General features: G+C 68.7%; 57 protein-coding genes and 2 pseudogenes (2 of these 59 only partly in view). 25 read left to right on the forward strand and 34 right to left on the reverse strand.

The window, feature by feature from the left end; translation table 11 throughout:
- Nucleotides 1-586, forward strand: partial view of a DUF805 domain-containing protein gene (locus SH203_RS08295; protein WP_087120405.1) — the 3' portion only. The gene continues 128 nt to the left of window position 1, outside the view; the window shows 586 of its 714 coding nt (coding positions 129-714); the start codon falls outside the window, past its left edge; its stop codon occupies nt 584-586.
- A 95-nt stretch (nt 587-681) separates the two neighbouring features.
- On the opposite strand, the gene SH203_RS08300 is transcribed toward SH203_RS08295, so the two are convergent.
- The 8 genes from SH203_RS08300 to SH203_RS08335 form a co-directional block, all read right to left on the reverse strand.
- Entirely contained in the window at nt 682-1,206 is a 525-nt protein-coding gene (locus tag SH203_RS08300) for a phage tail tape measure protein (protein WP_087120406.1), read from the reverse strand.
- Nucleotides 1,196-1,372 carry a phage tail assembly chaperone gene (locus SH203_RS08305; protein WP_087120407.1) on the reverse strand — a complete coding sequence of 59 codons (177 nt, stop codon included), beginning with the start codon at nt 1,370-1,372 and terminating at the stop codon, nt 1,196-1,198. The genes SH203_RS08300 and SH203_RS08305 overlap by 11 nt, the downstream gene beginning before the upstream one ends.
- Complete coding sequence (locus SH203_RS08310; protein ID WP_087120408.1) at nt 1,369-1,647, reverse strand: GTA-gp10 family protein; 279 nt, start codon at nt 1,645-1,647, stop codon at nt 1,369-1,371. Before SH203_RS08310 ends, SH203_RS08305 begins: the two co-directional genes overlap by 4 nt.
- A gap of 91 nt (nt 1,648-1,738) precedes the next feature.
- Nucleotides 1,739-2,149: a phage major tail protein, TP901-1 family gene (locus SH203_RS08315; protein ID WP_087120409.1), complete on the reverse strand. Its 411-nt coding sequence runs from the start codon at nt 2,147-2,149 to the stop codon at nt 1,739-1,741.
- A 74-nt stretch (nt 2,150-2,223) separates the two neighbouring features.
- Entirely contained in the window at nt 2,224-2,637 is a 414-nt protein-coding gene (locus SH203_RS08320; RefSeq protein ID WP_087120410.1) for a DUF3168 domain-containing protein, read from the reverse strand.
- The gene (locus tag SH203_RS08325) at nt 2,634-2,942 is read right to left on the reverse strand and encodes a phage head-tail adapter protein (RefSeq protein WP_234989433.1); all 309 of its coding nucleotides are present in this window, start codon (nt 2,940-2,942) and stop codon (nt 2,634-2,636) included. Before SH203_RS08325 ends, SH203_RS08320 begins: the two co-directional genes overlap by 4 nt.
- A 26-nt stretch (nt 2,943-2,968) precedes the next feature.
- Entirely contained in the window at nt 2,969-3,235 is a 267-nt protein-coding gene (locus tag SH203_RS08330; RefSeq protein WP_087120411.1) for a head-tail connector protein, read from the reverse strand.
- A 144-nt stretch (nt 3,236-3,379) separates the two neighbouring features.
- Nucleotides 3,380-4,606, reverse strand: coding sequence for a phage major capsid protein (locus SH203_RS08335; RefSeq protein ID WP_087120412.1), 1,227 nt, complete (start codon nt 4,604-4,606; stop codon nt 3,380-3,382).
- Between the two features lie 87 nt (nt 4,607-4,693).
- On the opposite strand from SH203_RS08335, the gene SH203_RS08340 reads away from it, so the two are divergent.
- Nucleotides 4,694-5,422: a hypothetical protein gene (locus SH203_RS08340; protein ID WP_087120413.1), complete on the forward strand. Its 729-nt coding sequence runs from the start codon at nt 4,694-4,696 to the stop codon at nt 5,420-5,422.
- Between the two features lie 274 nt (nt 5,423-5,696).
- Nucleotides 5,697-6,509, forward strand: a complete 813-nt coding sequence (locus SH203_RS08345) for a hypothetical protein (protein ID WP_087120414.1) — start codon at nt 5,697-5,699, stop codon at nt 6,507-6,509.
- Here the strand turns inward: SH203_RS08345 and SH203_RS08350 are convergent.
- The 9 genes from SH203_RS08350 to SH203_RS08390 form a co-directional block, all read right to left on the reverse strand.
- Entirely contained in the window at nt 6,496-6,915 is a 420-nt protein-coding gene (locus SH203_RS08350; protein WP_087120669.1) for an HK97 family phage prohead protease, read from the reverse strand. The genes SH203_RS08345 and SH203_RS08350 overlap by 14 nt on opposite strands.
- Before the next feature lie 41 nt (nt 6,916-6,956).
- A complete protein-coding gene (locus SH203_RS08355) occupies nt 6,957-7,190 on the reverse strand; it encodes a hypothetical protein (protein ID WP_087120415.1) in 234 nt (77 codons plus the stop codon).
- Between the two features lie 80 nt (nt 7,191-7,270).
- On the reverse strand, nt 7,271-8,443 hold the full coding sequence (locus SH203_RS08360; RefSeq protein WP_087120416.1) for a phage portal protein: 1,173 nt from the start codon (nt 8,441-8,443) through the stop codon (nt 7,271-7,273).
- A 105-nt stretch (nt 8,444-8,548) separates the two neighbouring features.
- Nucleotides 8,549-9,619: an acyltransferase gene (locus SH203_RS08365; protein WP_087120417.1), complete on the reverse strand. Its 1,071-nt coding sequence runs from the start codon at nt 9,617-9,619 to the stop codon at nt 8,549-8,551.
- A gap of 38 nt (nt 9,620-9,657) precedes the next feature.
- Nucleotides 9,658-10,785 carry an SGNH/GDSL hydrolase family protein gene (locus SH203_RS08370; protein WP_087120418.1) on the reverse strand — a complete coding sequence of 376 codons (1,128 nt, stop codon included), beginning with the start codon at nt 10,783-10,785 and terminating at the stop codon, nt 9,658-9,660.
- On the reverse strand, nt 10,785-11,072 hold the full coding sequence (locus tag SH203_RS08375; RefSeq protein ID WP_087120419.1) for a hypothetical protein: 288 nt from the start codon (nt 11,070-11,072) through the stop codon (nt 10,785-10,787). Before SH203_RS08375 ends, SH203_RS08370 begins: the two co-directional genes overlap by 1 nt.
- Nucleotides 11,073-11,235: 163 nt before the next feature.
- Entirely contained in the window at nt 11,236-12,462 is a 1,227-nt protein-coding gene (locus SH203_RS08380; RefSeq protein WP_087120420.1) for a DNA-packaging protein, read from the reverse strand.
- Nucleotides 12,380-12,913, reverse strand: coding sequence for a hypothetical protein (locus SH203_RS08385; RefSeq protein ID WP_087120421.1), 534 nt, complete (start codon nt 12,911-12,913; stop codon nt 12,380-12,382). The genes SH203_RS08380 and SH203_RS08385 overlap by 83 nt, the downstream gene beginning before the upstream one ends.
- Before the next feature lie 23 nt (nt 12,914-12,936).
- A complete protein-coding gene (locus SH203_RS08390) occupies nt 12,937-13,398 on the reverse strand; it encodes a YcgN family cysteine cluster protein (protein ID WP_087120422.1) in 462 nt (153 codons plus the stop codon).
- Nucleotides 13,399-13,566: 168 nt separating this feature from the next.
- Here SH203_RS08390 and SH203_RS15960 point away from each other — a divergent pair.
- Nucleotides 13,567-13,683 (forward strand): annotated as a pseudogene (locus SH203_RS15960) (DUF559 domain-containing protein); the annotation flags it as partial.
- Between the two features lie 182 nt (nt 13,684-13,865).
- Here SH203_RS15960 and SH203_RS08400 read toward each other — a convergent pair.
- Entirely contained in the window at nt 13,866-14,204 is a 339-nt protein-coding gene (locus SH203_RS08400) for a multidrug efflux SMR transporter (RefSeq protein ID WP_087120423.1), read from the reverse strand.
- Between the two features lie 10 nt (nt 14,205-14,214).
- On the reverse strand, nt 14,215-14,808 hold the full coding sequence (locus SH203_RS08405) for a hypothetical protein (protein ID WP_087120424.1): 594 nt from the start codon (nt 14,806-14,808) through the stop codon (nt 14,215-14,217).
- Nucleotides 14,809-14,904: 96 nt separating this feature from the next.
- Here SH203_RS08405 and SH203_RS08410 point away from each other — a divergent pair.
- Nucleotides 14,905-16,830, forward strand: a pseudogene (locus SH203_RS08410) (ABC-F family ATP-binding cassette domain-containing protein); the annotation flags it as partial.
- Between the two features lie 33 nt (nt 16,831-16,863).
- Here the strand turns inward: SH203_RS08410 and SH203_RS08415 are convergent.
- Nucleotides 16,864-17,043, reverse strand: coding sequence for a hypothetical protein (locus SH203_RS08415; RefSeq protein ID WP_087120426.1), 180 nt, complete (start codon nt 17,041-17,043; stop codon nt 16,864-16,866).
- Between the two features lie 85 nt (nt 17,044-17,128).
- On the opposite strand from SH203_RS08415, the gene SH203_RS08420 reads away from it, so the two are divergent.
- The gene (locus SH203_RS08420; protein ID WP_087120427.1) at nt 17,129-18,097 is read left to right on the forward strand and encodes an alpha/beta hydrolase; all 969 of its coding nucleotides are present in this window, start codon (nt 17,129-17,131) and stop codon (nt 18,095-18,097) included.
- 172 nt (nt 18,098-18,269) lie between these two features.
- Here SH203_RS08420 and SH203_RS08425 read toward each other — a convergent pair whose 3' ends face one another.
- Nucleotides 18,270-21,161 (reverse strand): PAS domain S-box protein, encoded by a 2,892-nt coding sequence (locus tag SH203_RS08425; RefSeq protein WP_200808864.1) that lies wholly within the window; start codon nt 21,159-21,161, stop codon nt 18,270-18,272.
- Nucleotides 21,162-21,873: 712 nt separating this feature from the next.
- On the opposite strand from SH203_RS08425, the gene SH203_RS08430 reads away from it, so the two are divergent.
- The 4 genes from SH203_RS08430 to SH203_RS08445 all read left to right on the forward strand — a co-directional run bounded on the left by SH203_RS08430 (nt 21,874) and on the right by SH203_RS08445 (nt 26,318).
- A complete protein-coding gene (locus SH203_RS08430; RefSeq protein WP_143275701.1) occupies nt 21,874-23,067 on the forward strand; it encodes a TonB family protein in 1,194 nt (397 codons plus the stop codon).
- Nucleotides 23,068-23,111: 44 nt separating this feature from the next.
- A complete protein-coding gene (locus tag SH203_RS08435) occupies nt 23,112-24,152 on the forward strand; it encodes an ABC transporter substrate-binding protein (protein WP_087120429.1) in 1,041 nt (346 codons plus the stop codon).
- A 73-nt stretch (nt 24,153-24,225) separates the two neighbouring features.
- Nucleotides 24,226-25,206 carry a hypothetical protein gene (locus SH203_RS08440; protein WP_087120430.1) on the forward strand — a complete coding sequence of 327 codons (981 nt, stop codon included), beginning with the start codon at nt 24,226-24,228 and terminating at the stop codon, nt 25,204-25,206.
- On the forward strand, nt 25,203-26,318 hold the full coding sequence (locus tag SH203_RS08445; RefSeq protein WP_087120431.1) for a DUF2336 domain-containing protein: 1,116 nt from the start codon (nt 25,203-25,205) through the stop codon (nt 26,316-26,318). Before SH203_RS08440 ends, SH203_RS08445 begins: the two co-directional genes overlap by 4 nt.
- A gap of 247 nt (nt 26,319-26,565) precedes the next feature.
- Here SH203_RS08445 and SH203_RS08450 read toward each other — a convergent pair whose 3' ends face one another.
- The 7 genes from SH203_RS08450 to SH203_RS08480 form a co-directional block, all read right to left on the reverse strand.
- The gene (locus SH203_RS08450) at nt 26,566-26,994 is read right to left on the reverse strand and encodes a MucR family transcriptional regulator (RefSeq protein WP_087120432.1); all 429 of its coding nucleotides are present in this window, start codon (nt 26,992-26,994) and stop codon (nt 26,566-26,568) included.
- 151 nt (nt 26,995-27,145) lie between these two features.
- A complete protein-coding gene (locus tag SH203_RS08455; protein ID WP_234989435.1) occupies nt 27,146-28,348 on the reverse strand; it encodes a DUF2336 domain-containing protein in 1,203 nt (400 codons plus the stop codon).
- Between the two features lie 61 nt (nt 28,349-28,409).
- On the reverse strand, nt 28,410-28,667 hold the full coding sequence (locus SH203_RS08460; RefSeq protein WP_087120434.1) for a zinc-ribbon domain-containing protein: 258 nt from the start codon (nt 28,665-28,667) through the stop codon (nt 28,410-28,412).
- Between the two features lie 2 nt (nt 28,668-28,669).
- On the reverse strand, nt 28,670-29,314 hold the full coding sequence (locus tag SH203_RS08465) for an OmpA family protein (protein WP_087120435.1): 645 nt from the start codon (nt 29,312-29,314) through the stop codon (nt 28,670-28,672).
- A complete protein-coding gene (locus tag SH203_RS08470; RefSeq protein WP_087120436.1) occupies nt 29,311-29,871 on the reverse strand; it encodes a hypothetical protein in 561 nt (186 codons plus the stop codon). Before SH203_RS08470 ends, SH203_RS08465 begins: the two co-directional genes overlap by 4 nt.
- Before the next feature lie 170 nt (nt 29,872-30,041).
- Nucleotides 30,042-31,022: a cysteine synthase A gene (gene cysK, locus SH203_RS08475; RefSeq protein WP_087120437.1), complete on the reverse strand. Its 981-nt coding sequence runs from the start codon at nt 31,020-31,022 to the stop codon at nt 30,042-30,044.
- A gap of 78 nt (nt 31,023-31,100) precedes the next feature.
- The gene (locus SH203_RS08480; RefSeq protein WP_087120438.1) at nt 31,101-31,892 is read right to left on the reverse strand and encodes a LytTR family DNA-binding domain-containing protein; all 792 of its coding nucleotides are present in this window, start codon (nt 31,890-31,892) and stop codon (nt 31,101-31,103) included.
- A gap of 137 nt (nt 31,893-32,029) precedes the next feature.
- Here SH203_RS08480 and SH203_RS08485 point away from each other — a divergent pair, with 137 nt between their 5' ends.
- Nucleotides 32,030-33,112 (forward strand): dienelactone hydrolase, encoded by a 1,083-nt coding sequence (locus SH203_RS08485; protein WP_143275702.1) that lies wholly within the window; start codon nt 32,030-32,032, stop codon nt 33,110-33,112.
- Here the strand turns inward: SH203_RS08485 and SH203_RS08490 are convergent.
- Nucleotides 33,060-33,542, reverse strand: coding sequence for an Lrp/AsnC family transcriptional regulator (locus tag SH203_RS08490; RefSeq protein ID WP_087120440.1), 483 nt, complete (start codon nt 33,540-33,542; stop codon nt 33,060-33,062). The two genes, SH203_RS08485 and SH203_RS08490, sit on opposite strands and share 53 nt — an antisense overlap.
- Nucleotides 33,543-33,626: 84 nt before the next feature.
- Here SH203_RS08490 and SH203_RS08495 point away from each other — a divergent pair, with 84 nt between their 5' ends.
- From SH203_RS08495 to SH203_RS08515, 5 genes are all read left to right on the forward strand, one after another.
- Nucleotides 33,627-34,529, forward strand: a complete 903-nt coding sequence (locus tag SH203_RS08495; RefSeq protein ID WP_087120441.1) for a DMT family transporter — start codon at nt 33,627-33,629, stop codon at nt 34,527-34,529.
- Nucleotides 34,530-34,633: 104 nt separating this feature from the next.
- Entirely contained in the window at nt 34,634-35,977 is a 1,344-nt protein-coding gene (fliI, locus tag SH203_RS08500; protein WP_087120442.1) for a flagellar protein export ATPase FliI, read from the forward strand.
- 64 nt (nt 35,978-36,041) lie between these two features.
- Nucleotides 36,042-36,380: a four helix bundle protein gene (locus SH203_RS08505; RefSeq protein ID WP_255376563.1), complete on the forward strand. Its 339-nt coding sequence runs from the start codon at nt 36,042-36,044 to the stop codon at nt 36,378-36,380.
- A gap of 44 nt (nt 36,381-36,424) precedes the next feature.
- On the forward strand, nt 36,425-36,835 hold the full coding sequence (locus SH203_RS08510) for a flagellar export protein FliJ (protein ID WP_087120444.1): 411 nt from the start codon (nt 36,425-36,427) through the stop codon (nt 36,833-36,835).
- Nucleotides 36,836-37,009: 174 nt separating this feature from the next.
- Entirely contained in the window at nt 37,010-38,074 is a 1,065-nt protein-coding gene (locus SH203_RS08515; protein ID WP_087120445.1) for an endo-1,4-beta-xylanase, read from the forward strand.
- A gap of 53 nt (nt 38,075-38,127) precedes the next feature.
- Here SH203_RS08515 and ctrA read toward each other — a convergent pair whose 3' ends face one another.
- Entirely contained in the window at nt 38,128-38,829 is a 702-nt protein-coding gene (gene ctrA / locus SH203_RS08520) for a response regulator transcription factor CtrA (RefSeq protein ID WP_087120446.1), read from the reverse strand.
- Nucleotides 38,830-39,202: 373 nt separating this feature from the next.
- Here ctrA and SH203_RS08525 point away from each other — a divergent pair, with 373 nt between their 5' ends.
- Entirely contained in the window at nt 39,203-39,556 is a 354-nt protein-coding gene (locus SH203_RS08525) for a chromosomal replication initiator DnaA (protein WP_087120447.1), read from the forward strand.
- Nucleotides 39,553-40,278: a DUF6456 domain-containing protein gene (locus SH203_RS08530; protein ID WP_087120448.1), complete on the forward strand. Its 726-nt coding sequence runs from the start codon at nt 39,553-39,555 to the stop codon at nt 40,276-40,278. Before SH203_RS08525 ends, SH203_RS08530 begins: the two co-directional genes overlap by 4 nt.
- A gap of 102 nt (nt 40,279-40,380) precedes the next feature.
- Here SH203_RS08530 and SH203_RS08535 read toward each other — a convergent pair whose 3' ends face one another.
- On the reverse strand, nt 40,381-40,824 hold the full coding sequence (locus SH203_RS08535) for a SufE family protein (RefSeq protein WP_087120449.1): 444 nt from the start codon (nt 40,822-40,824) through the stop codon (nt 40,381-40,383).
- Between the two features lie 240 nt (nt 40,825-41,064).
- On the opposite strand from SH203_RS08535, the gene SH203_RS08540 reads away from it, so the two are divergent.
- Nucleotides 41,065-42,705, forward strand: coding sequence for a HAMP domain-containing sensor histidine kinase (locus tag SH203_RS08540; protein ID WP_087120450.1), 1,641 nt, complete (start codon nt 41,065-41,067; stop codon nt 42,703-42,705).
- Here SH203_RS08540 and SH203_RS08545 read toward each other — a convergent pair.
- Nucleotides 42,702-43,523 carry a hypothetical protein gene (locus tag SH203_RS08545; RefSeq protein ID WP_234989436.1) on the reverse strand — a complete coding sequence of 274 codons (822 nt, stop codon included), beginning with the start codon at nt 43,521-43,523 and terminating at the stop codon, nt 42,702-42,704. The two genes, SH203_RS08540 and SH203_RS08545, sit on opposite strands and share 4 nt — an antisense overlap.
- A 94-nt stretch (nt 43,524-43,617) precedes the next feature.
- On the opposite strand from SH203_RS08545, the gene SH203_RS08550 reads away from it, so the two are divergent.
- The 4 genes from SH203_RS08550 to SH203_RS08565 all read left to right on the forward strand — a co-directional run bounded on the left by SH203_RS08550 (nt 43,618) and on the right by SH203_RS08565 (nt 46,579).
- The gene (locus SH203_RS08550; RefSeq protein WP_087120452.1) at nt 43,618-43,947 is read left to right on the forward strand and encodes a DUF1491 family protein; all 330 of its coding nucleotides are present in this window, start codon (nt 43,618-43,620) and stop codon (nt 43,945-43,947) included.
- 169 nt (nt 43,948-44,116) lie between these two features.
- Nucleotides 44,117-44,515, forward strand: a complete 399-nt coding sequence (locus SH203_RS08555; protein ID WP_087120453.1) for a very short patch repair endonuclease — start codon at nt 44,117-44,119, stop codon at nt 44,513-44,515.
- Nucleotides 44,516-44,612: 97 nt separating this feature from the next.
- A complete protein-coding gene (locus tag SH203_RS08560; RefSeq protein WP_087120454.1) occupies nt 44,613-45,680 on the forward strand; it encodes a DNA cytosine methyltransferase in 1,068 nt (355 codons plus the stop codon).
- Between the two features lie 35 nt (nt 45,681-45,715).
- Nucleotides 45,716-46,579, forward strand: coding sequence for a NaeI family type II restriction endonuclease (locus tag SH203_RS08565; RefSeq protein ID WP_159457557.1), 864 nt, complete (start codon nt 45,716-45,718; stop codon nt 46,577-46,579).
- 47 nt (nt 46,580-46,626) lie between these two features.
- On the opposite strand, the gene lepA is transcribed toward SH203_RS08565, so the two are convergent.
- On the reverse strand, nt 46,627-48,435 hold the full coding sequence (gene lepA / locus SH203_RS08570; RefSeq protein WP_087120456.1) for a translation elongation factor 4: 1,809 nt from the start codon (nt 48,433-48,435) through the stop codon (nt 46,627-46,629).
- A 195-nt stretch (nt 48,436-48,630) separates the two neighbouring features.
- On the opposite strand from lepA, the gene SH203_RS08575 reads away from it, so the two are divergent.
- Nucleotides 48,631-49,779, forward strand: a complete 1,149-nt coding sequence (locus tag SH203_RS08575) for an efflux RND transporter periplasmic adaptor subunit (protein WP_234989437.1) — start codon at nt 48,631-48,633, stop codon at nt 49,777-49,779.
- A gap of 12 nt (nt 49,780-49,791) precedes the next feature.
- Nucleotides 49,792-52,998, forward strand: a complete 3,207-nt coding sequence (locus tag SH203_RS08580; RefSeq protein WP_087120458.1) for an efflux RND transporter permease subunit — start codon at nt 49,792-49,794, stop codon at nt 52,996-52,998.
- 226 nt (nt 52,999-53,224) lie between these two features.
- Here the strand turns inward: SH203_RS08580 and SH203_RS08585 are convergent, their stop codons facing one another.
- Nucleotides 53,225-55,202, reverse strand: the 3' portion of a protein-coding gene (locus SH203_RS08585; protein ID WP_087120459.1) for a TonB-dependent receptor. 665 nt of this gene lie beyond the right edge of the window; only the last 1,978 of its 2,643 coding nucleotides appear in the window; the start codon falls outside the window, past its right edge; the stop codon is at nt 53,225-53,227.

The raw sequence follows: 55,202 nt of genomic DNA on the forward strand, positions 1-55,202 counted from the left end.
AGCCGGCGTCCGCGTCGACTTCGTGCCCGAGGGCGCCGTCGCGACCCAGATCCTGATCCTGGCCGGCGCCCCCACCACCACCGGCGTCGCCGGCGGTTACGCCAGTTCCACCGCCCCGGCCGCCGGCGCCATCGAATGGCAAAAGCTGTTCCTGTCGTTCGAGGGCCGCATCCGCCGCTCGCACTTCTGGATCGGCTGGCTGGTCCTGCTCGGCGTCAATGTCGTCATCAGCTGGATTCCGATCATCAACCTGCTGGGCATCGTGCTGGTCTGGCCGAACCTGGCCATCTCGGTGAAACGCCTGCACGACATGGGCAAGTCCGGCTGGCTGATCGCCATTCCCTGGGTCGGCTCGGTCGTCGCCTTCGTCGGCGCCTTCGCCATGATCATCGCCGCCGCCGTCGCCAACGGCTATTCGGAAGACTATTACGAGGGCAATCCGGCCGCCGTCTTCGCCCTGATGGGCCCGGCCTTCGGCCTGTTCGCCATCGCCGGCCTGCTCGGCCTGGCCTTCCTGCTGTGGATCGGCCTGGTCGACAGCCAGAAGGGCGAAAACCGCTTCGGCCCCAATCCCAAGGGCGAATAAGCAACAAGTGGCGAGTGGCGAGTGGTCAGTGGCGAGACGCGCCGCATCGGCATCCTCACTCGCCACTCGTCACTAACCACTCGCCACTCTCTTCCTCACATCCTCCGCGCGCCCAGACTGACCGCCCGCGCCAGCATCTGGGCGATCTGCGCTTCGGACCGCAGCAAGGCCGGCGCCCCGCCGTCCACCGTCACATTGACCGTCACCCCGCCGCCTGAGACCGGCCCGATCTCGCCGCTCGTTGAGGGACGAAACACCTCCGGCCCACGTTCTCCGACCAGATAGGCGCCCCCGCCCAGCACCGGCCCGCCGTCCGCCCGCGCCCCGCCGAAGCTGGACATCGCCGCCTGGATCGCGGCGCTCAGTCCGCCGCCGTTCGATCCCGCCGCCGCGTTCACCGCATTCAGCACCGCCCGCGCCAGTTCGGCCAGCGACACCTCCCCGTCCGCCGCCGCCCGCGCCAGCGACCGGGTCAGGCTGTCCCCGGCCCGCCCGAACGCCGCCTCGATCGCGTCGGCCGCCTCCTCCGTCGGCGCCTTCAACGCCTCCAGCGCCGCCCCGGCCTCCGCCGCGCGCAGGGCGACATCGTCGATCCGGTCCCGTCCGAACTCATCCGCCATCCGGCCAAGTCTCCATCAATCGCGCCAATCCCTGTCGCCCCATCGGCGTCGCCGCCCGGGGCGTCTCGGTCAGCATCCGCCATTCCTTCAGCGACAGCCGCCAGAACGCTTCGGGCGCCACGCCCAGGGCGGCGGCCCGCCTCAACATCTCGCCCCAGGGGGTCATGCCGCGGCGGCCGCGAACGCCTGCGCCACCGCCACGGCCGCCTCGCGCGGATCGACCCCCGCCACGTCCGGCGCACTCTCCCCGCCCCCGCACAGCACCGCCGTCAGCACCACCATCAGATCCTTCGCCGACAGCGTCTTCATCCGCTCCGCCACCGCCGCCAGCCCATCGACGCCCAGCCCCGTCTCGATCTCCGCCAGCGCCCCCAGCGTCAGACACGCCCGACGCCGCTCGCCGCCCAGCAGCACGGCCGTTTCGCCTCTCGCCGCATTCATGGCGCCTCCAGTTCCGATTTTTGGTGAGTGGTGAATCGTGTTTCGTGATTGCTCCTCGCCTCACGACTCACGCATCACCCTTCACGCTCTCTCAAACCGCGCTGAACCCGATCGCCCCCGCGCTGGCCAGGCTCAGCGCAAACGTCGCCTCGCCCTCATGCTCACCGGCGTATTCCAGCGCCGCTACCAGGAACGGCCCCTCCAGCACCCCGAAATCCGGCACGATCAGCCGCCACCGCTTCGCCGCCTGATCGAAAAAGGCCTCGCGCACCAAGGCATCCGACGCCGCGTCGCGAAAGATGCCCTGCCCCGACACCGACGCCGACTTGACGCCCGCCCCCGCCAGCAGTTCGCGCCACCGCCCGGCGCTGTCGCCGTCCGTCGCATCCACGGTCTTGGCGTTCAGCGAAATCGTCCTCGCCCTCAACCCCGCCACCGTCGTGAACACGCCGGGCGCGCCCTCGATCTTCAGCAGCATGTCCTTGCCCGCCTGTGCGGTCATGTCGTCCTCGCTTTGCTTATTGATGGTGAGTGGTGAATCGTGAGTAGTGACGGGCGGCCGTCACGGTTCACCACTCACCACTCACCACTCACCTCTTCCGTCACCGCCCTCAGCCGCACCACCGCATAAGTCCGCCGCCCGTCGCCGGCCGGGAAGACATCGGCGAAGGTCGCCCTCAGAGTCGCCGTCCGCACCCCGTCGGCCTCCAGCCTCGTTTCGTGCAGACACGCCCTTGCCGCCGCCGCCATCGCCTTGGCCTCTTCCGATCCGGCGAAGCGCGACACGCCGGTCAGGGTCAGCCGCTGCTCGACCCCGCCCCCGTCCGCCGCCACCGGCCGGCTCTCGCACCGGCCCAGCGCCAGATAGGGGCACGTCGCCCCCTCCGGCGCCTGGTCGTAAACCCGCCCCTGGATCAGGGCCGACAGCGTCAGATCGGCCTTCAGCGCCGCCATCATCGCCTTCTGCAGCGCGCCCTCGTGATCCCTCATCGCGTCCGCTCCAGCTCCAGTTCGACCCGCCCCGGCCGCAGGTCCGCGACCAGCCGGATCGTCCAGTCCGCCCCGCCGAAGCGCAGCACCCGCCCGACCGCCAGCCTGGGATCGGCCCGCGTCTCGGCCTTCATCGTCTCGACCGCGCGGCGCTGATCGCCCTCGCCGCGTTCGACCCGCCGCCGCGTCCCGCCTTTCAGCCAGACCGACCCCATCGGCTCGAACGTCACGCTGCGCCCGCCATACGGCGTCTCGGCCTCGACCGGCTGAAACAGCCCCGCCAGCATCCTCATATCGGCGCTCAAGCAGGCCGACGGCCGATAGCGCCCCATCAAAGTCGCACCACGCGATAGGGCGCGATCCAGCCCTCCACCGGCTCCACGGCCATGTCGGGATCGCCCCGCTCATAGGCCCGCAGCACCAGCATCAGGATCGCCAGCCTCAGCGGCGCTGGAGAGGTCGCGGTGAGGCTCAACCCCACATCCGCCTCCACCCTCGCCCGCGCCGCCTCGATCAGTGTGGCGATCAGTCCGTCCTCGGCCTCATGCTCGACGCGCAGAAACAGCTTCGCCTCCGCCGCCGTCACCGGTTGCGCCATGTGTCACCTCGCTTTGCTCGGAAGTGGCGAGTGACGAGTGGCGTGTGGCCAGACCGCCACCCCCTTCTCCATCAAGACGCCGTTTCAGACATCAGCGGCGAGCGACCACTCGCCACTCGCCACTGACCACTCGTCACTCCGCGACTAGGTCGCGGCGAACTTCATCACCTTGATCGCGTCGAAGTTCTGCACCCCGCCGCCCACGCGCTTGGTCGTGTAGAACAGCACATAGGGCTTGGCCGAATAGGGATCGCGCAGCACCCGCACCCCCGCCCGGTCCACGATCAGATAGCCCCGCTGGAAGTCCCCGAACGCGATCGACAGGCTGTTGGCCGCCACGTCCGGCATGGTCTCGATCTCCGTGACCGGATAGCCCAGCAGGCTCGCCGTCTCGCCCAGCCGCGTCGCCGGCTGCCAGATGTAGTTTCCGTCCGCGTCCTTGAACTTGCGCACGGCCGAGACCGTCTTTCGGTTCATCACGAACCGCCCGTTCGGCCGATACTGGGCCTTGGGCGCATAGATCAGGTCGATCAGCCGGTCGGTCGGACTGGTCGAGGCGAACCCGCCCGCCGCGCCCGAGGCGACATAACCGATCTGACCCCAGGTCTGGCTCGCATCCGCCACGGTCGTATAGCTCAGGAAGCCGCGCGGCTTGTTGGTCCCGTCGCCGGTCACGAAAGCCTGCGTCTCCTGCGCGGCGAAGGCGTCCTCGACCTCGGCCGCCAGCCATTCGTCCAGATCGACCATGGCGTCGTCCAGCAGAGCCTGGGTCGCCGCCGGATTGGCGTAGAGGTCCGCCGACGGGAACTCCAGCAGGGCCAAGGTCGCCGGGTCCGTCTCCGGCCGCGCGGCGGTTTCCGCCACCCAGCCCGAGGCCACGCCCGCCGTCGACACCGGCTTTCTGAATACGCCCGCCGCCACCGTCCGCACCGTGGCGATCTCGCGCATCGGCGACACCGCCATCAGACGCCGCTCGATGGCCCGCTCGGTCTCATAGGGCACGACATAGCCGCCCGAGGTCGCGCCGCCCGACAGGCCCGCCTTGACCTCCAGATGAGGGGACTGGCCCGTCTTCAGATAGCCGTCCCACGCCGCCTTCGCCTCGGGCGCGGCCGCCGTCTCGACCGGCTCGCCGCCGATGAGCGGACGCCGGTTCTGGCTCATCACCCGATCCAGCCGCGCCTGGGCCGCCGCCACCGCCTGATCGATGCGCGCCACCTTCTCCTCCAGCAGCACGTCCGCCGCCGCCTTCTTCTCGATCTCCTCCAGCCGGACGTCGTTCGCCCCTTTGAACGCCTCGAACGCCGCCATCATCTCATGCACGGCGACGCGCGCCTCCGGCGAGGCGGAAGCCTGTTTGGTCTCTTTCATGATATCTCCGGTTGAAGAACCGCGTGTTGCGGTTAGGGTCGGGCTGCGCCCGAATTCTATCGGCAGCGCTCGGTGACCGCTGGACGTATGGACAAATTCAATCGTCGCCCAAGCCGAGCAACGCGCAGGAAGCGTCTGGCGTGGGCGGCGGCGGCCTTCGCCATTCCGACCGCCGCCTTCGCCCTGCTTTTCCTTTTCGGAAGCAGGCTAGATTCGGTGATTTGGCTTAAAGGCTTAGGGGGTCTCTACCTGATCGCGTTTGCGATCAGCCTTGCCCTCGGGTTGCGACAGGGGGTTCGGATTTACCGGGAATGGATCGACAAGCTTGGCTTTCAACCCACCCAAGGGCCGGGCTTCACCACGTTGGAACTGGCGGTGTTCGACGAACTGGAAAAAACGCTCATTGAAGAAGCGCCTGCCCTCCGCCGCTTCCTCGCTCAGGCCGAAGTGGTTTCTCGCTTCAACAGCGGGACCGGATGCATAACGCGCATCCGATCCAGCCACGCGCAAGCCGTCGCTCGGGCGTCGGAAGTCATCTTTTTCTTTCAACTAAAGACGCTTGCCGGACCCACGGGGTGTCGCGTTTGGACGGATGAAGCCGAGGTCATCGACCTCATGGAGTTCTTCACAGGAACCGTTGATACGAGAAAGTTCGACTGGGACACGACCGACTTTGAACCGATCGACCCACCAGAACACCTCAAGCCGCCCACCATCCGGCCGATTTCCACCATCCCACATCCGTCCTACAACAAGGTGCTTTTCGAGTATCATCCAGTTGAAGAACCTCGCGTCGTCGTTAGAGTCCGCCAATGATCGCTCCAGCGAAGCTCCCGCGCACCCGATTGGGTCGCCTCGTCCCCTTTTCCACCTGGAACGAAGGGGCCGGGTGGCTGGTGGTTTCGGCGTTGCTCGTTTCAAGGATCAGCCGCGAAACGACTTGGATTGACGACAGGGTCGGCGGCTTGCTGTTGGTAGTCTTTTTGGGACTCGCTGGAGCCATCTGGGTCTTATCTCGCTATCTGCCCAACCTATCGACCGCTCCTAAACGCAGTCCGTTAGAACGGCTTCAGGATCACGAAGACGCCTGATGTCCCACCTCACGCCGCTCGAGAGCGCCGTCATGGACGCCATGGCCTGGCAGATGGGCGACAGCGTGCCCGATCTGGCGGCGCAGGCGGCGTCCAGTTCGCCGGGGCTGCGGCGCAACACCGGCGCGGGCCTCTATTCCCAGGTCCTGGTCGACGCCAACCGGCGCACGGCCAATCCCGACGCCACCGGCCTGTTCGGCACGGTCCATGTCATGGTCGGCGACCTGCCCGATCCCCTCGGCTTCCAGATCGAGCTGCGTCAGGGCCGGCTGATGGCCCTGCACGGCCAGAGCTATGGCCAGGACACCCGCGCCATCGACTTCTCCAACACCCCCTTCGGCGAGGTCTTCACCGTCGACGACCGGGGCCAGTCCGTCCTCTACCGGCCCGCCCGCCGCGTCCCCGCCCCGGTCGCCCCCCGGCCGAAACCCGCCGCCCGGCCCAGCGTCCCGATCCAGCCGCCCGTCCAGCCTCAGCCCGCCGCGCGCCCGACCCCGGAGGCCCGTCCGGCCGATCACGCCCTGCCCGTCTCCGCCGCCCCGCCCGGCGTGGCGGACATGCTGTCCGGCCTGTCGGACCCGACCGCCTCGCGCGGCGGCCGGCTGGCCCTGGTCTATCTCGGCGCCTATGGGCTGATCCTGCTGGCCGTCCTGTTCGCCAAACTGGTGCTGCACACCGGCTGGGTCTTCGCCGTGATCGTCGCCGTCTGGCTCGTGCGCTACATCCACAGCCCCAAGGGCCGCGCCAAAATGGCCGACCTCGCCGACCGTCTGGAGCGCCAGGGCGCCTTCCAGGCCCTCAAACCACGCTGAACCGCGCGCCCGGCAGCATCGGAAACGTCACCAGCGACACCTCCCACAGCTCGACCGCGCTCAACACACGCAACCGCCCCTGACGCCGCGCGCGGGCGGCGCGATAGCCGATCGACAAACCGTCCAGCGCCCCCGCGCGGCTCAGCGCGCCGGCGAACCGCGCCTCGGCCGACCAGTCCTCGATCCGTCCGCGCACGAACAGGCCGCGCCCGTCCTCCTCGATCCGTTCCCAGACCCCGACCGGCGCCCGCGCATCATGCTGGTTCAGCATCCGCACGCCCTCGGCCCCGGTCCGGGCCAGACTGTCCGCGAACGCCCCTTGCGCCACCACGTCTCCGTTCAGGTCCGCCACACCCCACAGGGAGGCGTAGCCTTCGATCTGAAGGGGTGGGTGGTGACTCGTGATGCGTGAATGCTCTCGCCCAGTCACCAGTCCCGATTCACCCCTCACGCCCCACCCTCCAACCGCCGTTCGATCCGCTCCACGGCCGCCGCGGTCGCCTCGCCCTGGGTCTCCAGCCGGGCCAGCCGTTCGGCGATCAGCCTCTGTTCCCCGACCTGCTGCTCCAGCGTCGCGATCCGCGCCGCCGCGCCCCCGGCCCAGACCAGGCCGCCCACCGTCTGCACGACCACCGCGATCAGCAGCGCCGTCGGCACGCGCCGGATGTGATGTTCGGTCATTTCGCTCTCCTTTGCCGCGTGACTCGTGAGGCGTGACTCGTGATTGGGGACCGCCCCCAGTCACCAATCACCATTCACCCTCACGCCCCCACCCCCGCCATCCGGCGCCGCTCATCCTCGGTCAGGAAGCTCGCCGCCTCCAGCCGCGCCCACAGCGCATCCCGCTCGGGCTGCAGCGCCGAGACCGCATCCAGGTCCGCGCGCACCTCGCACCCCGCGAACCGTTCGCCCAGCCAGCCGGTCATCGCCCCTGCCGCCTTTCGAACCAGCGGGATCACCGTCTGGCGCCAGAAGGCCGCATTGGCCTCGCGATAGTTGGCGTAGGTCGCGTCGCCCAGTATCCCCAGCAGCTGCGGCGGCACGCCGAAGGCCAGGGCGATCTCGCGCGCCGCCGCATGTTTGCCGGCGGTGAAATCCATCTCGGCCGGCGTCAGGCTCAGCGGTTTCCAGTCCATCCCGCCCTCCAGCAGGATCGGCCGTCCGGCGTTCGTCACCCCGGCATAGACGTTCGACAACTGATCCTTCAGCGCCTCGAACTGCCCGTCGGTCAGCCGCTCGCCGTTCCTCGCGCCATAGACCAGCGCCCCCGACGGCCGCGCCGCATTGTCCAGCAGGGCCTTGTTCCAGGCGCCGGCCGCATTGTGCGCGTCCACCCCCTGCGCCGCCGCCTCCAGCGGCGACAGCCCGTACCAGTCGTCCAGCGGGTGCCACAGCTTCAGGTGCATCACCGGCGCCCAGCCGTCCGCCGACCGTCCGATCCGCACCGACCGTCCGTCCACGGAATAATCCCACGCCTCGGGCCATCCCGACCGGCCCGGAACCACCTTCACCCGGTCGGATCGCAGCGCCCACAACTCGTCCGGCGCCCCGTCCCCGTCCGCATCGCCGGTCGCCTCGACATAGGCGTTGCCCGACACCTGAAGCGCGCCATAGACCGCCTCCATCAGCTCCGCCCCGGACTGTTCGGGATTGGGCCGGCGGATCAGTTTCGCCAGCGGATGGTCATCGTCGCGCGCCCCGTCAACGAACACCGCAAACGGCGCGGACGCCGCCGCCTCGGCGATCATGCGGATGCAGCGATAGGCCACCGCATTCTTCTGATACCCCTCGCGCGCCAGGCTGGCGTAGTCGTTGGGCGTCCAGCGCGGCCGTCCGACGCCCGACAGGGCGATCACCCCGCCGGCCCGGCTCTCCTTCGCCTCGGGCGCACCCCTGCGCCCCGCCTGGCCGAACGGCCACCGGATCGAAACCATCGTGTCGATTTCCTTTTATTTCGTCATCCTCGGGCTTGTCCCGAGGATCCATACTCACGGTGTTCGCCGCTCGACTCCGGCGTCTATGGATCCTAGGCGCAGGGCCTAGGATGACGGCGTATTAGGCGAAAGGCGGTCTCTTGAAGTCGTCATCAACCGCAACAACGGCCGCTCGACCCACAGATGCACGACCACGCCCGCCGCCAAACTGACCAGCACGGTCGACGCCACGACCGCATCCCCCGGCGCCGCGACCACCCCGCTCTCGAACAACCGCCCCAGCGCGCGGATCACCAGCACGTGGACCAGATAGATCGAATAGGACGCATCCCCCATGAAGGCCGCCGCCCGCTCGACCCTGCCCGGCGCCCGGTCCAGCCGCTCCATCCGCACCGCGCCGAACACCAGCAGCGCGCCGGGCAGGCCCCAAATCAAGACGCGCCCCATCCCCGTCGCCGGATCGTTCAGGGCGTCCACCCCGTCGATCCGCCCGTATCCGACCACCGCCGTCAGGCCCAGCGCGACCAGCCCCAGCCCGACCGCCCACGCCCCGCTACTGCGCGGCATATACCGCCAGATCCCGGCGATCCCGACGCCCAGCAGAAACTCCAGAACGATCGGCGCGCCCCAGAACCTCAGCACCGGCGCCGCCACGTAAAACCCGGCGACCAGCAGGACCGCATAGACCCCGACCAGCCTCCATCCGACCCGCCGCCCGAACGCCATCGCCAAGCCGAAGGCGGCGTAGAACAGCATTTCGAAACACAGGGTCCACCCCGGCCCCAGCGCCGGAAACGTCATCTCCAGCCCGCTGAACGGCCAGAACAGGAAGGTCGCCGCCGCCACATCCGGCGTCAGCGTCCCGCCCCGCGCCATCCCGATCAGGATCGGCGCTGACAGCAGCCAGTAGATCGGCGCCACCCGGCGAAACCGTCGCCACAGGAAGGCGCCCGCCGCCTCTACGCCCGCCTGCCCCCGCGTCGTCGTGGCGATGATGAAGCCGCTGATGACGAAGAAGACGTCCACGCCCACCGCGCCGAAATCCGCCAGCGGCCCGTCCCCGGCCAGCGTCGCCAGCCCCAGCCGCGTCCCGGCCAGGTCCACGGCATGGGCCGCGACCACCGTCGTCGCCGCCGCGAACCGCAGCGCCTGCACCCCGTAGAACCGCTCCCCCATTCCTCACGCCTATCATTCGACGCGACGGATCGACAATCTCAGATCATCGCTCGCGCCCGCACGGCCTCGGCGATCCGCGCCTGCCCCGCCGCATTGGGATGGACCGCGTCGAACATCAGGCCGCCGGCGAAGGCGCCGCCGAACAGGGCCGCCCCGTCGATGGGCGCCGCCAGACCTTTGGCGGTCGCGACCTCGAACACCGCGTCGCGGATCGCGGTCTGGACCGCATAGCTGGCCTTGCCCTGCGACGGATCGGACGGACAGCCGGTCATCAGCAGCACGTCCCCCGTCGCCGCCGCCCGGTCGACCAGTTGCCCCAGTTGCGTCCGATAGGTCGCGACCGCCGTCCCCGCATTCCAGTCGTTGATCGTCAGACCGATCACCGTCAGATCCGGCGCCGCGACCGGCAGCGCTCCATAGGCGCGGTACGGCTGGTCCGTCGTAATCCAGTCCGCGACCCTGGCCCCGCCCCAGCCGGCGTTGATCACCCGCGCCCGCTTCACCTCGGATCGCCAGGCGACCCCGCCCACGACGAACACCGCCCCGCCCGAGGCCCAGCGCACGCTCACCGGCCCGCTGGTCTCTGGAAAGGCGACGGTCGTGATCTCCATCGACGCGGCTTTGGTGGTGTTGACCGTGGCCCGCACCGCGCCGTCGGTCTCGACCGTCAGAACCCCCAGCGCCGTATTGGTCACGGCCCACAGGTCGAACCGATCCACGGCCCCATCGGACTGAAAGCTCCAGCTCCCGGCCGACGACGCCGCGCCGGAAAACAGACGCCCGCCCAGTCCCGCCAGGGCGTTGACGCTCCAGCCGCTCCCCAGCGTTACGCGCGGATCATAGGCTCCATAGCCGCCGCTGGCCCCGTCCGCCGCGCCCGCTCCGGCGACACAGGCCGCCGAGGTCGGCAGGCCCCGCCCGCTCATCGCCGCCGCCAGCCGTTCGGGCCAGGCGCCGGCCCGCGCATTGGGCGTCCAACCGCCGGCGACCCCGCCGAACCCTTGCGTCACGCTGTCGCCGATGCACAGCAGCCGCGCCTCGCGCCCGCCCGCCTGCATCGTCCTGACCGCCGCCGACCAGGCGGGCAGGTCGGGAACGGCGAACCGCGCCGCCCCCAGCACCCCGCCCGGCGCCGCCGACGCCGCCCCCACCTCGACCCCCGGCATCAGTCGAAGACCGCCACGATCTGACCCGCCGTCGTCCCGGTCGCCAGCACCCGCCGGACCTGCACCGGCAGCCAGCCGACCGGATGGTTGGCGAAGGTCACGGCGTCCGCATCCTCGCCGCCGGTCGTCAGCACACGGACATTGCCCGCCGCCCCGACATACAGGGCCTTGGCGTAGGCGTTCAGATCCGTCGTGTCGCTGGGCGTCACCGCCTGCGCCCGCCGCGCCGGTCCCCCGGCCTCGCGCCCATGGCTCAGCAATCCGTCCCGCTCGGGAATGGCCGGCATATCGTTTCTCCTGTGCAATAAATGAGGTCGTCATTCCGGGGCCGCGCTCCGCGCGGAACCCGGAAGCCAGGGCCGCCTCTCAGCGCCGACCCCCGGCATTTCGAACGCCCCCTGGGTTCCGGGTTCGTCCTTCGAACGCCCCGGAATGACGGGTCGTGGTCCCCTAAAGCCGGCTTATCCTCGGCCCGGCCGCGCGCGTCTCCAGCATCAGCCGCGTGATCCCCCACACCAGGGCGTCGGCCCGGTCGGGGCTGGGTCCGCCTTCGGCCCCCAGGGCCAGCATCTCCTCCTCCAGCGCCGAAAAGGCGTCGCAGTGGATCACCCGCCCCTGTTCGTACAGCAGCGCCACCGGCTCGGCCCGCGCGACCTTGGACCGCGAGGCGTGGACCATTTCGATCCTGGCGGGACAGTCGCTGGCCCCCAGGACCGCGCGCACCATGTCGCCGCCCTGATTGCCTTCCGCGATCACCTCCTGCGCCCCGAACTCGCGCGCGGCCTGACAGACCACGGCGGCCCAGCCGCTGGGCGAGCGTCCCCGAACCGTCCGGTCGGCCAGGACGAAGGCCCGGCCGTCCTTTCGCCCGACCACCACCACGCCGCAGGCGTCGCCCCCCGCAGTCGCCGGCGGATCGACCGCCACCACCACCCGCTCCAGCTCGGGCGGCCGCGCGCCCCTGGCCCGCCTCAGTTCCTCGATGGAGAACAGGGCGCCCTCGCCCTCGACCACCAGCCCCTCCAGCTCCTGCGCCGCCAGCCGCGTGCCCCCATAGATGTCGTTCAGATGCGCCAGGAAGCCCGGCGACAGATTCTGCGCGTTCAGCGCCGTCCCGGCCCGCTCCGTCACCGTCCCGGCCTCGGCCATCAGCTGGCGCAGCGCCGGGATCGGCCGGGGCGTCGTCGTCACCGCCAGCAACGGATCGGTCCCCAGCCGCAGGCCGAACCTCAGGTTCGACAGCACCCGATCCGGCCGCCGCCAGGCGCAGAATTCGTCGGCCCAGGCCGCATGGAACTGCGGCCCTCTCAGACTGTCGGGGTCCTCGGCCGAAAACGCATAGGCCGCCGACTGGTTTTGCCACACCAGCCGCCGCCGCCCCGCCTCCCAGCGCGGCCGATCCCCCGGCTCGGCCAGCGCCTTGATCCCCGACGCCCCCTCCACCATCACCTCGCGCACGTCATGCAGAGCGGGGCCGACCAGGGCCAGGGTGATGCCCGCATTGTTGCGGGCCAGCACGTCGATCCAGACCGACCCGGCGAAGGTCTTGCCCGACCCCCGTCCCCCCAGCAGCAGCCAGGTCCGAAGGTCGAGGTCACGCGGCTTGTGTTGGTGCTCCAGCAGCCGCGCATGATTGCGCTTCAGCCTTAGCTCGCGCCCGTTCAGCTGCTTCAGCATCCTTTCTCTGGATGATGCCGTCGAGCCGCTCGTACTCGACAAGCAGTTCTCGTCGAATTCGCTCGTCTTCTGCGGGGTCGTAGGTTCGTCCACCCATCTCGTCCTCTTCGTTGTCGCTCAGGCACAGCAGCCGCATCGCCTCGACCGCCTTGGCCGCGCGCGCGATCACGCCGATCTGGCGCGCGACCTTCTCGGCCGCGCCGGCCTCGCCGACATCGGTGTTGCAGACGGCGTCGGTCGCCGCTTCGATCTTGGCCTTCATCTTCAGGAACAGGGGCTCCATCCACCCGGCGCAGGACGCAGCCGTCTCGCCGCCGCCGTTCCGGCCGCCCGTTTCGTCATCCCGATTTCCCGCCATGCCCAAACCATAGCGCACCAGCGTCCTCAGGCCGGAAGAACGCCCGCATAATTCGCCAATGGCTTGTTTCGACTGAACTTCGACCAGCCGCATTGCGCTGGCTAGGGGGGCCTACCCTATCGTTCGCGACCGCGTTCGACCGCCCATTCCGGCGCCTCGAAGTCCAGCGCGTCCTCCGGCTCGGCCAGCGACAGTTCCGAAATCGTCTGCCCCCGCACCGACACCCCGGCCGTATGCACCGTCTCGCGGCTGCCCGAGACCAGATAGTGCCATTTCGCCAGCGTCCGCCCCTCGTGCAGCCGCCGATAGGCGCAGGACTTGGGCATCCACGCCAGCGCCTCGATATTGCCGGGCGTCAGCTTGATGCAGTCCGGCACCTGGGCCTTGCGGTTGGCGTAATCCGAGCAGGAACAGGCCCTGGAATCGAACAGCTTGCAGTGAACCCGCGTCGGAATGACCTCGCCGGAATCCTCGTCCTCGAACCGGATCACGCAGCACAGCCCGCACCCGTCGCACAACGCCTCCCACTCGGTCGGCGACATCTCGTCCAGGGTCTTTGTTTCCCAGTAGGGCGTCATCAAATCCTCCTCCGCCTGCGGGGGAGGGGGACCGCGAAGCGGTGGAGGGGGCGGACGCCGCACCACGCGCGGCGAGGCCCCTTGTCAAAAGCACGGCTTGTGATGGTGATACGCTCCATGAGAGCGCCGGTCCTTACCCAAAAACGCGCCAGAAGTCTCCGCCGGACGATGTCTTTGCCGGAAGTCCTGATCTGGCGGCGCATCCGGGGCCACGGCTTTCGTCGCCAGCATCCCCTGGACGCCTTCATCCTGGACTTCTATCGGTCCCGCGACCGCCTCTGCATCGAGATTGACGGCCAACAGCACGACCTCGCCCATGACGCCCGACGCGACGCCTGGCTGGCTGGCCGACAAGGGCGTCCGCACGATCCGCATCCCCGCCACAGCCGTTCTGGACGACCCCGACGCCGTCGCTGAATACATCCTCTCCCTCTAGATCCTCCCCCGCTTCGCAGGGGAGGATCGTTTCAATGCCCGACGGTCCTGGAGAACAGGTTGATCACCACCACCCCGCCCACGATCATCGCCAGGCCGGCGAGGGCCGGCGGGTCCAGTCTCTGGCGGAACACGACGGCCCCGATCACCGAGATCAGCACCACCCCCAGCCCGCTCCAGATCGCATAGGCGATCCCCACCGGCATCTGACGCAGCGCGATCGACAGCAGATAGAAGGCCAGGCCGTAGCAGACCGCCATCCCAGCCGTCGGCCAGGCCCGCGTGAACTGGTGCGAGGCCTGCAACAGGCTGGTCCCCATGACCTCCAGCCCGATGGCGCCCAGCAGGGCGGCCCATGTGATCGGGCTCATGTTTCGAACCTCACGCGACGCGCGGCGTCCGCCGCCGGCTCCAGGCGACCCAGATCACCGCCGCGACGCTCAGCGCCATACCGCCGAACATGGCCCCCAACGCCGACAGCACCAGGCCGAACAGGCCCGCCACGAACCCCTTGCCGATCGCGATCACCGTCTGCGGCCCTGCGCCCCCGACATAGTCCGCCGAGACCCTGTAGGCGCCCGGTCGGTCGATGCGGAACGCCTGGAACGACTGCCCCTGTCGTCCGCCGAGGGTATAGGACGAACTGCCGCCCGGCGTGTGCGTCGCCACCGGCGCGCCATCCGCCGCCTCGACCTTGACCGCCAGACCGGACACGTCGTCCACGACGTAGAGCCGCCCGTCCACCACGCTGCGCGTCTCCAGAAACACCGTGTAGTCGCCGGGCGCCAGCGTCAGTTCCCGCGCGCCCGGCACGACGATCTGCTGCAGGCCGTCGTCCATGGTCGTCAGCTTCGTGACCAGCAGGATCACCATGGCGGCCGCCCCGCAGATCGCCGGGATCAGCGCCAGCAGATAGAAGATTCGCCCCGGCCTGCGCTCCGCCGCGCCGCCGCGCCCCTTCGACGTCATGTCCATCCCGGCCTCCACACCCTTTGCACGGACTACACCGTGTCGCTTCGAAACGGTCAACGCCGATGGCGGTTCGGCCTGCCCTCCTCTATATGGCCGCCCATGGCAGCCAGACCCCCTCTCGTCGCGCTCAAGGACGTCCGCCTTCAGGACGGCCAGCGCCCCCTGTTCGACGGCGTCGATCTTGCGGTCGAACCGCGCAGCCGCGCCGCCCTGGTGGGCCGCAACGGCGCCGGCAAATCCACCCTGATGAAGGTGGTCATGGGCCTGATCGAGCCGGACAGCGGCGACCGTTCGGTCCAGTCCGCCACCCGTTTCGCCTATGTGCCGCAGGAGCCGCTGATCACCGGCGAAACCTTGCTGGACTACGCCTCCTCCGGCGAGGCCGAGAGCTGGACCGCCGAGGCCTGGCTGGCCACCTTCGGCCTCGATCCCGCCAAGTCCACCAGGGGCCTGTCGGGCGGCGAGACCCGCCGCGCGGCGCTGGCCAAGGCCTTCGCCGAGGAGCCCGACCTGCTGCTGCTGGACGAGCCGACCAACCACCTCGACATCCTGGCCATCGAGCTACTGGAAAACGAGCTGATCTCGGCCCGGTTCGCCCTGCTGGTCGTCAGCCACGACCGCGCCTTCCTGAACCGCGTCACCGACACGGTGCATTGGCTTGAGGGCCGCCGCGTCCGCACCCTGAACAAGGGCTTCGTCCAGTTCGACGAATGGTCGACCAAGGTGCTGGAGGAAGAGGCCGAATCCCTGCGTCGCCTGACCAAGACCATCGAGCGCGAGACCGCCACCTTCTACTCCTCCATCACCGCCCGCCGCAGCCGCAACGAGGGCCGCGCCCGCTCGCTCCAGGCGCTCCGCGCCGAACGCGCCGAAAAGATGAAGGACGTGCCGCGCGAACTGTCGCTGGGCGTCGATTCCGGCGCCACCTCCGGCAAGCTGGTCGCCGAGATCAAGGGGGTGTCGAAGTGGTTCGACACAGTGGCGAGTGGCGAGGCGCGAGTGGCGAGCGAAACCGATGCCCCGCAACAGGCCGACGCCCCATCCCCCTCGTCACTCGCCACACGCCACTCGCCACTCCCTTCCCGCCGCACCCTCTTCAAAAACCTGACCACCCGCATCATGCGCGGCGACCGGCTGGGCATCGTCGGCCCGAACGGCGCGGGCAAGACCACCCTGGTCAAGACCCTGCTGGGCGAACTGGCGCCGGACGAGGGCACCGTCCGCATGGGGGCCAATCTCGAACCCGTCTATCTGGACCAGTCGCGCGAGGGGCTGAAGTCGGACATGACCCTGTGGGACGCCCTGACGCCCGGCGGCGGCGACAGCATTCTGGTGCGCGGCGTGTCCAAACACGTCGCCGCCTACGCCAAGGAATTCCTGTTCTCCGAGGCCCAGCTGCGCCAGCCGATCTCGACCCTGTCGGGGGGCGAGCGCAACCGCCTGCTGCTGGCGCGCGCCCTGGCGAAACCCGCCAATCTGCTGATCCTGGACGAACCGACCAACGACCTAGACATGGACACGCTGGACAAGCTGGAGGAGCTGCTGGAGGGCTACGACGGCACCCTGATCCTGGTGTCGCACGACCGCGATTTCATCGACCGCCTGTCCACCTCGACCCTGGCCCTGAACGGGCGCGGCGACATCGTGGAGACCCCCGGCGGCTGGACCGACTTCATCCGCCAGAATCCGGGCTTCCTCCAGCCGGGCGCCACCCCCCGCCCCCAGGACAAGGCCGCCGCCCAGCGGGCCGCCGAGGCGCCCCCGCCCGCCGTCGCCCCCAAGAAAACCGCCAAACTCTCCTTCAAGGACGCCCACCGCCTGAAGGAACTCGAAACCCTGATCGACACCCTCCCCGCCCAGATCGCCAAACACGACACGACCCTGGCCGACCCCACCCTCTACACCCGCGACCCCAAAGCCTTCGACGCCGCCATGAAGGCCGCCGAAAAGGCCCGCGCCGACCTCGACGCCGCCGAGATGGAATGGCTGGAGTTGGAAGAGAAGAAGGCGGCCCTGGCGGGCTAACCGCCTTGCGACGTCGTCACGACAGCAGGCGCGTCAGTCGCCCGTTCGCGGCGTATCGGCGGGCGGCGTCTTCGCCGCATCGCGCCGGTGCTGAACGCCGCCGACCGCCAGCGCCGCGACGATTCCGAACGCGAACCACAGGCCGAACTTGTGCGTCAGCAGGCCGATGAAACCGAAGATCGCCAGAACGGCGAAAGGCGTGAGCTTTTTCATGCCAGAGCATGACCACGATTCATCCCCGGGCTGAAGACGCGCGACGGCGCTTGAAACCAAAGCCTTCGCCGGTCACTCCTGACGCATGACCCTGCGCAGCCACACCGTCGACTTCCCGCCGCCGCAGCTGGCGGCCCAGCGGCGGATCAACGCCGTGCTGAGCCGCGCGCCGCGTCTGCGGACGGACGGCTGGCGGATCGATGCGGGTCAGCGGCTGTCGCTGTGGCTGGACGCGGCGGCGGGACGGATCACCCCGCCCCGGCTGAAGAAGCGCGGCGTGACGGTCGAGATCGTCCAGACCGACGGCGACCACCCCGTGCCTCTCCGCATCCTGCATCCGACGGGGACGCCGCGCGCCGTCATTCTGGACATCCACGGCGGCGGCTGGGTGCTGGGCAGCGCGGGGCTGAACGACCGGCTGAACGCCCATCTGGCGCATCACGGCTTCTGCGTCGTCTCGGTCGACTATCGCCTGCTGTCCGAGCGTCGCCGGGTCTATATCGACGCCGCCATCGCCGACTGTCTGGCGGCCGCCTTCTGGACCGTCACCAACGTCGACCGGCTGGGCGCGGCGACCCTGTTCATCGCGGGCGAATCCGCCGGCGGGCATCTGGCGGCCCTGACCGCCGTGGCCCTGCGCGACAAGGGGCTGATCGACCTGGTGAAGGGCTGCGTCTTCACCTACGGCGTGTTCGACCTGTCGGGGACCGAAAGCGTGCGCTCGGCCGGGCCCGAAACCCTGCTGTTCAACGGCCCGACGATGCGGGCCGACCTGGCCCGCCTGGCCCCCGACCGCGACGAGGCGGGCCTGCGCCAAGCCGACGTTTCGCCGCTTTACGCCGACCTGACCGGCCTGCCGCCCGCCCTGTTCCTGGCCGGCGAATACGATCCCCTGTTCGAGGACAGTCTGCTGATGGCGACGCGCTGGGGCGAGGCGTCCGACGCCGACCTGATCCGCGTGCCCGAGACCCCGCACGGCTTCCTGCACTTCGGCGGCCCGGCTGCGCGGGGCGCACGCCGGGCGATCCGGTCCTGGTTGGACGGCAGGCTTTAAAAGTCCCCTCCCTTCCGCTCATCCCGGCGAAAGCCGGGACCCAGTGCTTTGGCATCTCCGGCGCATCGGATGACCACCGGCCCTCAATCTCGCACAGCCTTCGCCCAAAGGTCTGGGTCCCGGCTTTCGCCGGGATGAGCGGGTGAAGGGTCTAACCCGGAGCGCTGTAACCCTAGCTCTCGATCAGCTCGCGAATGCGCGTGCCCAGGGCCTCCATGGCGAAGGGCTTGGTCATGACGTGCATGCCGGGGTCCAGCTGGCCGTTGCCGACCACCGCATTCTCGGCATAGCCGGTGATGAACAGCACCTTCAGGTCCGGCCGGTCGATCCGCGCCGCATCGGCCATCTGACGCCCGTTCATCCCGCCCGGCAGGCCCACGTCCGACACCAGAAGGTCGATCCGCGCATCGGACTGCAGCAGCTTCAGCCCCGACGCCCCGTCCGACGCCTCGATGCACTGATAGCCCAGCTCGTGCAGGATTTCGGCGACCAGCATCCGCACCGTCGGCTCGTCGTCCACCACCATCACCGTCTCGCCGGCCTGGGCGCGGGGGGCGTCGGCGATCTCGGGGGTCGGCTCGTCCTCCACCGCGCCCAGATGGCGCGGCAGATAAAGGCACACCATCGTCCCCTCGTCCCGCTCCGAATAGATCCGCACCTGCCCGCCCGACTGGCGCACGAAGCCATAGATCATCGACAGGCCCAGCCCCGTCCCCTCGCCCATCGGCTTGGTGGTGAAGAAGGGCTCGAAGGCGCGGGCCGCCACGTCCGGCGACATGCCGCCGCCGGTGTCGCTGACGCAGATGGAGACATACTGACCCGGCTCCAGGTCCTGGGCCCGTGCCACGCGCGGATCGATCCAGCGATTGCCGGTCTCGATAGTCAGCCGCCCGCCGTCCGGCATGGCGTCCCGCGCATTGATGCACAGGTTCAGCAGCGCGTTTTCCAGCTGGTTGGCGTCGATCAGCACGGGCCACAGTCCCGTCCCGGCCACGACCTCCAGCTGGACGCCCGGCCCCGTGGTGCGGCGGATCATATCCTCCATCCCCCGGATCAACCGATTGGGATCGGTCGGCTTGGGGTCCAGGGTCTGGCGCCGCGAGAAGGCCAGCAGCCGGTGCGTCAGGGCCGCCGCCCGCCGCGCCGCCCCTTGCGCCGCCGCCGAGAACCGCTCCACATCGTTGAACCGCCCCTGGGCGATGCGCGAGCCGATGATCTCCAGACTGCCGGTGATCCCGGCCAGCAGATTGTTGAAGTCGTGAGCGATGCCGCCGGTCAGCTGCCCGACCGCCTCCATCTTCTGGCTCTGGCGCAACGCCTCCTCGGCCTGCATCAGGGCGCTGGTCCGTTCGGCGACCTGGTCTTCCAGCGTCTCGTTGAACCGGGCCAGTTCGGCCGACTGGCGGCGCAGGTCCTCGATGTCGATGTTGGAGCCGACCCAGCGCGTGATCCGCCCCTCCTCGTCATGCACCGGCTCGGCCCGGACCATGAAGGTGCGGTAAGCGCCGTCGTGACGGCGCATCCGAAACTCGGTCTCATAGACCTGGCCGCTCGCCAGCGACCGTGACCAGCCGTCCGCCGCGCGCGCCCGGTCGTCGGGATGCACGACCCCGGCCCAGGCGTCGGTCCCGTCCAGCCGGCCCTGCTCCAGACCCGTATAGGCATAGACCTGGGGGTTGAACCAATACATCGACCCGTCCGGCCAGCTGGCCCAGATCTGGTTCGGCGTAGCCTGGGCGAAGACGCGGAACTGGGCCTCGCTGTCGCGCAGGGCCGCTTCGCTGCGGGCGCGCTCGGTCGCCATCCGCACCCGTTCGGCCACGTCGCGCATCAGCCGCAGGTCGTCTTCGCTGTAATGACGCGGCGTCGCATGGTTGACGAACACCATGGCCACCACCCGGCCCTGCTCCATCAGCGGCATATTGACGAAGGAGCCGGCGCTGATCCGCTTCAGCACGTCGGCGGTCGCGGCCGTGCGGGGGTCCAGGGCCACGTCGGCGATGGCCACCGTCTCGCCCCGCTTGATGTCCTCGATGTAGGAGCCGTGGTCGCGGAAGGCCAGCGTCCCGGCGATGCTGTCCACGCCCGGCTGGTTGAAGTCGCGCGCGATGGTGATGGTCTCGGCGACCGTATCGACCGTGCCGTATCCGGCCCGGCTGACCCCCAGGGCCTGGGCCAGGACGCGGGCCGAGACCTGGGCGATCTCGCCGGCGTCGGTCAGGTCGCGGATGGCGTCGTTCAGCTCCAGCAGGGCGATCTGGCGCGCCTCGCTCTGTTTGCGCTCGGTGATGTTGTTGAACAGGATGGCGACCTGCCAGGCGCCCGGCTCCCCGATCCTGAGCGCCTGAACGTCGTACCAGCGGCCGAAGATGTCGGCGGGATTCTCGAACCGCACCGGTCGGCCCGTGCGCGCCACGCCGCCGTACAGATCGAACCAGTGCTGCTCCAGCCCCGGCGCGATGTCGCTGACCCATTGGCCATAGGGATCGGCCAGACCCGTCATCTCCTCGAAGGCCTTGTTGCCCTCGACGATCTTGTAGTCGACCGGCCGGTCCTCCGCGTCGAACTTCATCTCGATGACGCAGAAGCCCGTCGCCATGGCGGCGAACAGGGCGCCGTAGCGCTGCTCGCTCAGCGCCAGGGCCTGGTCCGCCCTCAGCCGCTCGGTCACGTCCACGCCCTGGACGAAGACGCCCCAGACCTGGCCGTCCGCCGTCTTCATCGGCTGGAAGACGAAATCGACGTAGCGATCCTCGACCGGCCCGTCCGGCCTGGCCTGCACGGCGTAGAGGGCGCTCTCGGCGCGGTGCGCCTCGCCGGTGCGATAGACCGCGTCCAGCAGCGCCAGATAGCCCTGGTCCACCGCATCCTTCAGCACGTCGACCAGGGCGCAGCCCGTCACCGACCGATGGCCGATCAGGGTCTGGTAATTGGGATTGGTCAGCTCGAACCGATGCTGGGGTCCGACCAGCAAGGCCATGAACCCCGGCGCATGGGCGAACATCTGCACCAGCTGGGCGCGATTAAAGGCGATGGTTTCGCCTTCAGAGACCGTGATGGACAAGCCTTTTCCTCAAAGCCTTACGTCTGCCGACCACAGAACCCCCAGCCGGTGAAGTTGTTGCAGCCGATCTTGTGTTCGTCACCGGACATAAGCCTATTCGGGCGTCTTCCTGTGGAAAATCGCAACGGGCTGATCCGCAATCGCGAATTCGATCCGTCCACCGATGTTCACAGGCTTGTCCACCGCCGCCGGGCCAGTCGTGCACATCGGGGCGAAATCGGGCGCTTGCCTCATAGCCGCTTTCGTCGGAACGTCAACAGGCCAAGGGACACGGCGGCGCGGAAATCCAGGGGAGACCCCGGACATCAAGCGAACCGGCCCGGCTCTCCGACCCGGCGCTTCGGGCGATCCTCAGGGATCGTAACGTGCGGCGGGCGGGATCAGGCTCCGACCCTCGACGGTCTTCGGATCGACGCGGAACGGGGAACCGGATCGGGATCAGGGGACGACGCGGTCGCAAGGCCGCCGAACGCCCAAGACCCTGAGCGCGACAGGATACAGCCGACCGTCCTTCCGGGTCCGCCCGAAACGACGCCCAGGCCGAGGCCCTGACCCGAACGGCCAAGTCCAACCCGGACTTGGCGAGGGGACGAAGCAAACGGGTCCGCCCGCCGCTTCGTCCCCTCGCTCAATTGGGCCACGCCCCAACCACACGATCATGCTGGACAGACCACGCTCGACCTGCACCCATGGGGTGCAGTCGGAGACACCCATGCGCGCAGCCCTGATCGGCCTCGGCCTGACCCTGCCCCCATATCCCGCCCTGGCCGCCGCCTCGGGCCAGACGCTTGAACCATTGCAGGTCTCGCCTGTCCGCGAGGGGCGTCTTTTCTCGGCCGAGCCCGCGTCGCTGTTGCAGATTCCCATGACCGAGATCGCCTGCGACGGCCGGCCGATCCAGCCCCTCTACGCCGACGATCTGGCCATCGGCGTCGCCCGCAACGCCTATGACAGGGCGGCCGTCGTCCTGACCTTCTCGGTCGACGCACAGGGCCGCGCCCGCGACATCCGGGGGGCCCCGGCTGGGCCGGATGCGCCGTCGAATCCGGGCGTCCCGATCTTCATCCCCCGGATCGGCCAGGCGGAGGACGAACAGGCGGCGCTGGCCGCCTGGCGTTTCCAGGGCGGGCCGCGCGTCGACTGCCGCGCCACGATCCGCTATTCCAACAGGCCGCTGGATGCGGCGACGACCGACGATCTGCTGCGCTATTTCGCCGTCACCCGCACACGCGGCGCCTTGCGCGAGATCGTCGCCAAACGCCTAGGCGGCCCCGGCGCCGACTGCGGCGACGGTCGCGGCGACCGCGCGCCGCGCACCATCAGCGTGCCCGACTTCACGATCGGCCGTCGCCCGCCTCCGGGCGGTAGGTCCTGGACCGTGGTGCGCTGGAACGTCGATGCGGCGGGGCGCGCCACGGATGTCGAGACCCTGGGGTCTTCCGGCGACGTCGATCTGGATGGAGAGGCCCGACGCGCCATCTCCGAGACGGTGCTGCGGCCGGGCGCGCCCCTGACCGGATGCGTCTTCAACTTCAACCGCATCGGCGACACCCTGACGGCGCCGGACATGCCCGCGCAGGCAACCGACCCGCAGCAGTCCTGCCCGGCTGACGTGTCGGAACGGCTGCGGTTGACCATCGCGCCCGAGCGCTTTCCGCCGGCCTTCGCCAAACGCCGGATCGAGGGTTGGGCCCTGGTGCGGTTCGACCTGGCGACCTGGGGCCAGACGGGCGCCATAGAGGTGATCGACGCCCAGCCGTCGGCCGTCTTCGGCGAGGACGCCCGCCGGCTGGTCGCCTCCGCCCGCGCCGAGCCGGCCCTGACCGGCGCGGTCCGCTGCGTCCTGCCGATCCGCTACCGCCTGCCCGACGCCAACGGGACGGTCGCCGACCTCGCGACCGACTGACGCCCCGCCTTTCCAAGGCCGCCATCCCCCCTTAGATCAGAGGCATGAGTTTATCGGGGAATCGGTTCCTGACCCGTCGCCGCGCCCTGATCGCGGGGGCTGCGGCCGTGGGGGCGTCGGCGGTGGGGTTGCGCGCCTGCGGCCGGTCCGAGGCGCCGGTGGACGAACAGGGCCGGGTGCGGCTGCGTTTCGCCCTGGACTGGCGCGCCCAGGCCGATCACGGCGGCTTCTATCAGGCCCTGGCGACCGGCGCCTATGAGAAGCGGGGCCTGAACGTCCAGATCGTCCAGGGCGGCCCGGCGGTGAACGTACCCCAGCTTCTGGCCTCGGGCGCCGTCGAGTTGGGCATGGCGTCCAACAGCTTCACGCCGATGAACCTGGTCGCGTCCGGCGCCCCGGTGCGGGCCGTCGCCGCCTTCTTCCAGAAGGACCCGCAGATCCTGATGGCCCACCCGGACGCGGCGCTGAAGACCATCGCCGACCTGGCCGGACGCCCCTTCCTGGTGGCCCAGGCGGGGATCGAGACCTTCTGGGTCTGGCTGAAGGCGACCTATGGCTTCACAGACGCCCAGCTGCGGCCCTACGCCTACGACCCCGCCCCCTTCATCGCCAATGCGCGCGCGGTGCAGCAGGGCTTTCTGACCAGCGATCCCTATACGGTCGAACAGGCGGCCGATTTCGAACCCAGGGTCTTCCTGCCGGCGGACGAGGGCTATCCCTCCTACGGCGCCATCGTCCTGGCCCCCAACGCCTTCGCGCGCGACAATGCGGCGGCGCTCCGCAGCTTCATCGCCGGTTCGGCCGAGGGCTGGCGCGACTATATCCGGGGCGACGCCTCGGCCGGCGACGCCCTGATCCGCCGCGACAATCCCGACATGACCCAGGCCCAGCTGGATCAGGCGCGCGACCGGCTGCGCGACAAGGCCGTGGTCGACGGGGGCGACGCGGCCCTCTACGGCCTGGGCGCCCTGACGGCCGAGCGGTGGCAGACCTTCTTCGAGGCGATGTCCAAGGCGGGCGTCTATGAGACGAACCTGAACTGGCGCGACGCCTTCACCGACAACTATCTGCCCGGCCGGGGGTGATCCAGCGTCGTTAGCGCGGGGTTAAGCGGTGGGGCCTATCCTGACGGTTGATGTCCTCAGCCGGAGTGTCGCCTTGCGCCGCGCCCTCGTCCTCAAGACCCTCCTGACCGCGGCCAGCGCGCTCGCCTGCGTCTGGGCCGGCGGCGCCGCCGCCCAGTCGGCGCCGACCAATGGCGCGGGGCTGCGTTACCTGTCCTGGCCGGGCAAGCCGCCGGTCGGCGCCCGCCTGGCGCCCGTCCAGTCCCCGTCCCACGCACCCGCCTCGGCCGAGCCGACCCCGACCGTGATCGCCGCCAGCCGCACCCTGCCGCTGGCCCGGCTGGCGCCCCCGCCCGCCGCCACCCCGTCGGCTTCGACGCCGCGCCGGGGCCTGACCCCCGCCAGCGACTGGATCAACCCCCAGGCCGCCCGCAACGTCCCACAGGCCTATCCGACGCCCGCGCCCGCTCAGCGTCCCGCCGAAACGCCCGCCCAGATCGAGGCCCATACGCAGGTTCAGGGCCCGGCCGCCCAGGTCGCCGACGCCCCTGCGCCCGCCGCCTATCAGCCCGCGCCGCAGCACGCCGCGCCTCAACCGGCCCCCGCCCCCGTCCCCGTCCCCGCTCCTCAGGTCGCGGCGGCGACGCAGCCCGCGCCCGTCGAGCCCCCCGCCGCCCAGCCGACGCCCGATCAGCCCCCCTCGGCCCAGCCCCCCTCGGCCCAGGCGGCCGCCGACCCGATGGCCCCGCGTCGCGACGCGCCCATCTATCGGCTGATGCGGCCCCAGAGCGGCGTCGCCCTGGACGGGGCGGCCATCGCCGGCTCGCAACAGGCGGCCCAGCTGCCGCCGGGCGAACAGACCGCCCGCTACTATTCGGTCCACCGCCAGGCCGGTCGCCACCCGGACACCATCGTCACGCCGCAGCCGACCTATCTGGACGCCCTGCCGGTGCAGATGACCCAGACGCCCAAGTCCGACGACCTGGCCCAACCGGACGCCCCGCCGGCCCTGATCCGCAACGCCAACGGCTCGCTGCGCGCGGCGCCCCAGACCCAGGCCGACGACCTTCCATGAACGACAAGACCCTGGTCGAGACCGCCCGCGTCTCAACCTCGCGCCTGCCCGAACTGATCGCCCTGGCCGGCGAGGAGTCCAGCGACAAGCGCCGCCTGCTGCTGCGCGAGCTGACCAACCACTTCTTCGGCGCCCCCGACCACAGCCCCAGCGAGACCGCCCTTTACGGCGCGGTGCTGGAAAAGCTGTCCGACGAGATGGAACAGGCCGTCCGCGCCGAGCTGGCCGCCCGTTTCGCCCCCGCCGCCAACGCCCCCCACGGCCTGATCCGGCGTCTGGCCGACGACGATCTGGAGGTCGCCGAGCCGGTTCTGCGCGCCTCCACCGTCCTGACCGACGACGATCTGATCCGGGTGGTGCGCCGGCGCGGCCAAGGCCATCTGCGCGCCGTCTCGGGCCGCGCCGTGGTGCCCGAGGCCGTGTCGGACATCATCGTCGAACGCGGCGACGACGACACCCTGGGCGCCCTGTTGCGAAACGACGGCGCCCGTCTGTCGCGCGCGGCGTCCGAGACGGCGGTGGAACGGGCCAAGGCCAATCCGGCGCTTCACGCCGCCACGGTCGAGCGCCACAGCCTGCCCGTCGATCTGCTGAACGAGATGTATTTCGTCGTCGAGGCCCGGCTGCGTCACCAGATCCTGGAGCAGAACGCGCGGATGGACCCCGAACTGCTGGAGGCGGCCCTGACCGCCGGCCGCACCCGGGTCGCCACCGACGACGGCGCCCTGCCGGCCGACTACGCCGACAACCTGGCCTATGTGAACGAACTGCACGCGGCGGGCCAGCTGACGCCTCAGGTGCTGATACGCTTCCTGCGCTCCAACGGCCGCACCTCGTTCGTGATCGCCCTGTCCACCCTGGCGGACATCGACTTCCACACCGCGCGCGGCATCGTCGAGCGCAAGGACCTGGACGCCCTGTCGGTGGTCTGCAAGGCGGCCGACATGGACCGCGCCGTCTATCTGACCTACGCCGTCGCCGTCCTGGGATCGGAAGACAATCCGATGGGCAAGGCCGCCGCCTACGGCCGGATGTACGGCGAACTGACCCGCGACGCCGCGCTCCGCACCCTGCGCTTCTGGCGCATGCGCCGGACCGCGCAGGCGGCCTGACGCCGTCCTGACGTCTCCCTCCCCCTCGGGGGAGGGTGGCTGAGGCGCAGCCGAAGTCGGGCGGGGGCGGCGGAAGACGTCCCGCAGTTCTTCATGTGTAAGGTCAGCGTCCCTTGCGGGCCGCCCCCGCCCGGTCGCTGCGCGACCACCCTCCCCGGAACGGGGAGGGAGAAGAGCGTGCGTCCCCCAAAGCAAAAACGCCCGCCTCCTTTCGGAAGCGGGCGTCTCTATACCGAACAGGCTCGGCTTATTTCTTGGCGCGCGGCGCGCGGGCGGGTTTGCGGCCGCCCTGGCCCAGGCCCATCGACTTGGCCAGTTCCGAACGGGCCTTGGCGTAGTTCGGGGCGACCATCGGATAGTCTTTCGGCAGCCCCCATTTGGCGCGGTATTCTTCGGGGCTCATGTCGTATTTGGTGCGCAGGTGGCGCTTCAGCGACTTGAACTTGCGGCCGTCTTCCAGACAGATCAGGAAGTCGGGCGCGATCGACTTGCGGATCGGCACCGCCGGCTCCTTGGGTTCCGGCTCGGCCTCGACCGGACCATTGGAAACACCCGACAGGGCGGCGTGGATACTGGCGATAAGCGACGGCAGAGTCTCGGCCGAGACTGTATTGTTGCCCACATAAGCGGACACGATGTCTGCGGTCATCTCCAGCAGTTCGGGCTTATCTTCCATTCGCGTCTTCGCTTTCCTGATCTATTGCGTTCGACCGATTCCACAGCCGAAACATCCCGCTTCCGCTAATAGAGTTATTCGACGACGAAAGCAAACGCGGCCGTGGCGGCCGATCTATGCACGTTATTGCATATATCTGTAGTGGTGAGGTTCAGCGGCCGAAGTCTTTAGCCAGGACCATCATCGCCGCGCGCTCGGGCGCCGAATATTCGTCGACCACATCGTCCTCGCCCTCGCGTATGGCGCGCAACAGACTGGGCGTCAGGGCCGAGGACAGAGACCAGTTCCAGTAACGCAGCACCGTCTGCGCCCGGTCCACGGCCAGCATTTCATAGCTGATCTGCACCCGCTCCCAATCGGGATGGACATGACCGTCGGCGGTCGTCTCGGGCCGGCGCATCGACCGCCACAGACTGGCCAGGTCGGCGCGCGACAGGCCCGTGGCCTTGCACAATATGGCCAGCGGCTCCCCGCCCGGATCGCCCAGCAGCTTGGCGCCGGTCAGCGGCTTGACCCCCGACAGGAAGGCGATCTCGGACGCCGTCTCGCGCGTCAGCCCGTCGCGGCCCGCGACCATGACCGCCTGTTCCAGACTGTCGAAGGGGCCCTTGGCGATGGCGCCGCGATTGCGCTGGCGCCGCTCGATGAACTGCAGGGCCTTGCGCGCGACGGGGTCGGACCAGTCCTCGGCCGCCGCCATGCCGAACACGTCCTCGGACGCCTCCTGCATCACCTCGCGCGACACGGCGAACCGTTGCAGGATGGTGCGCCGGTCCTCGGGCCCGCACCACCAGAACATGACATAGGCGCCCGACGGCCTCAGCTCCGGCCGTTTCAGCAGGGGGCCGCAAAGGACGGGCGCCTGGCGGCTCAGACCCACCACCGCCTCGATCCCCACCTGCGACAGGCGGGCGGTCGCGTTGCGCAGCACCGCCTCCATCACCTCCATCTCGCCGAAGGAGAACAGGGTCTCGGTCACGATTTCCGACAGGCCGCGCCGTCCGGCGATCAGCAGCCGATGCTCCACCCCGGCGTCGCGGGCGCAACCGACGATGTCGGCGTCGCTTAAGGACGCGCACTGTTCGATCAGCAGGCCGGCGATCTCGACCTCGTCGCGCAACAGGATGCGCGCCACGCTGTTGGGCAGTTCGGCCAGGGGCGCCAGTCGGGCGGCGACGCGGCGGCGCTCCTCGCGCGTGGCCAGACGCAGCATCTCGACCAGCAGATCGCCCGTCACCGCGCGCTCGAAGGCGTTGATCCGGCTGGCGGGCAGAGACACCACGTCGGCCAGACGTTTCAGCAACGCCCGGCGCGCCCGGATCGGCGTGTCCGCCCCAGGCTCTTGCGCGATCATGGCTGTTCGTTCGCCCATACACCCAGTGTAACCGCCAGCGGTTAACCGGGCATGAGGGCCGTCAATGCTTGTAGATCACGACCACGATGGCCAGGACCACGAACAGGACCAGCGCCAGGACGCGCGCGATCCACGGCGCGGCGACGAACATCCCCAGCACGGTGAAGCCGCTCTTTACCGCCTCGGGCCGGGTCAGGGCCTGTTTGAACGTGCCGTTCGCGCCGCCCTTGTCGCCCGCGATCGGATGGCCGCAGTTGGGACAGGCGACGGCGGCGTCGGACACCTGGCGCGCGCAGGCGGGACAGGGGATCAGGGCCATGCTCAGCCTCCGGCCTTGGGGGTGATGCGGATTTCGACGCGCCGGTTCTTCTGGCGGCCCGCCGGGTCGTCGGACCCGTCCGGCTTGACGTTGGGGGCGACGGGCCGACGCTCGCCGAAGCCCTCGGCGCCTAGGGGGCGTCCGGCGGCCGCCTGCAGCCTTTCCGCCACCGCCCGCGCCCGCCTCAGCGACAGGCCGTCGTTATAGGCGTCGTCGCCCTTGGCGTCCGTATGGCCGCCGATGCTGACCTGGGCCGTCGGATAGCTTTTCAGCAGTTCGGCCGCCCGCGTCAGGGCCGGTTCGGCGTCGGGCCGGATCGTCGCCTTGTCGAAGTCGAACAGCACGTCGGCGGGCAGGTCGATGACGATCACCCCCTCGCTGCGTCGCGCGTTCAGCTCGCTCAGCAGGGTGCGGGTCGTTTCCACCCGTTCGGGCGCCACCTCGGACGAGACGAAGACGCTCTGAAGCTCGCTGTCCGGCCCCGCCTTCTGAAAGGTGGACATCGGCGCCTCGGCCTTTTCGAAGGTCGACTTCATGCCGATGGCGCTGCCGCTCATCAGCCGCACGGTCAGGGCCGAGGCCATGTCGGGCGTCAGGCCGGCGGCCAGCAGCGCCGCCGCCATCGCGGGCGCGTGCCGCCCCGTCATCCGGCGGCTCCGGCGCTCGCCGCCTGGGCCGTCAGCGGAATGGTCATCCGCAGGAACGGCCCGATGATGCTGTCCGACGTCGAGCCTTCGTTGAAGACCAGCGAGATCTGCGGCGTCCCCGCCGGCACCGCGCCCATGAAGACCAGGCGGCCGTTCATGGTGTCGCCCTTGACGATGTTCATGTTCGGATTGCCCTCGGGCGGCTTCAGACGCAGCTTCTGGCCGTTGGGCAGTTCGATATAGGTGGCGTTGGTCGCCATCTCGACATTGTTGGTCATGTCGCTGGCGAACGAGATGCTGACGTCCAGTATGGTGGCGTCCTCGGCCAGATCGACGTTCTTGACCCGCACCGTGGCGCCCACCTCGGTCACGCCCTGCACGTCCACCGGCACATTGCGCGTCTGGCGCGGCTGGGCGGTGACGGGGGTATTGGCGGCGGCGGCGGCCTGTTCGTCCGGCGACATCGACGCGGCGGCCTTGTCGTCGGTCTTGGAGCAGGCGGCGAGCGCAAGGGCCGAGACCCCGGCGGCGGCGATCAGGCGAAGGGCGACAGTCATGAAACGCTCCGGCGTTGTTGATCCTCCGCGCGCCGCGCCGATCAACAAGCGGAGCCGCACGCGCGTCCGTTATCGAACACGCGAGCGACCGAAAGGCTCCGCTTGGCGCTTGATCGTTTTTCGACGGCACCGTGCGGCGGTGGCGTCGAAAAGCGTGAATCAAGCGCCGTCTAAAGCCCTTCGAAAAGCGCCGTCGAAAGATAGCGTTCGGCGAAGGAGGGGATGATGACCACGATGGTCTTGCCCGCATTCTCCTCGCGCGCCGCCAGGCGGAAGGCCGCCGTCAGGGCCGCGCCCGAGCTGATGCCGACCGGGATGCCTTCGACGCGGGCGGCCTTGCGCGCCATGTCGAAACTGTCGTCGTTGGACACCTGCTCCACCCCGTCCACGACCGAGGGGTCGTAGATGGCGGGCACGAAGCCGGCGCCGATGCCCTGGATCTTATGCGGTCCCGGCTGGCCGCCCGACAGCACCGGCGACGCCTCCGGCTCCACCGCGATCATCTGGACGGAGGCTTTCTTGGCCTTCAGCGCCTGACCGACGCCCGAGATGGTGCCGCCCGTGCCGACGCCCGCGATCACGATGTCCACCGCGCCTGCGGTGTCGTTCCAGATTTCCTCGGCCGTCGTCGCCCGGTGGATGGCGGGGTTGGCCAGGTTCTCGAACTGCGAGGGGCTGATGGCGTTCGGCGTTGTCTCCAGCAGTTCCTGGGCGCGGGCGATGGCGCCCTTCATCCCCTTCTCGGCGGGGGTCAGCTCCAGCTGGGCGCCCAGCAGGGCCAGCATCTTGCGCCGTTCGATCGACATGCTCTCGGGCATGCACAGCACCAGCTTCAGCCCCTTGGCGGCGGCGACGAAGGCCAGGGCGATGCCGGTGTTGCCGCTGGTCGGTTCGACCAGCACCGTGTCCGCATTGATCTTGCCCGCCTGCTCCAGCGCCTCGACCATGGCCACGCCGATCCGGTCCTTGACCGAGGCGATGGGGTTGAAGAACTCCAGCTTGGCCAGCACGGTCGCCTTGGCCTCGTATTCCGCCGACAGCCGTGGCAGGCGCACGATGGGCGTGTCGCCCAGGGTGTCGACGATAGAGTCATAGACCTTGCCCCGCCCCGTCTTCAGGTGGCGGGAGGCGTCATAGCTGAAGTCGGACATGGGGAGGTCTCCTCGATTGGCTGGCGGTCAACAGATAAGGCCTCGGGCCGCCACGCAAGGGGGCCGAGACAATGATTTCTAAAACGAGCTGGTACAAGCGGTGGCCGCTTGCAGCCAGCCTGCGGCCCTGAGGCTGGCCACCCGCGCGCGCGACACCGGCGCGGTCAGCCCGCCGGTCAGAACCAGCCGCAGGCTCCGCCCCTCCTCGACCACCCCCACGATGGCCGACCGCGCCACCCACCACGAGCGATGCGTCTGCATCCCTTCGACGCCCTTCAGTCCCGCAACGGCCTGGGACAGGGGCATCAGCACCAGCCGGGACCCTCGCGCGGTGTGAACGCGGACATAGTGATCCTCCATCTGCAGACAGATCAGGTCGCGATCCAGCCGCGCGGACGGATTGCGGGGGAACGGGGGTTCGTCGCCCCCGACCGTCGGCGCCTCGGCGGGCGTCCGCATCCGCAACAGGGCGTAGGCGGTCGCATAGACCGCGCCGATCAGCAGGGCCTGACCATACCATTCGATCCAACCGACGCGCGCCCGGATGCCGGGCCACAGGATCACGGCGATGCCCCGGCTGATCCCGGCGGTCGGCACGCTCGCGGCGACGATCAGCACCGGCAGCCATCGCCACAGGGGCGCGGCCGCCCGTCGCGCCACGGGCCATGCCCAGCGGAGCCCCGCGCCGAACACCGCGCCGCTGATCACCAGCACCGCCATCCAGTAGCCGATCCGCACCGCAAGGCCGTCGTTGAAGAAGCTGCCGAACGGCCCAAGCGCGCCCAGCACCACGCCCGCCGCCGCGCAGGTCGCCAGATCGACGGCCCAGGCGCGCGGCGTATTCAGTCTGTCGGCGGCGTTGTGCGTCATCGTCCTTCTCGTCCTCACGCCCACTATCGTCGAACCGTTCGCCGGTCCACGCACCCGTTCGCCCATTGGCGAAATGCGCGTGGCGCCCATTCGGCCCGCCCCCGAAGACCGAGGCGTTCTAACCGATGGAAACCGACATGACACACCCCTCCGCCCCCCTTCGCGTGATCGCCGGGCTGACCCTGACGCTGACCTTGGCGCTGACCTTGGCGCTGCCCCTGCCGGCCGGCGCCGCCTCGCCCGTCCACGCAACGCCGTCACAGGCGCAAGGCCCGGCGCGCGCCCCGGCCGACCGCTTGGCCCCGGATCAGGTCTTCACCTTTCCCGGCGGACCGGACGGCGCGGTCGAGGCCGGAGTCTGGCTGCCGGCGCGCCCCGCCGACGGCCGGCCCGCGCCGCTCGTCGTGTTTTCGCACGGCAACGCCGGCGGCTTTCGGGGCCATGCCGACACCGCGAGAGCCCTGGCCGACGCCGGCTTCGTCGTCGCCGCCCTGACGCATCCCGGCGACAACTATCGCGACACGCGGCGTTCCACTCAGCTGACCGCCCGCGCGCCCCAGCTCAGCCGCCTGATCGACTATATGGTCGGCGAAGGAGCCATGCGTCCGGGTGCGGTCCCCGTCGATCCCGACCGCATCGGGGCCTTCGGTTTCTCGGCCGGCGGCTTCACCGTCACCTCGGCCATAGGCGGCGTGTCGGATGCGGCCGCGATCGGCGCGCATTGCCTGGCCCATCCCGCCGTCTTCGCCTGCCGCCTGCTGGACGCCAAGGGGATCGACCTGTCGACCTGGCGGCCGCGCACCCGCGACGGACGGATCAAGGCCGCCGTCATCGCCGCGCCGGCCCTGGGCTTCTCCTTCACCTCGGACAGCCTAGCCGCCATCCGCATCCCGGTTCAGCTGTGGCAGGCGGGCGCCGACGCCACCCTGCCCGCACCCGACAACGTCGAACCGATCCGGGATCGGTTGGGCCGGGCGCCGGAGTATCACCGGGTCACGGGCGCGGGCCATTACGACTTCATGCCGCCCTGCTCGCCCGGCCTCGCCGCCGCCGCGCCGCAGATCTGCGCCCCGACGCCCGGTTTCGACCGCGCCGCCTTTCATCGCGACTTCAACCGGGAAGTCGTCCGCTTCTTCCGCGAAACGCTCCAAGAGCCTCAATCACGCTCTAACGCCCCAGCACCGCCCGCGCCGGGTCGAACCCCACCACCTCGCGAATGACGATCATGCTCTTGAAGCCGCGCACGCCCTTTTCGGGGATCAGTTCGCGAATGCCGAAGGCCTCGTACTCCTGCATGGAGCGGACGGCGACGGTCAGCAGATAGTCGGTCTCACCCGTGACGTCCCAGCAGCCTTGCACCTCCGGGCTGGCCTTCATGGCGCGCTGGAAGGCGTCCATGACTTTACGATCCTGGGTGTTCATCTCGACCTGGGCGTGCAGGACGATGCGCGGCTCGATCCGCGCCGGGTCGATGAGGGCGACGTCGCGCACGATCACCCCCTCGGCCCGCAGCCGCCTGAGCCGACGCAGCACCGCCGATTCCGACAGGCCCACCGCCTCGGCCGTGACCCGCGCCGGTTCCTGGTTGTCGCGACGCACCCGCTCCAGCAATTTGTGATCGAACGCATCCAGCGTGACGAAATTCGTCATTTTATCTTTCCTGACGCCGAAATCCGGCGCATTCAGGCCGGAAATCGCCGGGAAGCGCAACCGTGTTTCGGCTACTCCTCGCCCATGACCGCCGTGGCCCTGAAATCGCATCTGACCTCGCCGCTGATGGCGCGCCTGATCCCCTATCTGGCGCTGTTCGCCGGCATGGCCGTGCTGGCCGGGGGCACCTCCTTCGCCAAGACCCTGTTCCCCCTCATCGGGGCGCAGGGGACGACCGCCTATCGCGTCGGCCTGTCGGCGGTCATCCTGGTGGCGGTGTTCCGGCCGTGGCGGTTCCGCCTGACCCGCGCCGACCTGGGCGCCGTGGCGCTTTACGGCGTGGTGTTGGGGGCCATGAACCTCAGCTTCTACATGTCGCTGCGGACCATTCCGCTGGGCCTGGCCATCGCCATCGAGTTCATGGGGCCGCTGACCCTGGCCCTGCTGCATTCGCGCCGGCCCGTCCATTTCCTCTGCATCGGTTTCGCGGTTCTGGGCCTGGGCCTGCTGCTGCCGCTGAAGCCGGGGGCGGGCGCGCTCGATCCGATCGGCATGGGTCTGGCCGCCTTCGCCGGCCTGTGCTGGGCGCTCTACATCGTCTTCGGCAAGCGGGTGTCGCACCTGCCGTCCGGCCAGTCGGTGGCTCTGGGCATGAGCGTGGCGGCCCTGGTCGTCGTGCCGTTCGGCGTGGCCCACGCCGGCATGGCCCTGTTCAACCCGGCCATCGTCCTGGCCGGCCTGGCGGTGGCGATCTTCTCCAGCGCCCTGCCCTATTCGCTGGAGATGGTGGCCCTGCGCGCCATTCCCAAACGCACCTTCGGCGTGGTCCTCAGCGCCGAACCGGCCGTCGGCGCCCTGGCCGGCCTGGTCGTCCTGCACGAGCATCTGACGGGCCAGCAGTGGCTGGCCATCGCCGCCATCGTCGCCGCCTCGGTCGGCGCCATCGCCACGACGCGCGAGCCCCAGACAGGGCCGGAGCCGGTCTGACCCTGCCCGCCCGGCGGCCCGCGATCCGGGTTCGACGGAACCGACTTCATCGGTCGTTAACCACGATGGCGCATCTCTGAGGCCCTGTTCCTGGGGTCGTCCGCTTGCGTAATCTCGTCGCCGCCGTCGAAGCGATCGACCCGCTGGTCGTCACCGGCAAGGTGGCGGGCGTGTCGGGCCTGCTAATCGAATCGCGCGGCGGTCTGTCGCGTCTGGCGGTCGGGGCGCGGGCCGAGATCGGGCGGCGCGGCCACGATCCCCTGCCGGCCGAGGTCGTCGGCTTTCGCGACTCCAAGGCCCTGCTGATGCCGTTCGGCCCCGTAGAGGGCGTGGCCCCCGGCGCCGACATCCGCATCATCGAGACCGCCGCCAGCGTGCGCCCGACCACCGCCTGGCTGGGCCGGATCATCGACGCCTTCGGCCAGCCCATCGACGGCAAGGGGCCGCTGCCGCAAGGCCCCGCCCCCTACCCCTTGCGCGCGCCGCCGCCCCCGGCCCATTCGCGCGGCCGGGTGGGCGAGCGGCTGGACCTGGGCGTGCGGGCGATGGACGTCTTCACCACCACCTGCCGGGGCCAGCGCCTGGGCATCTTCGCCGGATCGGGCGTGGGCAAGTCGGTGCTGCTGTCCATGCTGGCGAAGGAGGCGACCTGCGACGCCGTGGTCGTCGGCCTGATCGGCGAACGAGGCCGAGAGGTGCGCGAGTTCGTGGAGGAGACTTTAGGCGAAGAGGGGCTGAAACGCGCCGTCGTCGTGGTCGCCACCTCGGACGAACCGGCCCTGAAACGCCGTCAGTCGGCATACATGACCATGGCCGTCGCCGAATATCTGCGCGACCAGGATCTGGAGGTGCTGTGCCTGATGGACAGCGTCACCCGCTTTGCGATGGCCCAGCGCGAGATCGGTCTGGCGGCGGGCGAACCCCCGACCACCAAGGGCTACACCCCCACCGTCTTCACCGAACTGCCCAAACTGCTGGAGCGGGCCGGGCCGGGGCCGATCCGCCCGGACGGCACGACGGCGGCGCCGATCACCGCCCTGTTCACCGTTCTGGTGGACGGCGGCGACCATGACGAGCCGATCGCCGACGCCGTGCGAGGCATTCTGGACGGCCATATCGTCATGGACCGCAAGATCGCCGAGCGCGGCCGCTTCCCCGCCATCGACGTGCTGAAATCCGTCAGCCGCACCCTGCCCGGCTGCCAGACCCCGCCCGAGCGCGAACTGAACAAGCGCGCCCGCCAGTGCCTGAGCGCCTATGCGAACATGGAGGAGCTGATCAAGATCGGCGCCTACCGCACCGGCGCCGACCCCATCGTCGACCGCGCCATCGCCCTGAACCCCGCGCTGGAGGATTTCCTGGGACAGGACAAGGACGATGCGACCCGTCTGGAGGACTCCTTCGTTCGGCTGGAGGCCATCCTGAACCAGGGGATGGTAGGATCATGAGGTTCGAGGTTTCAGGTTCGAGGTGCGAGACCTGAAGATGGAAGTTCGCTCGTATCGTGACCTCATGGTCTGGAAGAAGTCCATGGACCTGGCCGCCGCAGTCTATCGGCTGACACGCCAGATGCCGAAGCAAGAGGAATACCGGATTACGTCGCAGATGATCCGGGCCTCGACATCGGTGCCCGCCAATATCGCCGAAGGGCACGGCCGAGGAACGCGCAAGGACTATGCGAATTTCGTCAGCATCGCGCGCGGTTCGCTTTTTGAACTCGAAACCTTCGTCCTGCTGGTGCAGCACTTGAAGATTGCCGAAGACGAGCAATGCGTCAGCATCCTCGAACAGGCAGACGAGGTCAGCCGTATGCTGACCGCCCTCCGTGCTCGGCTCGTCCCTAGAACCTGAAACCTCGAACCTTCGCTTAACATTTACAACGGCATTCTCTCCGCATGACCGCCTGGGCCCAATCCCTGATCCGCATCTCCAACTACGAGGTCGAGACGCTGCAGAAGCGTCTGGCCGAGATCGCCGAGCGTCGCGCCGGCGCCGAGGTCCGCATCGCCGTTCTGGACGCCGAGGCCGAGGCCGAACGCGACCGCGCCCGTCTGGACGCCGAGGCCGGCATGATGCTGGGCGCCTATCTGAACGGCTGGAAGGCCCGGAAGGCCCAGGCCGAGGGCGACCTGACCGTGCTGGACGCCGAGGAAGCCGGCGCTCGCGACGCCCTGACCGGCGCCTTCGAAGAGCTGAAGAAGTTCGAACACGTCGCCGAAACCACCCGCCTGACCCAGCTGGCCGCCCTCGCCAAGCGCGAAACCGCCGCCTTCGACGAACTGGGCCTGCGGAAACGTGCGGTCTGACAGCCGACAATCTCCCTCCCCCTGCGGGGGAGGGTGGTCGCTCAGCGACCGGGTGGGGGCGGCCGGGAGCCGTCGCACCGCCTTAAAACAAAACGAGTTTGTGGGCCGCCCGGCCGTCCCCACCCGACTTCGGCTGCGCCTCAGCCACCCTCCCCGAAGCGGGGAGGGAGAAGCTTGACCCCGACCCGCCGCACCCTCCTCGCCGCGCCTCTCGCCCTCGCCGCCTGCGACCGTTTCGCCTCGGCCGAGCCGACGCCTCCGAACGTCCCGCCGCTGAAACCCATCTCGCCCGCCCCCTTCGGCACGGCGATCAAGGCGCTCCAGATCGACGATCCCGACTGGGTCGCCCTGGCCCGCGCCAACGTCTCCCAACTCACGCCCGAGTGGGAGATGAAGATGGAATATATCCTGGCGAACGGACTGGACCGCCCGAACTTCGACCGTTCGGACCGCATCGCCGCCTTCGCCCAGGCTGAGGGCATGGCCCTGCACGGCCACACCCTGATCTGGTATTCTCAAGGGAAAGAAGCGTTCGCCAGCCTGTCCGGCGCCGCCTTCGACCGCGCCTTCGACGGCTATATCGCCACGGTCGCCGGTCGCTATCGCGGCAAGGTCCGCAGCTGGGACGTGGTCAACGAACCCATCCTGGACGACGGCTCGGGAATGCGCGACTGCCACTGGAGCGCCCGCTACGGCCACGACGGCTATATCCTGCGCGCCTTCGAACAGGCGCGGGCGGCCGATCCCGAGGCCGTCCTGTTCCTGAACGAATACAATCAGGAAAGCGTGCCGGCCAAGGGCGCACAGTTCCTGAAACTGGTCGAACGCCTGCTGAAGGTCGGCTGTCCGCTGCAGGGGCTGGGCCTGCAGTCCCACCTGTGGATCGACATCCAGCCCGGCGTCATCGCCGCCTTCATGCGCGAGGCCGCCCAGTTCGGCCTGCCGATCCATGTGTCCGAACTGGACTGCACCCTGCGCACCGAGGATCGGCTGGATTTCCGCAGCCAGGCCGAGCGCCTGACCGCCCAGTCCGCGCGCGTCGCCGAACTGGCCCGAGCCTTCGCCGCCCTGCCCAGGGCCCAGCAGTTCGCCTTCACCGTCTGGGGACTGCGCGACACGGACAGCTGGTATCGCCAGGGCGACAAGGACGACGGCAAGGACGAGCCCCTCCCCTTCGACAGCTTCGGCCGCCCCAATCCAATGGCCGCGGCCCTGGCGGCGGGGTTCGGCGGCCAATAAAAAACGCCCGCCGTTTCCGGCGGGCGTTTCATGATCTTTGGATCGTGGACCGATCAGGCGGCGACGGTGATGACGCCTTCGGCCGGGTCGCGCAGGACGTAGCCGCGGCCCCAGACGGTTTCGATATAGTGTTTGCCGTCGGCGGCGGTGGCCAGCTTCTTGCGCAGTTTGCAGATGAAGACGTCGATGATCTTCAGCTCGGGCTCGTCCATGCCGCCGTACAGGTGGTTCAGGAACATTTCCTTGGTCAGGGTGGTGCCCTTGCGCAGGCTCAGCAGCTCCAGCATCTGATATTCCTTGCCGGTCAGATGCACGCGGTGGCCGTTCACCTCGACCGTCTTGGCGTCCAGGTTCACGGCGATCTCGCCGGTGTGGATGATGGCCTGGGCGTGACCCTTGGAGCGGCGGACCACGGCGTGGGTGCGCGCGATCAGCTCGTCCTTGTGGAAGGGCTTGGTCAGATAGTCGTCGGCGCCGCCGCCGAAGGTCTTGACCTTGGTCTCGATCTCGGTCGAGCCCGACAGGATCATGACCGGGGTGTTGATCTTGCCCACGCGCAGCTGGCGCAGGACTTCCAGGCCGCTCATGTCCGGCAGGTTCAGATCAAGAAGAATGAGGTCGTAGTCATAGATCTTGCCCAGATCGATGCCTTCTTCGCCCAGGTCGGTCGTGTAGACGTTGAAGCCTTCCGACTTCAGCATCAGTTCGATGCTTTGGGCAGTTGCGTGATCGTCTTCAATCAACAGGACGCGCATTCGTGCCCCTCCAGGCCATAGCTTTGCGTTAAGCACCCTGGCGAACGGCCGGGTAACCTTGTTCGCAGGTTAAGGCGTGAAAACCTTAAGAAGGGTTAACGCCATTGGATTGAGTCGAATCTAGGCTGATTTGCGAATCGCCGTCGAGTGGGCCGAGTCAACGATTCGAAATTTATTAACCACGTTCGCCGCCGCCCCGTTTCGCCCCCATCGGGGACCGCCGCTCAGCCAGCCTATCGTCGAACCCACAACCTCAAGGCGGTTAAGGCGCCACGACCGATTTTGACGTTGGATAGGCTTTTATTCCTATCGCAGGGTCAGGATGCCTTAGGGTGTCGGTCTTGGGTTCAGAAAGGACAGAGAGGCGGTCGCCGTGGAAGACTATATCGTGCCGGTCAGCGAGGATGATCGGATCAAGGCCGGGCTGGCCATCCATCTGGTCGCCGCGCGGACGGGGGCGCGGCCGTCGCAGATGATGGGCCGGGGCCGGATGCATCCGCGCACCGCCCGCCCCCGCTGGGTGGCCATGTATCTGTCGCACGTCGCCTTCGGCTGGACGCTGGAGCGGGTCAGCCACGTCTTCGGCGTCAACCGCGCCAGCGTCGGGGCCGCCTGCCGCTGGGTGGAGGACGAGCGGGACCGGCGCACCCTGGACGACCTGCTGAACGAGCTGGAGACCTGCATCCAGGCCCTGTATCAGCCGCCCGTCCTGGACCTGGCCCGATGAGCCGGATCGTGGAGCGGGCGCGCAATCTGATGACCCGCCCCGGCGCCTGGCTGGCCCAGGACGGGGACGGCGCCTATGCCCTGCGGCTGTCGGCGGATCGGCGCAGCCGGGTCAGCCTGACGCTGAACGAGGCCGAGTTCCGCGCCCTGGTCGAGCGGCCCGGCCTGCGCGCCCGGCCCGGCGGCGGCTGGCAGGCGCGACCGGCCGGAGAGGCGGCGACGGCCTCGGCCCCGCCCGGTCGGCCGGGCGTCATCCTGGGCGAGCGCGACCTGATCCAGCCCGACGGGCGGGCGGCCAGACGCCCGGCCAATCTGGGCGAAAGCCCCATCGCCTGGCTGGCGCGGCGCAAGGACGTCTCGGGCCGCCCCTGGCTGACCCCGGCCGAGGCGGCGGCGGGCGAACGTCTGCGGCGCGAGGCCGAGTTCGCCCTGCGCGGCCCGTCCCTGACCATGCGCTGGGACGCCCTGCCGCAGAACGGATCGGGCGGCGCCGGAACCGCCGCGCGGCTGGAGCCCACCGACCGCGCCCTGTCGGCCTCGCGCCGGGTGGAGGCGGCCCTGGCGGCGGTCGGCCCGCGCCTGCGCCCGATGCTGAGCCGCATCTGCATCCACGGCGACAGCCTGCAACTGGCCGAAACCGGCCTGGGCCTGCGTCGCCGCCAGGGCAAGACGGTGCTGAAACACGCGCTGCAGGCGCTGGCCGAACATTATGGGATCGGGTGAGGGGGGAGGGGTGAGGAGTGAAGGGTGAGTCGTGACACGTGAATGGCAGGCGAAGGACGACGGCACGCGCCTACTCACGACTCACTATTCACCATTCACCCTTCACGCGCTCCCCAGCGCCGCCTCCCTGATCCGACCCACCATGCTGTTCAGGCCGTTGGCGCGCTGGCGCGTCAGGGCCGAGGGCAGGCCCAGCCGGTCCAGCGCCGCCTTGGCGTCGAAGGCCAGGATCTCGGCGGGGGTGCGGCCGGAATACAGTTTCAGCAGCAGGGCGATATTGCCCTTGGACAGGGCGCTGTCGCTGTCGGCGGCGAACCACAGGCGGCCGTCCGCCGGGGTCACGGCCAGCCACACCTGGGCCGCGCAGCCCGGCACCTTGTTGGCCTCGATGCGGTCGCCATCGTCCAGCGGGGCCAGCCCCTTGCCCAGTTCGATCACATATTCGATCCGCTGCTCCCAATCGCCCAGCAGGTCGAAGTCGTCGGCCAGCTCGGCCAGGGTCTGGTCCAGACTGTCGGTCGGGGGCGTGCGGTCGCGCGTGGTCATGGCGGGCTGGATAGGCCGCCGGGGCGTTAACGACAACCGGCCGTTTTGTCCCCCGATATTCATGGTGAACGCCGCGACGGGGTTCGCCTGAGGGGGGAGCGGCCTCGCACCGACTCAAGGCGGCGACTAATCTGGGATCAGACAGAACACCGGCTCGACGGATTGACACCTTCCACTCGCCATAACGTCCAGGACGACCCACGCCGCCCCCCGGACGACGACCGTTCGGGCGCGCCGCTCGTGGCCCTGTGGCACGCCGTCTGGGCCGTGGCGGTCAGCGTGACGGCCCTGTCGGCCCAGATGGCGGGCGGGCTGCATAACGGGCCGCTGGCGGCGCTGTTGATCATGGCCCTGCCCGGCGTGATGGGGGTGGCGCTGATGGTGCGCGACAGCCTGTCGCTGCGGCTGGCGATCATGGTCGGCTGGCTGGTCGCGGCGACGGCGGCGGCGGGCCTGACCGGGGGCGTCACCGGCGCCCTGCCCGGCCTGGTCATCCTGCCTCTGGCGGCGGGCGTGGCGCTGGATCACGAGCGGGACGGCCGCGACGGCCTGACCTGGCTGGGGGTGGGGGGCGTGCTGCTGCCCCTGCTCAGCGGCCTGACGTCCAGCTGGCTGAACGGGCCGGAGGCGCAAGGCCCGCTGCTGGCCGCCGCCTCGGCCTTCCTGGCCCTGGGCGCCGTCGGCTCGGCCCTGCGCCTGACCTGGGGCCAGCGTCGCCGCCGCCTGATCGAGGCGCAGGGCCAGGCCGAACGCACCGCCGCCCTGCTGCACGACCAGCCGGGCCTGACCCTGCTGCTGGAGCCGTCGGGCCATGCGGTCGCGACCTGGGGCGCCGCGCCGCCCGCCCTGTCCGTGCGCGCCCTGATCGACCAGGGCCTGGTGGCCAGCGCCCATGCGCCGGATCGGCCGGCCGTCTCCGCCGCCCTGTCGCGCGCCCTGTCGGGACAGCCGGCCGAGGTCCAGTTCAGCCCCCGCAGCGCCCTGGACCGCCGGGTCGTTCTGATCGTCGCCCCCTTCCGTCACGACGCCGCCGACCGCCCCCGCCTGATCGCCCAGGCGTTCGACGGCACCGCCCAGTTCGCCCGCGAACTGGGGCTGGAGACCGCCCGCGTCGAGGCCGAGGCCCAGTCCGCCGGCAAGACCCGTTTCCTGGCCAATATGAGCCACGAGCTGCGGACCCCCCTGAACGCCGTGCTGGGCTTCGCCGACATCATGCGCCAGCGGCTGTTCGGCCCCCTGCCCGACCGTTACGCCGGTTACGCCGACGCCATCCACCAGGCGGGGGGACACCTGCTGGACCTGATCAACGACGTGCTGGACCTGTCCAAGATCGAGGCCGAACGCTATCAGCTGGCGCTCGCCGAGTTCGACGCCCGCGACGCCGTCTCGGCCGCCGTCGCCCTGGTCCGGCTGCAGGCCGACGACAAGGGCGTGGGCTTAGCCGCCGTCCTGTCGGCCGAGCCGCTGACGGTGCGCGCCGACGCCCGCGCCCTGAAGCAGATGGCGCTGAACCTCTTGTCCAATGCGGTGAAGTTCACCCCCGCCGGCGGCTCCGTCACCCTGACGCTGGACGCGGATGGCCCGGATCTGGAGCTGGCGGTGTCCGACACCGGCGTCGGCATCGCCCCCGAAGACCTGAAACGCCTGGGCCGCCCCTTCGAACAGGCCGGCGGCGCGGATCAGAAGGCCCAGGGCACGGGCCTGGGCCTGTCCCTGGTCCGCAGCCTGACCGAACTGCACGGCGGCCGCATGACCATCGACAGCACCCTGGGCGAAGGCGCGGCGGTGCTGATCCGGTTGCCGGTGATGGTGGTGGAGACGACCGAGGCCGAGAAGGTTTCGCCGAGCGGTTCGCCGCAGCCGGCCGAAGCCGTTCCCTAAACCTGCCCCATCGCCAAAAACGCCCGGCCCGCCGCGAAGTCCCCGGCTTCGAAGGTGGAGCGGGCGATGCTGCCGTCGCGGAAGACGAATTCGACGGTGAAGACCTCGCGCGGGTCCAGACGCGACAGGGCGTCGGCGGCCTCGGCGGGGAAGACCCAGGCCTGGCCGGCGGCGCGGCCCTCGGCCAGCAGGGTGCGATCCGCCGCCTGAGTTCCGGCGGCCCAGAAGGCGCGGCGCTGGACCACAGGCGGCAGGCCCTGGGCCAGCCACGGGCGCGGCGCCACCTCGGTGTCGCGCATCACGATCCGCACCCCGGTCGGGCGCGACCGCCCCTGCCAGGACACGACGGCGGCCAGCTGGTCGGGCCGGGCCATGCCGCCCACCACCCCGAACCGCACCGGCGAGGCGCCGGTCACGGTGGCCTGCATCAGCCGCCAGGTCGGGCGGGAATAGGCGGCGCGGTCGGCGCTCCAGCCCCTGCGGTCGCCCGGAAACTGCATCCGCGTGGTGCGCGACCAGCCGGAAAAGGCGGTCTGCACCCGTCCCTGAACCGTCTTCAGATCGGCCGAGCCGCACGGCGTCGTGACCGCCCGCGCCCGCGCCCGCTGGGCCGTCTCGGCCAGTTGCCGGTCGTTGGCGCCCGCGCGCAGGGCCGCGCCCCGCGCCTGATACGCCGCCGCCGTCAGCGCGGCCGTGAGCTGCGGCTCGAACAGGCCGCAGCGGTCGTTGGCGGCCAGCACGAAGCTGCGCTCATAATAGCGGTCCTGCGGCGCGGCCATCGCCACGACGGGCGTCGCGGCGATCAGCAGGGCCGACATAAGGGCTTGGGTCCGCCGGGGGGAAAAGCCTATCCTCATGCCCCGACCCTAGCCCGCCAGGGTTGGGGTTCCGTGTCCGAGCAGGGTTAGCGAATTGCTTCTTTCCAGCGACCTGTGGGTCAGCGCCCTGATCCGCCGCGCCCAGATCGAGGGCGCCTACGCCACCGTGGTCAAAAAGGGCGACGACCGCGCCGGCTCGGTCATCGTCAAGGCCTACGACACCTCCACCCGCACCGCCCGCCTGTTCACCGAAGCCTTCGGCCCCGACGGCGACCGCCTGTGGATTCAGCCGGTCACCTCAGACAGCGAAAGCGAGCTGGACGCCTATATCGCCCGCCAGCGCGGGTATGACCCGGACCTATGGGTGGTCGAGATCGAGGACAAGCAGGGGCGGCACTTCATCACGGAGACGGTGCAGGGGTAAGGCGATGCACTGACCGCCTTGCCTATGGTTGACCCGCATCTAACGCAAGGCGTCTATGCAACGTCCTGACGCCGGGCGGCTCTACCGCTTGCACGATGTGTACATTACGCACTTCTGACCATTTCGGTGACGTCACCGAAATGGTCCATCATTGAGTTAAGGCGCCGTCATGAAACCGCTCAATGCGCGAACCTCATACGCCATGTCGAAAGTGCGCCAGAAAGGGACCGACGCAGAAGAAAGAGTGGCGTTTGCGTTGCGTGAGCTTGGAGTTCGCTATCGCCGAAACGTTAGGAGCCTTCCCGGAACTCCGGATTTTGCGAATAGAAAGCGAGGGTGGGTCATCCAAGTCCACGGCTGCTTCTGGCACGGTCACGACTGCAAGAGAGGAACGTTGCCAGCACACAATCGCGAAGCCTGGGAAGCCAAACTCGCGCGCAACAAAACTCGCGACATTGAAGTGGAGCAATCCCTCATCGCCCTCGGCCTAAACGTCGCCACGATATGGGAATGCGAGTTGAAAGACGTGGCTGCCCTCAAGAATCGGCTTAGTTCCTACGTCAGGTAGTAGGCATCGCTTTACCTACCATCTGTAGATGGCAGGCAGTTGACACGCGAATCATGTTCGCGTTTTGTTTTCTGCATTAACCGCAGCGGGACTCAGCATGACATTGCGCGTGATCGATCTGTTCAGCGGCGCAGGCGGCATGAGCCTAGGCTTCTGCGACAAACAGTTCTGCGGCGGTTTCAAAACCGTACTCGCCATCGACAACGATGCGGCGGCCGTGAAAACGCACGAACTCAATTTTCCTGGACGGGCCGTCCAAGCCAATATCGAGGAATGGCTCCTTCACAACGAGGTGCCGAAGGCCGACGTCGTAATCGGCGGCCCTCCGTGCCAAGGGTTCAGCCTACTGAACAAGAAGCGCGACGGCGATGCCCGCCGAGCACTGTGGGAGCCGTTTATCGAGATTGCTGAGCGCTCCGGCGCCCGCGTGTTCGTCATGGAGAACGTAGCCGAACTCTTCCGATCGCCCGAGCGTCAGTTGATCGAGGCGAAGGCTCGCCAGCATGGATTTCAAACCCAGGCGGCGATCGTCAATGCAGCCGATTATGGCGCTCCTCAGACGCGGAAACGGACGATCATTCTCGGCTGGCGACAAGCTTTCAATCTGCCGAATTTCCCGCCGCTGCCGTCACACGCTGATCCGAAGCTGAAATCAAATCTGCCGCGCTGGCGAACGGTTCGCGACGTCATCGCCGACCTTCCGATGGAAACGCTAGGCACGGAGATCGGCTCGCGGCCGACACTGAACCTCCACTTCGGCAGGACTCCGACTGAGAAGAGCCTGCAAAGATACAAGGCCGTTCCGCCAGGCGGAAATCGTTTCGACCTGCAGGCAAACCGGCCGGACATCACCCCGGACTGCTGGATTAGAAAGACGAGCGGTGGAACCGACCTGTTCGGCCGCCTTTGGTGGGATCGCCCGTCGGTCACGATACGCACCGAATTCTACAAGCCGGAGAAGGGTCGCTACTTACACCCAGAAGCGAACCGTCCGATCAGCCACCGCGAAGCAGCCCGACTGATGGGGTTCCCAGACAGCTTCAAATTTTATGGGACCAAAGTCGAGGTCGCTCGCCAAATAGGCAATGCCGTCCCCCCAAACTTGGCTGGGGCCTTGGCTCAGACCGTAAAGGCAATCTTGGTCCCGCAGCAACTTGCCGCTTAGCGGACGGCTAATAAACTCACCGGATGATGTGGGGCATGTCTCACATCAACCTCACCAACGATTCGGCGCTCCTCCGGTATTTGGCGAGCGTCCTCCGACGCTCGGTTTTAGACCCGGATGGCATCGAGGGAGCAACTGCTCAGTTAATCCGTCGCGCGGTCGACGAGGTCATCGACGCTCCGCGCACCAAGAGGTTGGTTCTTGCTGAATGCGAGAAAACCGAAAAAACCTACCTCGGCACTAAGATCGAGATTTTATTCAGGGATGCCATAGGCCAGCCCAAGGGCGAATTCTTGGACCTGAACTTGGGCGGTATCGACACCGATATTAAGCACTCAATCGGCACCGCTTGGATGATTCCAAAGGAGGCCATCGGTAAGCCGTGTGTTCTGATCACCGAGAACGAACTCACCGCACGGTTTAGCTTGGGCTTGGTGGTTTGCAGACCTGAGAATTTGACGTCAGGTGGCAATAGGGACCAGAAGTTGCAGATCTCTGCGTTTGGCAGAAGTCAGATTCTCTGGATAGCGTCGAATATGCCTTACCCGCGAAATATCTGGCAGGGGTTTGATCCCGAGCTTCTCGCTCTAATCAACTCTCATCGCGGAGGCTCGGCTAGGGTCGCAGAACTCTTTCGTAATGTTCAAAACACGCCGATACCGAGATCCGCGATCCCCGCGATTGCGCCGCAACTCGATCCGTTGAAGCGGGTGCGAAAAAACGGAGGGGCCCGGGATATTCTGCGCCCTGAAGGCATTGCCATTCTCTGGGGACGTAAGGACCGAGAGACCATCTCAGAGCTGGGTCTAGGGCCCGTGCTCTCAGATGAGTTCATAAGCGTCGAACCGGATAACGAACACGATCTGAGCATTCTCCGTCGCGAGGACCATCTCGACTGACCGTCCCAGCACAGATCATTCCGGTGACTTCACCCAAATGATCGCCCTCAATCCTCGTCCATCTTCAGCGCCGCGATAAACGCTTCCTGCGGGATCTCGACCTTGCCGAACTGGCGCATGCGCTTCTTGCCGGCCTTTTGCTTTTCCAGCAGCTTCTTCTTGCGGGTGGCGTCGCCGCCGTAGCATTTGGAGGTCACGTCCTTGCGCAGGGCGCGGACGGTTTCGCGGGCGATGATCTTGCCGCCGATGGCCGCCTGGATCGGGATCTGGAACAGGTGGGGCGGGATCAGTTCCTTCATCTTCTCGACCATGCCCCGGCCGCGCGTCTCGGCGCGGGCGCGGTGGACCAGCATGGACAGGGCGTCGACCGGCTCGGCGTTGACCAGAATGGACATCTTCACCAGGTCGCCGACCTTGTATTCGGTGATCTCGTAGTCGAACGAGGCGTAACCCTTCGAGATCGACTTCAGCCGGTCGTAGAAGTCGAACACCACCTCGTTCAGCGGCAGCTCATAGACCACCATGGCGCGGTTGCCGACATAGGACAGTTCGATCTGCTGGCCGCGACGGTCCTGGCACAGCTTGATAACCCCGCCCAGATATTCGTCGGGCGTCAGGATCGTGGCCTTGATCCAGGGCTCGGCGATGGTCTCGATCTGCATCACGTCGGGCAGGTCGGCCGGATTGTGCAGGTCCATCTCGGTCCCGTCGCGCAGGCCGATCTTGTAAACGACGGACGGCGCCGTGGCGATCAGGTCGAGGTTGAACTCGCGGCTCAGGCGCTCCTGGATGATCTCCAGGTGCAGCAGACCCAGGAAGCCGCAGCGGAAGCCGAAGCCCAGCGCCGCCGAGCTTTCCATCTCATAGGTGAAGGAGGCGTCGTTCAGCCGCAGCTTGCCGATGGCGGCGCGCAGGTCCTCGAAATCGGCGGCGTCCACCGGGAACAGGCCGCAGAAGACCACCGACTGGACCTCCTTGAACCCCTTCAGCGGTTCGGCGGTCGGCTTCTTCTCGTCAGTGATGGTGTCGCCGACGGCGGCGTGGGCCACTTCCTTGATCTGGGCGGTGATGAAGCCGACCTCGCCCGGGCCGAGCTGATCGACGGGCGTGTTCTTGGGCAGGAAGACGCCGACCCGGTCGATCAGGTGGGTCGAGCCGTTGCGCATCATCTTGACCCGCATCCCGGTCTTCAGCACGCCGTCGAAGACCCGCACCAGCACGACGACGCCGAGGTAGGGGTCGTACCAGGCGTCCACCAGCATGGCCTTCAGCGGCGCATTGATGTCGCCCTTGGGCGCCGGCAGCTTGGTGACGATGGCCTCCAGCACCTCCTCGATGCCAATGCCGGACTTGGCGCTGGCCAGGACGGCTTCGGAGGCGTCGATGCCGATCACGTCCTCGATTTGGGCGCGGACGCGGTCGGGCTCGGCGGCGGGCAGATCGACCTTGTTCAGGACGGGGACGATCTCGTGGTTGTTGTCGATAGCCTGATAGACGTTGGCCAGGGTCTGGGCCTCGACGCCTTGGGACGCATCGACGACCAGCAGCGAGCCTTCGCAGGCGGCGAGGCTGCGCGACACCTCATAGGCGAAGTCCACGTGGCCAGGCGTGTCCATCAGGTTCAGGATGTAGTCCTGCCCGTCGCGCGCCCTGTAGGTCAGGCGCACGGTCTGGGCCTTGATGGTGATGCCCCGCTCCTTCTCGATCTCCATGTTGTCGAGGACCTGTTCGGACATCTCGCGCGCGGTCAGGCCGCCGGTGTGCTGGATCAGCCGGTCGGACAGGGTCGACTTGCCGTGGTCGATGTGCGCGACCACGCTGAAGTTCCGAATGTTCGAGATAGGGGGAGTCGTCATCCGCGCGCCCCTATCATGCGTAAGCACTCGGGGCCAGTCGCACGGCCGATCTGTCGCGCGTCGGGCCGCATTACGGCTTTGCAACAAACCACTTCCGCGTTTGAGAACGGCTCTCGAACACGGTATGGATCGACCCCTTTCTCTCGACCGGCGCGAGCCGGCGATACGCTTCGCCTGCATCCGAGGAATTCCCCCGTGTCCAAGACGACCCGAACCGCTCTTCATGTCGGCGCCATGGCCCTTTCGGCGTTTCTGCTGGCGAGCTGCGGCGGGCACAAGGAGGAGAAGAAGGACGATGCGGCCGGCGGCTCGCGCCAGACCGTCAGCGTCGCGACCGTGACCCAGACCAGTCTGAGCCGCACCGTCAACGCCTCGGGCACCGTCTCGGCCTGGGAAGAGGTGCCGGTGGCGGCCGAGACCGGGGGCCTGACCGCCACGGCCCTGTATGTCGACGAAGGTTCCTATGTCCGTCAGGGCCAGCCGCTGGTGCAGATGAACGACGTCCTGCTGCGCGCCCAGTTGCGCCAGCAGCAGGCCCAGGTGCAGCTGGCCGAGGCCAACGCCGCCCGCGACGCCGCCGCCCTGGACCGCGCCCAGCAACTGAAGGAACGCGGCTTCCTCAGTCAGGCGTCGCTGGACACCGCCCTGGCCAATCAACGCTCATCGACGGCCAATCTGGCCGCCGCCCGCGCGGCCCTGTCCGAGACCCAGACGCGCCTGAGCCAATCGACCATCCGCGCGCCCGTGGGCGGGCTGATCATCAGCCGCAGCGTGACCAAGGGCCAGATCATCTCGGCCGGGACCGAACTGTTCCGCATGGTCCGCGACGGCCGGCTGGAGCTGGACGCCCAGGTGCCGGAGACGGAGCTGGGTCTGGTGCGCGCCGGCCAGTCGGCGACCGTGACCTCCAGCGAGGCGGGCCAGACGACCGGCTCGGTCCGCATCGTCACGCCCGAGGTGAACGCCACCAGCCGACTGGGCCTGGCCCGCATCTCGCTGGCGCCCGGCGCCCAGCTGCGGCCCGGCATGTTCGCCCGCGCCGAGATCGCGGTCAGCGACCAGGCGGCGCTGGTCGTGCCGGCGACCGCCGTCGTCTATCGGGAGGGCAAGCCGGGCGTCTATGTCGTCGTCCAGGGCGACGCCGTGCATTTCGTCCCGGTCACGGCCGGGGTGCGAAACGGCGATCGGGTGGCCGTGACCGGCGTTCAGGCCGGACAGCGCGTCGTGGTCCAGGGCGCGGGCTTCCTGGGCGAGGGCGACCATGTGACGGTGGCCCCGGCGGCGGCCCCTCAGGCTCAAGCGCCCGCGCCCGCCTCTGCCCCCGCCGGTCAGGCCGCGCGCTAAGGAACCGGACCGATGGGCTTTCAGAACATCTCGTCCTGGTCGATCAGGAACCCGATCCCCATCGTCCTGCTGTTCGTCGTCCTGACGATCGCGGGGACGATGAGCTATTTCAAGCTCCGCACCAACAACTTCCCCGACGTGGACCTGCCGGTCGTCGCCGTGACCGTGGTTCAGGCCGGCGCCGCCCCCACCGAGATGGAGACCCAGGTCAGCCGTCTGGTCGAGGATGCTGTGGCGGGCCTGGGGTCGGTCAAACACATCAACTCGGTGGTCAACGAGGGGGTGTCGACCACCTCCATCGAGTTCCAGCTGGGCGTGAACCTGGAGAAGGTCACGAACGACGTCCGCAACGCCGTCAGCGGCATCCGCCAGAACCTGCCCGCCGACGTGCAGGAGCCGATCGTCCAGCGCATCGAGTTCACGGCCATTCCCTTCGCCAACTATGTGGTGCGGGCGCCGGGCATGAGCCCCGAGGAGCTGAGCTGGTTCGTCGACAACACCGTGGCCAAACGCCTGCTGTCGGTGCGCGGCGTCAGCCAGATCAGCCGCGACGGCGGCGTCAGCCGCGAAATCCGCATCAAGCTGGACCCCGCGCGTCTCGCCGCCTCGGGCGTGACGGCGGCCCAGGTGTCGAACCAGCTGCGCGCCTCCAACATCAACCTGCCGGGCGGCCGGGGCGAGATCGCCGGCGAGGAACAGGCCATCCGCACCGTCGGCTCGGCCAAGTCGGTCGAACAGCTGCGCGAAACCCTGATCCCCATCGGCAGCCGCAGCGTGCGCCTGGGCGACCTGGGCCAGATCACCGACGAATGGTCCGAGCCGCGCGGCCGCGCCCGGTTCAACGGCCAGGAAGTGGTCGGCTTCGGCGTGTCGCGCGCCATCGGATCGTCCGAGGTGGACGTCTATGATCGCGTCAACGCCGAGATCAGGAAGCTGGATCAGGAGCGGGGCGACGTCACCATCGAGGAGGTGGCCAACACCACCACCGACGTCATCAACAACTTCCACGCCTCGGTCGAGACCCTGGTGCTGGGGGCGCTCCTGGCCATCGCCGTGGTCTTCATCTTCCTCAGGGACTGGCGCGCGACCCTGATCGCGGCGGTGGCCATGCCCCTGTCGCTGATCCCGACCTTCTGGGTCATGGACCTGACCAACCAGTCGCTGAACGTGGTGACGCTGCTGGCCCTGTCGCTGACCATCGGCATTCTGGTCGACGACGCCATCGTGGAGATCGAGAACATCGTCCGCCACATCCGCGACGGCAAACCGCCCTACCCGGCCGCCATCGAGGCGGCGGACGAGATCGGCCTGGCGGTCATGGCGACGACGGCGACCCTGGTGGCGGTGTTCGCCCCCACCGGCTTCATGCCCGGCATCGTGGGCCAGTTCTTCCGCAGCTTCGCCATCGCCACCTGCGTCAGCGTCCTGCTGTCGCTGTTGGTGGCGCGGACCCTGACGCCGTTGATGGGCGCCTATCTGCTGAAGCGCGACCAGGGCAAGGAGCATGGCGAGCCGTTCTGGATGGGGCCGTATCTGCGCGCCCTGAACTGGGCGCTGGGCGACGACTGGCGCAAGCGCCGGGCCGAGCATCACCCGCGCGCCGGCTGGTTCCGCCGCAAGGTGGCGGACCGGATGTTCGACCACCGCATCTGGGTTCTGGGCCTGGGAGTCCTGTTCTTCTTCCTGTCCATCTTCATGGCCAGCCGCCTGCCGGGCGAGTTCATCCCGGTCGAGGACATCTCGCGCTCCACCGTCACGGTGCAGTTCGCGCCGGGCGCGACCCTGGCCGAAACCGACCATGCGGTGCAGAGCATCAACCGCGAACTGCTGAAACGGCCCGAGGTGAAGTCGGTCTATTCCTCCGTCGGATCGGCCACCGTCAACTTCGGCCCCGGCGGCGGCGGCTCGTCGGGCGAGGTCCGCAGCGCCAATCTGACCGTCAACCTGGTCGGGCGCTGGGACCGCAAGCTGAGCCAGCAGGAATTCGAACGCGAGATGGGTCCGATCCTTCGCAAGACGCCGGGCGCGCGGGTGCAGTTCGGCACGTCGGGCGGCGGCGGCGGGTCCAGCCTCTTGTCCATCGCCCTGGTCGGCGACGATCCGACCGTGCTGGAGCCGGCGGCCGCCAAGGTGGAGCGCGAGATGCGCAACATCCCCGGCCTGTCGAACGTGGTGTCGTCCGCCTCTCTGGTGCGGCCAGAGATCCTGGTCACGCCGCGCGCCGACATCGCCGCCCTGCAAGGGGTGTCGACCCAGGACATCAGTCAGGTCGCGCGCGTCGCCACCCTGGGCGACGCCGATCAGCTGCTGCCCAAGTTCAACCTGGGCGACCGCCAGGTGCCGATCCGCGTCATGCTGACCGAACAGGCGCGCTCGGACCTGGCGGTGCTGGAGAATCTGCAGGTGCCGACGGCGTCGGGCCACACCGTGCCCCTGTCGGCGGTGGCGGACATCAGCTTCGGCGCCGGGCCGAACCAGATCAACCGTCTGGACCGCCTGCGCGTGGCCAACATCACCGCCGAGCTGAGCGGCCTGACGCTGAGCCAGGGGACGCAGGCGGTGAACGCCCTGCCCTCCATCAAGGACCTGCCGCGCGGGGTCAGCCAGAAGCCGTCGGGCGACGCCGAAAGCTTCCAGGAACTGGGCACGGGCTTCGCCTTCGCCATCGTGACGGGCATCCTGCTGATGTATGTCGTGCTGGTCCTGCTGTTCAAAAGCTTCTTCCACCCGATCACCATTCTGGCGGCGCTTCCGGTGTCGTTCGGCGGGGCCTTCTTCCTGCTGCTGGTGACGGGCAAGTCGCTGTCCATGCCGGCCCTGATCGGCATCATCATGCTGACCGGGATCGCGGCCAAGAACTCCATCCTTCTGGTCGACTACGCCATCATGGCGATGGAGAAGGGCATGAGCCGCCACGACGCCCTGATGGACGCCGCCCACAAGCGGGCGCGGCCGATCATCATGACGACCATGGCCATGGGTCTGGGGATGCTGCCCATCGCGGCGGCCTTCGGCGAGGGGACCGCCTTCCGCTCGCCCATGGCCATCGCCGTGATCGGGGGGCTGATCACCTCGACCGCCCTGTCGCTGCTGTTCGTGCCGGTGGTGTTCAGCCTGATCGACGGCATGAAGCGCCGCCTGGAAGGCCGGCTGGACAAGATGTTCCACGGCCAGCACGGGCATGAGGAGGCGGCGGCCGGAGACGACCGGCCCGGCTGATCCGCCGCCCTTGACGAAACGACGAAGGCCCGGCCGGAGCGATCCGACCGGGCCTTTTTCATGTCGCGACGACCGGGCGAGCGGACGGGTCGGATGGCGGGCCGATTCATCACGACGCACGCGACGAGGCACGACGAACCTGCCCCGCCGCCGACACAGCGCCCAAGGAAAAGGGCCGGCCGGTTTCCCGGTCGGCCCTTCGCCGTTCAGCCGTGGAGCCGAGCGATCAGTATTTGACCTTCAGCGTCACGCCCCAGGTGCGCGGGGCGCCCAGATAGGCGTTGTAGGTCGCCGTGTCGGTGGCCTGATTGTAGTAGGTGCCGTTCGCCTGCGGCGTCGTGACATTGGCGAAGGCCGTGCCCTGCAGCGGGGCGGCGAAACCGACCTGGGTGTATTTCTCGGCCAGCAGGTTCTGGGCCCAGACGTCCACGGTCCAGCGTTCGTCTTCCGACCCGATCGACACGCGGCCGTTGACCACCGTGAAGGCGTCCTGATGCTTGTAGGGCAACAGGTCCGAGCCGGTGTTGTAATCGGTCGAATATTTGGCCGACAGGTTGAACCCGCCGCGCAGGCCGCCGCCCAGCGAGCGGTCGAAGGCCAGGGCGCCGGTCAGCGACCATTCCGGGGCGAACGAGGCGCGCGCGCCCGGCAGCAGCGACAGCTGCGGGAATCGGCCGGGGCTGGACAGGTCGCCGGCGCCGAACTGGCCGTATTTGGCGTCGGTGTAGGTCACGCCGCCCTGGAACGACAGGCCCTCGACCGGGGTGAACCAGACCATGTCGGCGTCGACGCCGCGCGAGGTCAGTTCCGGGATCGATTCCACCACGAAGGCGGTGCCGAGGAAGGTGTTCAGCTGGAAGTTCTCGAACTTCTGGTCGAAGTAGGTCAGGTTCAGCAGCATGGTGCGGTTGAACAGGGTCGTCTTGACCCCCGCCTCATAGCTGTCGACCGTCTCGGCCTTGAAGAACAGCGAGGCGTCCGGCGTCACGCCCGTCTGCACCCGGTCCATATTGTAGCCCGCGCCCTTGTAGCCGCGCGCATACGAGCCATAGACCATGATCGAGGGGTTGAAGCGGTAGGACGCCTTGATCGTGCCGGAGATGTCGCTGTCGCTGAACTTCTCCTGGATGCGGCGACCGTCGTACTGCGGGTTGGACCAGGGCAGGCACAGCAGGCCCAGCGCCGCCGCCGGTGTGGCGACATTGGCGGTGCCGGGGATCGGCGAGACCGTGCGGTTGGCCGGGTTCTGGTTGGCCAGGGCGCCGCCGCAAGCCGCGCCGTTGCTGCCCAGATTGTCCTGCAGGCCCAGAAGACGCTTGCTGTCATAGGTGTAGCGCAGGCCCAGGTTGATGTCGAAAGCCTCGCTCACCTTCCAGGTGTTGTTGGTGAACAGGGCCACCGATTCCGACTTCTGAGAATAGTGGTCTTCATACGCCTTGCCCGCCGCGAAGGTCGGGGCGGCGGCGCTGGGCGGCACCGCGCCGATCACGCACAGAGGCTGGCCCGCAGCAGCGCCGGCGGTGCCGACCAGGAAGCCGTTCGGATTGGTGAAGCAGCCCAGACGCGAGGGGCTGGGACCGCCCACGGCCGCCGGCAGCGAGGCCGTCAGCAGCAGGGAGGCGAAGGCGTTGTAGTCCGAGCCATAGACGTAGTTGTCGTCGCGATAGACCGTCTCGCGCGTGGCGAACATGCCGACCAGCCAGTCGAACTTGTCCGTCGTGCCCGCCAGACGCAGTTCCTGGGTCAGGTTGCCGACGCCATAGCCGTTGGAGCCGTCGTTGGCGCGGTACAGGATGTCGGCGCCGGTGTAGTCCAGGTCCATCCCCTGCTGGAACGACCAGTCGCGCCACGAAGTCAGCGAGGTCAGGGTGGCGTTGATGCTGGGGAAGTCGACGGTGGCTTCCGCCGACAGGCCCATGTCCTCGATCTCCTGCGGCGTCTCGCGGTTCGAATAGGCCAGGCGCGAGAAGGGCACCGTGCCGAAGCCGGCGGAAGGCGAGGCCTGACCCTGGCCGTTCGGGGCCGTCAGGGCGGCGATGAAGGCTTGGGACGGGCCGACGCGGGTCTGCACGGCGACGCAGCAGTATTCGTCGCGCTTGGTGTAGTCGGCGATCAGGCGGATCGAGGCGTTGTCGCTGGGCAGGATCAGCAGCTGGCCGCGCGCGGTCCAGTAGTTCTGGTTCTGGTCGTCCTTGCGGGTGTTC

This window comes from Brevundimonas sp. SH203 (assembly GCF_002157625.1).
Taxonomy (GTDB): Bacteria; Pseudomonadota; Alphaproteobacteria; order Caulobacterales; family Caulobacteraceae; genus Brevundimonas.

Bases quoted from the DNA above. Each gene is read 5' to 3' on its own strand.
- SH203_RS08300 (WP_087120406.1), bottom strand. From the start codon at position 1,206: ATGGCGGATGAGTTCGGACGGGACCGGATCGACGATGTCGCCCTGCGC.
- SH203_RS08305 (WP_087120407.1), bottom strand. From the start codon at position 1,372: ATGACCCCCTGGGGCGAGATGTTGAGGCGGGCCGCCGCCCTGGGCGTG.
- SH203_RS08310 (WP_087120408.1), bottom strand. From the start codon at position 1,647: ATGAATGCGGCGAGAGGCGAAACGGCCGTGCTGCTGGGCGGCGAGCGG.
- SH203_RS08315 (WP_087120409.1), bottom strand. From the start codon at position 2,149: ATGACCGCACAGGCGGGCAAGGACATGCTGCTGAAGATCGAGGGCGCG.
- SH203_RS08320 (WP_087120410.1), bottom strand. From the start codon at position 2,637: ATGAGGGATCACGAGGGCGCGCTGCAGAAGGCGATGATGGCGGCGCTG.
- SH203_RS08330 (WP_087120411.1), bottom strand. From the start codon at position 3,235: ATGGCGCAACCGGTGACGGCGGCGGAGGCGAAGCTGTTTCTGCGCGTC.
- SH203_RS08335 (WP_087120412.1), bottom strand. From the start codon at position 4,606: ATGAAAGAGACCAAACAGGCTTCCGCCTCGCCGGAGGCGCGCGTCGCC.
- SH203_RS08340 (WP_087120413.1), top strand. From the start codon at position 4,694: ATGGACAAATTCAATCGTCGCCCAAGCCGAGCAACGCGCAGGAAGCGT.
- SH203_RS08345 (WP_087120414.1), top strand. From the start codon at position 5,697: ATGTCCCACCTCACGCCGCTCGAGAGCGCCGTCATGGACGCCATGGCC.
- SH203_RS08355 (WP_087120415.1), bottom strand. From the start codon at position 7,190: ATGACCGAACATCACATCCGGCGCGTGCCGACGGCGCTGCTGATCGCG.
- SH203_RS08360 (WP_087120416.1), bottom strand. From the start codon at position 8,443: ATGGTTTCGATCCGGTGGCCGTTCGGCCAGGCGGGGCGCAGGGGTGCG.
- SH203_RS08365 (WP_087120417.1), bottom strand. From the start codon at position 9,619: ATGGGGGAGCGGTTCTACGGGGTGCAGGCGCTGCGGTTCGCGGCGGCG.
- SH203_RS08370 (WP_087120418.1), bottom strand. From the start codon at position 10,785: ATGCCGGGGGTCGAGGTGGGGGCGGCGTCGGCGGCGCCGGGCGGGGTG.
- SH203_RS08375 (WP_087120419.1), bottom strand. From the start codon at position 11,072: ATGCCGGCCATTCCCGAGCGGGACGGATTGCTGAGCCATGGGCGCGAG.
- SH203_RS08380 (WP_087120420.1), bottom strand. From the start codon at position 12,462: ATGCTGAAGCAGCTGAACGGGCGCGAGCTAAGGCTGAAGCGCAATCAT.
- SH203_RS08385 (WP_087120421.1), bottom strand. From the start codon at position 12,913: ATGCGGCTGGTCGAAGTTCAGTCGAAACAAGCCATTGGCGAATTATGC.
- SH203_RS08390 (WP_087120422.1), bottom strand. From the start codon at position 13,398: ATGACGCCCTACTGGGAAACAAAGACCCTGGACGAGATGTCGCCGACC.
- SH203_RS08400 (WP_087120423.1), bottom strand. From the start codon at position 14,204: ATGAGCCCGATCACATGGGCCGCCCTGCTGGGCGCCATCGGGCTGGAG.
- SH203_RS08405 (WP_087120424.1), bottom strand. From the start codon at position 14,808: ATGGACATGACGTCGAAGGGGCGCGGCGGCGCGGCGGAGCGCAGGCCG.
- SH203_RS08415 (WP_087120426.1), bottom strand. From the start codon at position 17,043: ATGAAAAAGCTCACGCCTTTCGCCGTTCTGGCGATCTTCGGTTTCATC.
- SH203_RS08420 (WP_087120427.1), top strand. From the start codon at position 17,129: ATGACCCTGCGCAGCCACACCGTCGACTTCCCGCCGCCGCAGCTGGCG.
- SH203_RS08430 (WP_143275701.1), top strand. From the start codon at position 21,874: ATGCGCGCAGCCCTGATCGGCCTCGGCCTGACCCTGCCCCCATATCCC.
- SH203_RS08435 (WP_087120429.1), top strand. From the start codon at position 23,112: ATGAGTTTATCGGGGAATCGGTTCCTGACCCGTCGCCGCGCCCTGATC.
- SH203_RS08445 (WP_087120431.1), top strand. From the start codon at position 25,203: ATGAACGACAAGACCCTGGTCGAGACCGCCCGCGTCTCAACCTCGCGC.
- SH203_RS08450 (WP_087120432.1), bottom strand. From the start codon at position 26,994: ATGGAAGATAAGCCCGAACTGCTGGAGATGACCGCAGACATCGTGTCC.
- SH203_RS08455 (WP_234989435.1), bottom strand. From the start codon at position 28,348: ATGATCGCGCAAGAGCCTGGGGCGGACACGCCGATCCGGGCGCGCCGG.
- SH203_RS08460 (WP_087120434.1), bottom strand. From the start codon at position 28,667: ATGGCCCTGATCCCCTGTCCCGCCTGCGCGCGCCAGGTGTCCGACGCC.
- SH203_RS08465 (WP_087120435.1), bottom strand. From the start codon at position 29,314: ATGACGGGGCGGCACGCGCCCGCGATGGCGGCGGCGCTGCTGGCCGCC.
- SH203_RS08470 (WP_087120436.1), bottom strand. From the start codon at position 29,871: ATGACTGTCGCCCTTCGCCTGATCGCCGCCGCCGGGGTCTCGGCCCTT.
- cysK (WP_087120437.1), bottom strand. From the start codon at position 31,022: ATGTCCGACTTCAGCTATGACGCCTCCCGCCACCTGAAGACGGGGCGG.
- SH203_RS08480 (WP_087120438.1), bottom strand. From the start codon at position 31,892: ATGACGCACAACGCCGCCGACAGACTGAATACGCCGCGCGCCTGGGCC.
- SH203_RS08485 (WP_143275702.1), top strand. From the start codon at position 32,030: ATGACACACCCCTCCGCCCCCCTTCGCGTGATCGCCGGGCTGACCCTG.
- SH203_RS08490 (WP_087120440.1), bottom strand. From the start codon at position 33,542: ATGACGAATTTCGTCACGCTGGATGCGTTCGATCACAAATTGCTGGAG.
- SH203_RS08495 (WP_087120441.1), top strand. From the start codon at position 33,627: ATGACCGCCGTGGCCCTGAAATCGCATCTGACCTCGCCGCTGATGGCG.
- SH203_RS08505 (WP_255376563.1), top strand. From the start codon at position 36,042: ATGGTCTGGAAGAAGTCCATGGACCTGGCCGCCGCAGTCTATCGGCTG.
- SH203_RS08510 (WP_087120444.1), top strand. From the start codon at position 36,425: ATGACCGCCTGGGCCCAATCCCTGATCCGCATCTCCAACTACGAGGTC.
- ctrA (WP_087120446.1), bottom strand. From the start codon at position 38,829: ATGCGCGTCCTGTTGATTGAAGACGATCACGCAACTGCCCAAAGCATC.
- SH203_RS08530 (WP_087120448.1), top strand. From the start codon at position 39,553: ATGAGCCGGATCGTGGAGCGGGCGCGCAATCTGATGACCCGCCCCGGC.
- SH203_RS08535 (WP_087120449.1), bottom strand. From the start codon at position 40,824: ATGACCACGCGCGACCGCACGCCCCCGACCGACAGTCTGGACCAGACC.
- SH203_RS08545 (WP_234989436.1), bottom strand. From the start codon at position 43,523: ATGTCGGCCCTGCTGATCGCCGCGACGCCCGTCGTGGCGATGGCCGCG.
- SH203_RS08555 (WP_087120453.1), top strand. From the start codon at position 44,117: ATGAAACCGCTCAATGCGCGAACCTCATACGCCATGTCGAAAGTGCGC.
- SH203_RS08560 (WP_087120454.1), top strand. From the start codon at position 44,613: ATGACATTGCGCGTGATCGATCTGTTCAGCGGCGCAGGCGGCATGAGC.
- SH203_RS08565 (WP_159457557.1), top strand. From the start codon at position 45,716: ATGTCTCACATCAACCTCACCAACGATTCGGCGCTCCTCCGGTATTTG.
- lepA (WP_087120456.1), bottom strand. From the start codon at position 48,435: ATGACGACTCCCCCTATCTCGAACATTCGGAACTTCAGCGTGGTCGCG.
- SH203_RS08580 (WP_087120458.1), top strand. From the start codon at position 49,792: ATGGGCTTTCAGAACATCTCGTCCTGGTCGATCAGGAACCCGATCCCC.